Here is a 57,671-nt window from a genome sequence, read left to right as displayed (position 1 = left end):
GGGGAATAAGAGTAAATTGTATAGCTCCAGGTGTAATAAATACAGAGATGAATTCATGGCTTAGTAAGGAAGAAAAAGAGGGGCTAGAGGAAGAAATTCCTATGAATAGATTTGGAGAGGTTGAAGAGATTGGAAGAGTGGCAAAATTTTTAGCTTCAGAGGATTCTTCATACCTAACAGGACAAATATTAACTGTAGATGGTGGAATGCTTTAAAAAAACTAAAAGATTCTGTATAAAAATATAATAAAGCTTACAAACAATATGAAGAGAATATCTAGATGAGCTTTAGAATTTAAATTATTATGTAGAAGATATCACGTTAAAAAGCTTAGACTGTTTGAAGCGAAGCAAGTTTCTAAGCTTTAGTGATATCTTCGGAGTAATAATTATAAATTCTTAGCGAAATCTAGTAATTCTCGGAATATGTTTGTAAGCTTTATTAAAAGTTACTTTGATACATGACCTTTAGATTTCTTCTACTTCATCTATTTCTTTAGATTTTTTTAGGGTAAAGTAGAATTTAACTCCGTTTTCTGTATTCATAACTCCGAATTCACTTTCGTGAGCTTGAAGTAGATTTTTAACTATGGATAGTCCCAGTCCCGTACTTCTAGAGCCTCTATTTCTTGAGGTATCTCCTCTATAAAATTGAGTCCAAATCTTATTTATATCTGAATCAGGAATATGGGCACCGGTATTTTCAATTGAGAAGTATATTTTATCTTCCTCAACTGGTTTTATATCTATTATTATTTGGTTGTTAGGTTCAGAATATTTTATAGCATTGGTAACAAAATTAGTTAGTACCTGTTCTATTTTAAAGTCATCTCCTTGAACATATAAATCTTCAGTAGGAGAATAATTTTTTACTACAGTTAAATTATTTTTATTTATGTCAACAGAATTCTTTACTAAAACTTCCTCAGTAAGTTCAGTAAGGGAAAAATCTATTATATGTAAATCAATTTTTCCAGCTTCAAGCTTTGAAAGTTCAAGCATATCCATAACTAATTTGTTCATTTTTTCTGCTTCATCAATTATTATATCTAAGTAAACTCCTTGATCCTTATGATCCACTATACCGTCTTTTATTCCTTCAGCATATCCAGATATTATACCAATAGGAGTTTTAAGTTCATGGGATGCTCCAGCAATAAAATCTTTTCTAAGTTTTTCTAGTTCTCTTTCTTTTTCTATATCTTCTTCTAACTTTTTATTTTTTATTTTTAAATCATCTAAGGCATTAGATAGATTTTTAGACAAAAAGTTTAAAGTTTTAGCTAGATTTCCTATTTCATCTTCACGTTCTATATCACACTTTTCAGAGAAGTCCATAGCACTCATTTTCTTTGCAGATTTATTTAATTTCACTAGAGGTTTAGAAATTAAGTTTGAAAATACATAGGATAAAATTAATCCAATCACTATGACTATAAGAATTATGTATTTATAAAAATCCTTTATTAAGGCGCTTGCTTCTTCAATTGCTTGGAATGATGTTATGGCTATAATAATAGAATCGTTCTTAGAATTAAGAGAAAATGGCACCATATAAACAATATATTTTGTTGAGTATTTTCTGCTTTTAAATTCTGTAGTTACTCCAGAATTTGAATTTAATAAGGTTTTTGCAAAATCCTGGTCACTATATAACTCATTAAAAATATCGTTTAATAAATCTACAGCCTCTGAGTTTTTATTAGCTGGATCAGGAACATATTTTGGTGTACTATCTATGGAATAAATTCCTATTTTAGCGTTGTTTTCAAGTTCAAAAAGGCTTAAAGCCCTATATAAAGAGTCTGTATTTTTTATGTCATAAGAATATAGAGCTCTAAACTTTAAAACTGCATTGCTTAAATCATTACTTTTTCTTTTATAATAAAATTCTTGGAAAAATGTAATTTGGAATATCATTGTAAACAAGGTTAAGAATATTATTATACCAAAAGTTATTATAAATAATCTTTTTGAAATACTTTTTTTCACTATTTCACCTCAAACTTATAGCCACTTCCCCTAACAGTAGCTATATAATTAGCTTTATCTAGTAATTTCTCTCTAAGTCTTTTTATGTTCGTATCAACTGTTCTTATATCTCCAAAATAATCATAGCCCCAAACATTATCTAGAATTCTATCCCTTGATAAAGCTATTCCTTCATTTGAAGAAAGGTAAATAAGTAAATCATATTCCTTAGGAGATAGTAATAGTTCTTCTCCATTTAGTTTTACTTCATGAGATAGTTTATTTATTGTTAATCCATTAAAATCTAAAATGTTTTTATCATTTAATGTACCTGTTCTTCTTAATAATGCTTTAGCTTTTGCTAATAAAACCTTAGGGCTAAAGGGTTTAGTCATATAATCATCAGCTCCAAGCTCATAACCTAAAAGTTTATCTTCCTCTTGGCTTTTAGCTGTTAATAATATTATAGGAGTATTTGAAACTTCCCTTATATTTCTACAAACAGCAAGTCCATCTAATTTTGGCATCATTATATCTAATATTGCTAAATCAACTATATTTTCAGAAAATATCCTAAGAGCTTCCTCACCATCAGAAGCTTCTAACACATTAAATCCCTCTTTCTTGAAGTAATCTCTTACAAGAAATCTTATACGTATTTCATCTTCTACAATAAGTACCGTTTTATTCATATAACCACCAACCTTTAAAAAATATTGTTTTAACTTACTTAATATTATACAATGAAAACTAAGGTTTATATAAATAATTTTAGGGGAGTTTTTAATGAAAAGATGGACATTTGATGAAAATACCATAATTTTACCCAATGGGCTAAAAGTTATAACAATAAAAAAAGATACAAGGTTAGCATCTATAAATATTGGTGTTAATATAGGATCTTTATATGAAGACGAAAAAGAATTAGGCATGAGCCATTTTGTAGAGCACATGCTTTTTAAAGGAACAAAGAATAGAAGTAATGAACAATTAAATAGAGAATTAGAATTTTTAGGTGGAGATTATAATGCATATACAGATTATATTTCAACAGTATATAGCATTACTTGTCTAGATGAAGAATTTGAAAAGGGAATAGAACTTTTAAGTGATATGGTTTTAAATTCTTCCTTTGATGAAAAAGAGATGAAAAAGGAAAAGGGCGTTGTTTTATCAGAGATAAAAAGTGATAAGGATGATATTGAAGATTTAAGTATTAGCAGAACTCATGAATATGCCTTTGATAAATCAGCACTTAGAAATTCTATTGCAGGAACTGAAGAACATGTTAAGGGCTTTAAAAGAAAGCAGGTTTATGATTTTTATAAAAAATATTATACTCCTGATAATTGTGTTATTGTAACTGTAAGTGCCTTTAGTCATGAACAAATGCAAAAAATAATAACAGACTTATTTGGAAAGTGGGAAGGAAAATCTCATAAAAAGGCTAAAATAATAAAAGAAGAAAATAAAGACATAGTAAAAACAACTTACAAATCTCAAATAGAGCAAGGAACTGTTACTTATCTTTATGCATTTAAAGAGGTTTGTGAAAAAGATAAACTTCCATTAAAGATATTAAGTTATAAACTAGCTGAAAGTTCAAACTCAATATTATTTAGAGAGCTTAGAGAAGAACGTGGATTAGCTTATGATGTATATAGTCAAATGGATTTAGACGAAAATGTAAATACAATGAATATTTTTACCTCAGTTAGAGAAGAATCCATAGATGAGGTAATAGAAGTAATAGACAAAGCTATATTAGACATAAAAAATAAAGATATAAACTTTGATGAAGATATGCTTTGTATGATGAAAAAGACTCATAAGACAGGAGTAGTTTCTACTTTAGAAGATTGTAGCAGTTTATGCAGTTATGTATTAGTTCAAAGCTTAGCTGGAAAAGATATAACTGAGTTTATAAATAGCATGGAAGAACTAGAAACTTTAACTGGAGAAGATATCTATAGGGTTTGTAATAAATATTTGAATAAGCCTACTATACACATATTAAAACCAATGGAGTAGATAAAATGGGAAAAATAACAAGTATAGAAGTTCAAAAGAGAAATGTAAATAGAGTAAATGTTTATGTGGATGAAGCCTTTACCTTTGCTTGTGACGCTGAACTTATATATAAACAAGGAATACAAAAGGATTCTGTAATAGATGTTGAGGCAATCAAGGAAATTGTAAAAGAAGATGAATTTATAAAATGTAAAAATTCTGCACTAAGAACAGTTGAGAAAACCTATAAAACAGAAAAGGAATTAAGAGATAAACTTACTGAAAAAGGTTTTGAAGAGGATACAATTAAAAGAGCCATAGAATTTTTAAAGGAGTATAATCTTTTAAATGATGAAAAATATGCAGAGATGTATATAAAGGATAGGCTTAGAAGTCAGGGAAGAAATAAAATAAAATATGCTCTTATAAGAAAGGGAGTTAGTGAAGATATACTTTTAGATAAATTATCTAATATTGATACTGAGGATGAAAATGATACTGCTTTTAAGTTAGCAGAAAAGAAATATAATATACTAAAGAAAAAAGAAAGTGATAAATATAAATTATCTCAAAAATTATTTAGATTTCTTTTATCTAAAGGATATGATTATGACTGCTGTAATAGCATAGTTAGAAGATTAACAAATAATGAATATATGGAGTAGATAAAATGAATTTTAACTTAGTAGATATAATTATAGTTTGTTCTTTTATACTACCATTAGTAGTTGCTTACAAAAGAAAGTTTAATATTATTAGAATAAAGAATAGTATAGAGGAATTAGGAGGATATATATCCTTTTTTCTTGCTTTATACTTAAGTTTTATAGCTATAAAAAAGATAGATATAATAGAGAGGATGTTTTCAATTGTAGTTGTTGAATTCAATAACATTATATCTAACTTTAATATTTCACCACAGGTTATAATAATATTCATAGTATTAGCTCTTACCCTTGTAATTTATTTTATAGTAAAAGTTATACTTAAAATATTTAGTTTTATTATTATAAATCCAATACTTAGATGGTTAAAGAAAGCAGAGTCTAGAAGGGGAAAGGGATTTGGTAAAGTTGCGGCTTTAATAATAAATATACCAAAGTCTCTTTTTTATATGGCAGTAATTGCTTTAGTCATAGTTATTCTAGGAAGCAATGGTTTCTTAGGAGAGAAAATGGAAGGAATGACTTTAGCTTCAAAGGCTTATGAGGTTATAAATAGTAATAAGTACTATGCTGCTTTAAATAAAGAATATGAAGCTTTTCATGATGAATATAAAGATGTTATTAGTAAAAACATAGATTCTGCAGTTGAAAGCAATAAAGAGACAAATAGTGAAAAAGTGGTTGAAAGTAATAGAAATGTTATAAATCTTTATAATGGTGTAACTTTAGAACAAGGTATAAAATCAAATGAAGCTATTAATAAAAAAGCTAAGGAACTTACTAAAAATGCAAAAAGTAGTAGAGAAAAAGCTAAAAGAATATATACTTGGATAAGTGAAAATATTAATTATGATGATAATAAAGCTGAAAATATAAGTGAGAAAACTTCTGAGTATAAGTCTGGAGCTATTGAAGCCTTTGAAACTAGAAAAGGAATATGCTTTGATTATTCCTGTCTTTATGTTGCTATGGCAAGAGAAGCGGGGCTTAAAGTTAGAATTGTAACTGGAGAAGGATTCAATGGAAAGGAATGGGGACCACATTCTTGGAATGAGGTTTATTTACCAGAAAAAAATCAATGGATAACTGTTGATCCTACCTTTGGTAAAGCTGGAAACTATTTTGATAGTAAGAAAAATAGTGAATCACACAGAGATGGAAAAATAGTTGGAGAATGGTAATATAATAATTCATATGAAATACAATAAAACTTACAAATATATTTTGGAGAAAATAAAATTTCTTCTAATACTATTTGTAAGTTTTATTTTGGTTTTAGGGAGAATTAGATTTTTCTATATTTCTTTTAATGAAATTTTGCTTATGTAATTTTAATTATAAATTAGAATAGGTATTGAGAGTTAAGTAGGCTATATTTATTATGATTTATTTTGAGATTTTTGATAAAATTAAACTTATAGCTTTTTCACAATCAATATCTGCATTATCTAATGCCCAAGCTAAGTTAAAATATCTCAAAGCCTTAGAATTATTATTTATCATTGAATAACAATAGGCTAAGTTGAAAAAATATTTTGAGTCTTGGTATAGCTCTAAAGCTTTAGTTATCATTTCAATAGCTTTTTCATATTGCTTTAGTTTTATGTAGCAAACGCCAGCATTATAGTAACTGTGGCATTTACACTCATCGTTATCTAAAGCCTTTTTATAGTAATTTATAGCATCAGAATAATTTCTAGTATTGTATAATTCATTACCTTTAGAAAAGTTACTCATTTTTGACCTCCTAAATAATATCTATTTTAATTATTAACTTATTTTGGGATTATATTCATAGGTTGAGAATATTCTATAATTTGATTAATTCATAAATTATAGAATCATATTTAAAGACTAAAAAATATTATAAATTTATATCATATTTGATTAGAGTTACTTGACATAGGTTAAAATAATGGTATAAGATATATCTATAATTTAAATGATGATACAAACAGTGATAAAGAGGAGTAAAGATAGGAAGAACTTTAAGAGAGGAAATCCTTGGGTGTAAGATTTCTAAGTTTGATATCTTGAAGGTAGCTTTTGAGTTTCTTTGGTGAAATTATTAAAGTAATCAAAGACGGCAATTTCAGTCGTTAATTTTAGAGAGCCCTTTTGTGAGGGAAAAAAGGTGGTACCGCGAGTTTTCGTCCTTTTATGGATGAGGGCTTTTTTTATTGCCTAAAATTACTTTTAAATAAAGAATGTTTTAAATCAGTCTTTGTTTTTAGAGAGAACCCTAATACAAATATAAAGGGCTAGCTAAATAAATATTCATTTAAAATACACCATAAATAAAAAATAATTGTTAAAAGGCATTTCAAGATAGTTTTTGGAATGTTTTATATAAATACATAAAATTGTGTTTAAGTTTTAAGGAGGTTAGTCTAATGGATAATAAGAATATTTCTACAACGTATAATCCTAAAGAGTTTGAAGAAAGACTTTATAGCAATTGGCAAGAAAAGAAGTATTTTACTCCTGTAATAGATAAGAGTAAAAAACCTTACACTATAATAATGCCACCACCAAATATAACTGGTAAATTACACTTAGGTCATGCACTTGATAACACACTTCAAGATATGCTTATAAGATTTAAGAGAATGCAAGGATATTGCACTTTATGGTTACCAGGACAAGACCATGCTAGTATAGCAACTGAGGTTAAAGTTGAAAATGAACTTTTAAAAGAAGGTCTTTATAAGAAAGAAATGGGAAGAGAAGCTTTCTTAGAAAAAGTTTGGGAATGGACAGATGAATATAGAGAAAGAATAAGAGAGCAACTTAAGAAAATGGGATGCTCAGCTGACTTTACAAGAGAAGCTTTCACAATGGATGAAAACTTAAGTAAGGCAGTAAGACATGTATTCGTTAAATTATATAAAGAAGGCTTAATATACCAAGGAAACAGAATAACTAACTGGTGTCCTAAATGTCAAACTGCTTTATCAGATGCTGAGATAGAGTATGAAGAAAAAGAAGGAAACTTCTGGCATATTAAATACCAAGTAGTTGGTTCAGAGGAATTCTTAGAAATAGCTACAACTAGACCTGAAACTTTACTTGGAGATAGTGCCGTAGCAGTTAACCCAAGTGATGAAAGATATGCTCACTTAGTAGGTAAAATGTTAAAGTTACCTTTAACTGATAGAGAAATACCTGTAATCGCTGATGACTATGTTGACGTAGAATTTGGAACAGGAGCAGTTAAAATAACTCCAGCTCATGATCCTAATGACTTTGAAGTTGGTAAGAGACATAACTTACCACAAATAAGAGTTATGGATGATAGCGGTGTAATAAACCACTTAGGTGGAAAATATAAAGGCTTAGATAGATATGAGGCTAGAAAACAAATGGTTGCTGACTTAGAAGAGTTAGGATTATTAGTTAAAATAAAACCTCATACTCACAATGTTGGTACTCACGATAGATGTGGTACAGTTGTAGAGCCAATCATATCAAAACAATGGTATGTAAAAATGCAATCATTAGCAGATCCTGCTATAGAGGTTGTTAGAAACAAAGGAACTAAATTCGTTCCTGAAAGATTTGAAAAGACTTACTTCAACTGGATGGAAAACATTCAAGATTGGTGTATTTCAAGACAATTATGGTGGGGACACAGAATACCAGTATTCTACTGTAAAGATTGTGGAGAAATCATGGTTGAATTAGAGGATCCAACTAAGTGCTGTAAGTGTGGATCAGAGAACATAGAACAAGATAAAGACGTTCTAGATACTTGGTTTAGTTCAGCTTTATGGCCTTTCTCAACTTTAGGATGGCCTGATAGAACTGACGATTTAGAGTTCTTCTATCCAACATCAACATTAGTTACAGGATACGATATAATATTCTTCTGGGTTGCTAGAATGATATTCTCAGGTATCCACAACATGGGAGAAACTCCATTTGATACAGTATTAATTCACGGTATCATAAGAGATGCTCAAGGAAGAAAAATGAGTAAATCTTTAGGAAATGGTGTTGATCCATTAGAAGTTATAGATGAATATGGTGCTGATGCATTAAGATTCATGTTAGTAACAGGAAATGCTCCAGGAAATGATATAAGATACATTCCTGAAAGAGTTGAAGCTGCAAGAAACTTTGCTAATAAGATTTGGAATGCTTCAAGATTCGTTATGATGAACTTAGATAGAGAGCTTATGGATAAATATAAAGACTGCAAAGAGTATAGCTTAGCAGATAAGTGGATATTATCAAGAATGAACTCATTAATCAAAGAAGTTACAGAAAACATGGAAAAATATGAGTTAGGAATAGCTCTTCAAAAAGTACATGATTTCTTATGGACAGAGTTCTGTGATTACTATATAGAATTAGTTAAACCAGTATTATATGGTGATGATGAAAAAGCTAAGGGAGTAGTATTTAACGTACTTTACACTGTATTAAATACAGGATTAAAATTATTACACCCAGTAATGCCTTTCATAACTGAGGAAATATATACTCACTTAAGCACAGAAACTGAGTCAATTACAATAGCTACTTGGCCAACATATGATGAAGCTTTAAATAACGAAAAAGCTGAGAAGGACATGACATTCATAATGGAAGCTATAAGATCATTAAGAAACTTAAGAGCTGAAATGAATGTACCACCTTCAAGAAAAGCTAAGGTTATGGCTTACGCTTCAGAAGAGGCTAAAGATGCATTTATAAATGGTGGAGCTTACTTAGAAAAGCTTGCATCTGCATCAGAAGTTACTTTCTTAGATAATAAGGATAACTTAGATAATAACTTAGTATCAGTAGTTGTTAAGGGTGGAGAATTATTCTTACCATTACTTGACTTAGTTGATAGAGAAAAAGAGTTAGAAAGATTAAATAAAGAGAAAACTAAACTTGAAGGAGAAATCTTAAGAGTTGAGAAGAAACTTTCTAATGAAAGATTCGTAAGCAAAGCACCAGAGGCTGTTGTTAATGAAGAAAGAGCAAAAGGTGTTAAATACAAAGAAATGTTAGAGGCTGTTCTAGAAAGAATAGAAGCTTTACAATAATATAACAAGAAAACTTTAGTGTATCTAAAGTGCTAAATAAACTTATAAATATATTCCGAGAATTACTGTGTTTCGCTAAGAATTTATAGCAGTCATTCCGAGAACTTTCCTAAAGATTGAAAACTAGCTCCGCGTCGGACATTCAATCTTCTTAACGCAAAGTTCTCTCCATGATTGCTTAAATTCTAAAGCTTACACAGATATTCTCTTCATACTATTTATAAGTTTTATTATTTAAGCACTTTGTGATACACTTTCTTTATATATTTTAAGGAGGGCTATAGGAATGATGAATTATGATGAAGCTATGGAGTATATTGTTACTGCATCAAGGTTTGGAATGAATTTAGGATTAGATAGAATAGAAAAGGTTTTGGAGTTTTTAGGGAATCCTCATAAGGATACTAAGTTTATACATATTGGGGGAACAAATGGAAAGGGATCAACTACTGCTATGATAAGTTCAGTTTTAAAGGAAGCTGGCTTTAAGGTTGGAATGTATACCTCTCCTTATTTAGAAGAATTTGAAGAGAGAATACAGATTAATGGGGAGAATATAGATAAAGATGATTTAGCAGTTCTTATGGGAGATGTTAAAAAGGCTATAGATAAAGTTATGGAGCTTGGCTATGAAAGTCCAACTCAGTTTGAAATAATAACTGCTTTAATGTTTTATTATTTTTCTAAAAAGAAAGTTGATTATGCTGTTTTAGAAGTTGGTTTAGGGGGAAGATTAGATGCAACTAATGTGGTCCTTCCTGAGGTAGTTGTACTTACCTCAATAAGCCTAGATCATATGAATATTTTAGGAAATACCATAGAGGAAATTGCAAAGGAAAAGTGTGGAATAATAAAGAGTGGTGTACCTGTAATATCTTATCCACAAGAAGAAAAGGCTTTAGAAGTAATAAAAGAGAGATGTAATGAATTAGGTTGTAATTTAGAGGTTGTTAATACTGAAGACATAAGAAATATAATTATAGATAAAGAAAAACATATTCAGAAAATAGAAGTTTCACTAGAAGATGAAATTTTAAAAATAGATTTAGGTTTACTTGGAGATCATCAAGTAAAGAATTTCTTAGTGGCATTAAAAACCTTAATTAAATTAAGAAATAATGGAGTAAACATAAGTAATGAAGCTATTAAGGAAGGGTTTAAAAAAGTAAGATGGATTGGAAGAATGGAAGTATTAAATGAAAATCCCTTAGTTGTTATAGATGGAGCTCACAATATTGATGGAATAAGAAATTTGAGAAATAGTATAGATAAATATTTTAATTTTAAAAATATAACATTAATATTAGGGGTTCTAGGTGATAAACAAGTAGATGAAATGGTAGAAGAAATAACTAGAGGAGTAGATAAGGTAGTTATAGTTGAACCTCATAGTGATAGGGCAGAGGATATTGAAGATTTATATATTAAAGTTAAAAAATATGTAAAAGAAGTTTTTAAATTTAAGGATTATAAAGAGGCCTATAATAAGGCATATTCTCTTACTAATGAGGATGATTTATTATTAATTTGTGGTTCTTTATACATGGTTGGAGATATGAGAAAGGCCATAAGAAATAATGAGAATACATCCTTAAGAAGTATAAAGTATTAGACTTAAGTAGATAAATTGTATTTAACTGGATAAATGAGGAATTTAAAATTTGAACTATTGTTAACAAAAGGTATATAATTTATTCATAAAATATTATGGATGTGATTAATATGGATAAGGATAAAGAGATAAGTGGATTAAATAATTTAGAGTTTAAAATAATAGTACAAGGAATATTAGTGGGCATAATTGTTGGAATTGTAATAATGATTTATAAGATCATAATAGGATTTGGAATGGAAGGCTTTAACAAGGTATATTCATATACAAGAGAAAATCCAAAGCTTATAATTCCTTTATTTTTAGTTCTTATATTTTTAGGGTTTATAGTTGGAATTATAGTTAAAAAGAATCCTATGATAGGTGGAAGTGGTATTCCACAGGTAGAAGGGGAGTTAAGTGGAAAAATAAGTGTAAACTGGCTAAGAGTATTTAAAGATAAGTTTATTGGCGGAATAATATGTATGGCATCTGGTCTTTCATTAGGTAAAGAGGGGCCCTCAGTTCAAATTGGAGCTTCAATAGGAGAAGGCTTTGCTAAAATATTTAAAAGAAGTGACTTTGAAAAGAGATTATTAATAACAGGGGGAGCAAGTTCAGGTCTTGCTGTAATATTTAATGCCCCTTTATCAGGAGCTATATTTGCTCTTGAAGAAGTACATAGAAGTTTTTCACTGCCAGTTATGTTGGCTGCACTTTCAGCTTCTCTTACAGGAGTTTTTGTGGATAATCTTATTTTAGGAAATGATTTTTGCATAAAAATACCACCTATAAATTCATTGCCAATACAATATTATTGGACATTATTAATATTAGGAGCCATATTAGGAGTAACAGGATGGATTTTTAATAAAGGACTTTTAAAAACACAGGATTTTTATGTAAAGACTTTGAAAAAAATTCCTATTCAATTTAAAACAATAATACCTTTTGTTATGGTTGGAATTTTAGCCTTAACAATTCCAGAAGCAATTGATGGGGGAGACTCTTTAATTGAAAGTGTAATAGGAAATAATATTGCAATAAAACTTTTAATAGTAATTTTAGTAATAAAATTTATATTTACATTCTTTAGTTATTCCTCAGGAGTGCCAGGAGGAATATTCTTTCCTTTGTTAGCCATAGGTGCTTTAGTAGGAGCAATATTTGGATTACTTTTAAATAAATATTTAGGAATAAGTGATTCCTTAATAGTCAACTTTATAGTGCTAGCTATGGCAGCACAATTTGCATCAATAGTTAAGGCTCCTATTACTGGATTAATGCTTATAACTGAGATGACAGGAACTTTTAAACACTTATTACCAGTGGCTATAACAGTTACTGTGGCATATTTAGTTTCTGATATGCTTAATAATAAGCCTATTTATGAAAGTTTATTAGAGAAATTATTAGAAAGAATGAATATTAAGTTTAATACTGGCGTAAAGAAAAAAGAAATTTTTGATTTTGAAGTAAAGATTGGTTCTGAATTAGATGGAAAACTTATAAAAGATGTTAAATGGCCTGAGGGTAGTTTAATAATAACTATTTTTAGAGGAGCAGAGGAAATTATACCAAATGGAGAGGTTAAAATTCAGGCTGGAGATGTGTTAGAAGTAATATTTAGCAAAGAAAAACAAGCTCAGTACTATGATGAAATATCAAAAAAAACATATTGTGAAATTTAATTAATAAAATACATCAAATTAAAAGCTAATAAAAAACTTACAAATAATTCTTAAAGAAATAGGGTAACTCTTTAAGTAAATTTGTAAGTTTTTTATTTTTATAAAAGTTTTTTATCTAGTTAATTTTTCTATTACTTCTCTATAGTTTGGATATTTTTCAAGCAAATCTTCTCTTTCAAATAGTTCAAAGTCTTTAAAATCAAAGCCAGGTGCTACCATACAACCAACTAGGGAGAAGCCTTCATTATTCATAGCAGAACCAAATATATAATCCTTAGGAACTAAAACTTGAGGAGTTTCTCCTTTTTCTATGTTTAATCCTAGTTGTTTTTCTATAAGTTCACCATCAGGGCTTATCATATAAATTGTTAAGGATTCTCCAGCGTGGAAATACCACATTTCATCAGATTTTAATCTATGAAAATTTGAAACTTCTCCAGTTCTTAATAAGAAATATATGCTAGTCCAAAGTAAACGCTCTTCATTTATATGTAAAGTATTTGGAGCAAGTTTGCTAGGTGAAATAAAGGATTCTTTAAAATATCCACCTTCAGGATGTGCTGTCATATTTAATGATTTTATAAAATATTCAGCTGAATGATTCATATTAAAAACCACCTTTCAAATAATTTTTCTAAACATGTTTAATCATAAATCATAAATAGTATAATTACAAATATAAATTTAAAATATGCATATAATAACATGAGAAAGGAAGGGGGACGGTAATTGTGAGTGAAGAATTAAATTTTTATACTAGAGAAGAGGAATTTGCTAATGCCATAACCCACGGAATTGGAGTGGTATTAGCCATAGTGGGAGCTGTTTTACTTATAGTTTTCTCATCTTTAAGTAGAGATTTTTATAAGATAATAAGTTTCACTATATTTGGAATAACTTTATTTTTACTTTATTTAGGATCAACATTATATCATAGTATTCCTAATAAAAAAGTAAAGAGGTTTTTAAGGATAATTGACCATTCATCTATTTATCTTTTAATAGCAGGAACTTATACACCCTATGTATTAGTATGTTTAAGAGATAATAAAAAAGCTATGGCAATATTTATTATGATTTGGGTAATGACCATATTAGGAATAGTATTTAAATTTATCTGTATAAATAAGTTTGAGAATCTATCAACCCTATTATATATTTTTATGGGGTGGTCAGTTATCTTTGTAGTTAAGGATGTATGGCAAAGAGTACCTCATATGGCCGTCTTTTGGCTTCTTATAGGTGGATTGTTTTATACCTTAGGATGTATATTTTTTGTTTTAGATAGAATGCCATACAATCATGCTATCTGGCATTTATTTGTAATGGGAGGAAGCATAAGTCACTTTTTCTCTGTAATATTATATTTATAATAACAAAGAAGAAGCTATATAGAATCTAAGTTATTAGTTCTATATAGCTCTTTATTAATTTCCTTCAGTATTATTTTGATTATTACTATTTTTAGAAGAAGTATTTCCATTATTAGATTGCGTGTTAGAGGATTCTCCATTTCCACTAGAACCATTATTTTCAGACGGTTTTTCTGTTGGAGTTTCTTGAGGAATACTTGGTTTTTCTGAAGTATTAGGTTTTTCTGTAGAATTATTACCAGTAGAAGTGCTTCCATTACTTGGTTTATTAGAAGAATTTACACTATTTCCTTGGTTAGAAGGTTTTTCTACTTTATTATTAGAATTATTATTACTACTATTGCCAGAATTATTTTTAGGTTTTTCAAAATTTCCATTAGTATTTATACTAGGTACATATTCATAATCTGGGTGAGTAGTATCATCTTTAATATCATAGTCATTAAAGTATTGTTCTATTATAGAGTCAAAATTACTAGTATCAGGCTCATAATTTTTATTGTCATTAAATATGAACTCTTGAAGAGCCTTTGATGTTTCTACCTTATCAATAACAAAGACCCAACCCTTATTATTAATGATTCCACCTTTTGAAATACTATCTAGAGGAACTCTAAATTGTTCTATTTCAAAGTTACACTTTTTACCTACATTTAAAGCTGTAAATCCATAATCCATAGCATTTCCTAAGGAAATATTAGTTTTTACATATGGGAATAATTCATTAAGCAGGGAAACAAGTTTAACTGTTGACATATCTTTAACTTTTTCTAAAGCGATTTGAAGAACAGCTCTCTGTCTTTCAGTTCTTTCATATTCACCATTACCAACTTTTCTAATTCTAGCATAAGATAAGGCTTGATAACCATTAAGATTATAAGTTCCAGGTGAAGGAAGTAAATCTTCTTCAGAACCGCCACCATCTAAAATATATTTATTAAGTTCATCAAGTTCATAATCTTTAACTGTTACTTCAATTCCGTTTATAGCATCTATAACCTTAACAAAAGCATTAAAATCTACGATTACATAATTATTTAATTTTATTCCGAAATTATTTTGAATAGTTTCAATTGTTTTAGTAGGACCACCATAAGCAAAGGCATGATTTAACTTTTCTTCTCCGTGACCATCTATTTTTACTAACATATCTCTCATTAAAGAAGTTACTTTTAACTTTTTATTGATATTATCTATTGTTAAGATCATTATAGAATCCGATCTAGATACATCTTCTCCAGGTCTAGCATCGCTACTAAGCAAAAGAATATTTGTTATTCCTGGAACCTCTTTAAACTTAATATCTTCATCTACAGTATTAACTTTAGCAGGATCCGTATTTCCTTCGTAGGAGTGGTTGTAAAATCTAAAAACAAAAAAGCCTACTACAGATGCGATTAATATAAGGATAGCTAATAAAGAAAATATAGTTATTTTTTGTTTTTTACTAAAATTAAAGTGTTTCTTTTTATCCATAAGTACTCCTTTTTATGATTTGTTTAAACGTTTTAATGAGTAGCTAAAACTTAATTATTTAATAATAACATAATATTTATTTTAGAACATCATATTTAAATAATTATTAACAATTAGTTAAATAATAAATATAAAAAAATAAAGAGGATATTATAAAATATCCCCTTTATATTATTCACTAAAGTTTTGTTTTTTATTTTCTAATCTGTATTCAATGAATTTTTCTGTATATATTTTTATTAAGGCTATTATAGGAACACTTAAGAACATTCCTAAAACACCAAATATTCCACCACCAACTGTAACAGCGAATATTATAAATAGTGGAGAAACACCTACTTGATCTCCTAATATTTTTGGACCTAAGTACCAACCATCAAATTGTTGAAGGATGAATATGAATAAAAGAACCCATATTGCCATAGATGGTTGAACAATAAGTGTTAATAAAAATGCAGGAATCATTCCTATAAATGGACCGAAATATGGAATCATATTTGTTAATCCAACTATGAAAGAAATAAGCACCGCATACTGAGTACCCATTAATAATAAACCTATGTAACAAAGCACTCCTATTATAAGTGAGTCTATAATTTTACCTATTATAAATCTACTAAAGATATTGTGAGCTTCTGCCATGAAACTAATAAAAAGTTCTGAAGATTTTTCAGATGGCATAACTGCAATTATAATTTTTTTACACCCTTCAATTAAAGTTTCCTTATCCATTAACATGTATATGGAAATAATAAATCCAAATACAAATTTAACAACAGATGAAGTTATTTTTATAGTTTGAGTTAACAAGCTACCTACTATATTAGATAGTAAGGTTGATGTCTTAGAAATAAATTCCGTAGCAGAAGTATTTAAATGATTTAAATCTAAAGGAACATTCATACTTGCTAAGGTGTTATTAATCCAACTTTCAGCAGAGGATGCATATTCACTAAGATTACTAAATAATTCTGACAAACTATCAAATATTGTAGGAACAATAATTGCAATTAATATGTAAACACATATTATAACTAAAATATAGCTTATCATTAAGGAAAAAGCTCTCTTAAGTTTAAACTTCTTTTCTATAAGCATCATGAGAGGATTTATTAAATAAGCTATACCAAAAGCCCAAAAAAATGGTGTTAAAACTGATAAAAATGGTCTAATACCTTCACTTAAAATGCTCCTAATATTAAAAATTAACATGATTGAAACTGTTGATATCAATATTAGTGGGAGCCAATTAAAGTGAAAATTATGTTTTTTAAACAATTATGTTTTCCCCCTAAATTATATAAATTTTATAACGATTTTTGCTAATAATAATAGCAGGATTATTAATCTTCTATAAGAGCATGAATTATTTTGTTATATATATCGGAAGAATTGTTTTCCCATTTGTTGCAAATAGCTTTTGCTTCAGTTTTGGAAGGAACGCTTACATTTAAATCAATTAGAATAGTATTATTTTCTATTGCTTTAAGATTTACTATGAAAGAACTGTCTTCTCCAACAGTATAATCAGCAGATATACTTAATTCTTTTTTTATTTTTTCAACATGCTTGCGTACATATTCATCTATAAGTTTTAATTTGTTTGGAGATATTCTATCTTTAAAGAAGAATAGTACCTTATCTCCCTTTTCCGTAAGTACTATGATTTCTTTATCATCATCTTGAGTTTTATATTCTAAGAACTCAGAAGAAATTAATTCAGATACATATTGTTGTAACATAAAATAATTTATAAAACTATTTTCTAAAACTATATCTGTTAATTGTGTGTTAGATATAGGATATTTTATTGACTTTATTATATATAAAAGAAGTAATTTATTCTCAGCTAATTCTAATGTGCTATCATACATTTATGTTTTCCTCCATAACTGTTTTGAAATAATAATCCTATTATACCATATATGTTTTAAGATAATAAAGTTATTTGATTAATATTAAATATTAAGGAGTGAATACTTTGAAAAAAAATAATAATTTTTTTATTTGTAAAAACTTTATTACTACCATTACTTTAGTTGTTATTATTGCCATATTTACATTGCCTATTAATGTTTTTGCAAAAGATAATAAGCCAATTCATTGTGTGGATAGAGAGGATAAAAAAATTTCTCTGACCTTTGATGTGAATTGGGCAGAAAATGATTATTTATATGAAATTTTAGATTTACTAGATGAAAATAATGTAAAAGCTACATTTTTTATAATGGGTAAGTGGGTAATATATCCTGAAGGTAATAGAGAAAAGTTAGTAGAAATTCATAAGAGAGGACACGAAATAGGAAATCATAGTTATGTACATCCTGATTTTAAGAATATAGGAAAAGAGAGAATAATTGAAGAGGTTAAAAAAACAGAAGAAATAATAGAAAAGGAAGTTGGAGTAAAGACTAATTTATTTAGATTTCCTAGTGGTTCATATAGCCAAGAAAGTTTAAGTGTTATTCATGGATTACAATATAAAAGTATACAATGGGATGTTGATAGTGTGGATTGGAAAGGAGAGAGTAAAGAGAGGGAATATAAAAAGGTAATTGACAATGTAAAAGGTGGGTCAATACTTTTATATCATAATAATGGTAAATATACTGTAGAGAATCTTAAGGAAATAATTCCAAAATTAAAATCAGAAGGATATGAATTTGTTAAAATAAGCGACATAATATATGAAAATAGTTACGAAATAGATGACAATGGAAAACAATTGTTAATTAAAACGAAACAAAATAATAGTTGAAATCGTTGAACAAAATGTATTATAATGGAAATAGTTATTGGATATACAGATAAATATAAAAAACATATTAAACTTATATGATTAAATACTAATGGGGAGAGGGGTTTAGGTTAAAATGGATAATTTAATGTTAAACAACAAAATTTATTTAGAAGGAACTGTAGTTTCAGAATTAGAGTTCAGTCACGAGATGTATGGAGAGGGTTTCTATACATTTAACTTAGAGGTTATGAGATTAAGTGATTCAAAGGACTTATTAAATATTACTGTATCAGAAAGATTAATAACCACTATGGATTTAAAAATTGGAACTGAAATAGTAGTTGAAGGACAATTAAGAAGTTACAACAAATTTATAGATGGAAATAATAAGCTTATCTTAACAGTTTTTGCAAGAAATATAGAATACTGTGAAGAAAGAAGTAAAAATCCTAATGAGATTTTCTTAGATGGATTTATTTGTAAGGAGCCAGTTTATAGAACAACTCCATTTGGAAGAGAAATTGCTGACTTATTATTAGCTGTAAATAGATCTTATAATAAATCAGATTATATCCCAACTATAGCATGGGGAAGAAACTCAAGATTCTGTAAAACATTAGAAGTAGGGGATAATATAAGAATTTGGGGAAGACTTCAAAGTAGAGAATATCAAAAGAAAATATCTGAAACTGAAGTTGTTAAGAAAATAGCATATGAGGTTTCAATTTCTAAAATGGAAAAAGTATCTGTTGAATCAGAACAAAATGAATCAGGTGAAGAAATTTCTTAAAAGTTTTAATAAAAAGGCCATGGGAATAAATCCTCATGGCTATTTTTTATTATTTTCTTAAATCATCTAATATTTCTGTTTTATCTTTAGTCTTTTCATCAACAGATTTAATAATTTTAGCAGGAGTTCCAGCTACAACTACGCCAGCTGGTACATCTTCAACTACAACTGAGCCAGCAGCTACAACTGAGCCTTTTCCAATTTTAACACCTTCAAGGATAACAGCATTAGCTCCTATTAAAACATCGTCTTCTATTATACATGGAGTTTTGCTAGGTGGTTCTAAAACTCCAGCAACAACAGCTCCAGCACCTAAGTGAACTCTTTTTCCAAGTTTTCCTCTAGCACCTATTACAGCGTTCATATCTACCATTGTACTTTCGCCTATTTCAGCTCCTATGTTTATGACAGCACCCATCATTATAACAGCATTATCTCCGATTGATACTCTGTCTCTTATTATTGCGCCAGGTTCGATTCTAGCGTTTATGTTTAAAAGGTCTAACATTGGAATAGCTGAGTTTCTTCTATCATTTTCAAGTCTAAAGCTTACTATTTTATCTTTATTTTCTGTTAAGAAAGTAGCAACTTCATCACTTTCTCCAAATAATACATAGAAATCATTATTTCCATAACATTCTATTGAACCTAATTCTACACCTTCTAAGTTACCTTTAAGATAAACTTTAACAGGAGTTGATTTTTTTACTTCCTTTATGAATCTAGCAATTTCATATGGATCTGTAAAGTTATAACTCATATTAAATTACATCCTTTCTATTTATAATGCATTTTGTCTATATATTTATTAAAATATAACATACAATATAAATTATTATAAACAAAAATGATTATCAATAAAAGAGAAAAACGTAAAATTTATATTATTTAATAAATAGATTGTTTAAAAAATCAAATATATTATAAAATATAATTTAAAGGAGTGATAAAATATGGCAAGACTTAAAGAAGGATATGTTCAAGTATATACTGGAAATGGAAAAGGAAAAACTACAGCAGCAATGGGATTAGCTTTTAGAGCTGCAGGTGATGGAATGGAAGTAAAGGTGGTTCAATTCCTTAAATCATGGAAAACAGGTGAGTTAGAATCTGCTAAAAGATTTGATAACTTAGAGATATTAAGATTTGAAAAGGTTAAAGGATTTACCTGGGAATTAAATGAGGAAGAGTTAGCTCAGTTAAAATCAGAAGTTAGAGTAGGCTTTGATTTTGTAAAAGGACTAGTTGAAAATAGAGGATGTGATATATTAATTTTAGATGAGGTAATGGCTTCAATTTCTGGAGGATTCATAGGAGAAGATGAAATTGTAGAATTAATTGAAAAGAAACCTAAAGATATGGAATTAATTCTTACAGGTAGAAATGTACCAGAAAAAATAATGGAAAAAGCTGATTTAATAACAGAGATGAGAGAAATTAAACATTATTATAAAAAAGGAGTTCCAGCTAGAGAGGGGATAGAATTTTAATGAATAAAAATGTTATTGGGGTAGAAATATCAGGAATAAGAAAATTCTATAATGAAGTAGTAAAATTCCCAGAGGCTATATCATTAACTCTAGGACAGCCAGATTTTCCTGTTCCAGAAAAGGTTAAAGAAGCTATGATAAGGGCTATTGAAGAAGGAAAGACAACATATACAGCTAATGCTGGTATAGTTGAATTAAGAGAAGAAATATCAAGCTTATTAAAAAATAATTTTGACATTGATTTTAGTAAGGATGAAATAATTATAACTGTAGGTGGAAGTGAAGGTTTATATGCAGCTATGACAGCCCTTTTAAATTCTGGAGAGAAGGTTTTAGTTCCATCAATTGCATATCCAGCTTATGAAAGCATAAGCAAAATAATAGGATGTGAAGTTATAAATTACGATTTAAATGAAGATTTTTCAGTTAACATAGAAAGTTTAAAAGAAGGAATAAAACAAGGGGGAAAACTTTTAGTTCTTTCTTATCCATGTAATCCTACAGGGGCATTACTTAGTAAAAAAAGTAGAGATGAGTTAATAGAGATTATAAAAGAAAATGATATATTGGTATTAACTGATGAAATTTATTCATCTCTTTGTTTTGAAGAGGAGTATTATTCTGTAGCTCAATGCAAAGATATAAAAGAAAAAATAATATATGTAAGTGGATTCTCTAAGATGTTTTCAATGACAGGTCTTAGAATTGGATATGTAGCATGTTCTAAGGAAATATATGATCAAATTATAAAGGTTCATCAATATAATTCTTCATGTGCAACATCTATTTCTCAATGGGGAGCCTTAGAAGGATTAAAATCTTGTATGAATGATGTTGAAAATATGAAGGAATCTTTTAAAGAAAGAATGAATTTTACTTATAAAAGATTAAAAAGTATGGGCTTAGAAGTGGAAAAACCTAAAGGAGCTTTTTATATTTATCCTAATATAAGTAAGTTTGGATTAACATCAGAAGAATTTTGTCATAGATTACTTGAAGAAGGCAAAGTTGCCTGTGTACCAGGAGATGCCTTTGGAAAAGGTGGAGAAGGATATATTAGAATATCTTACTGTTATAGCAAAGATGAACTTGAAAGAGCTTTAGATAAATTAGAGGCTTTTGTAAAAACTTTAAAAAAGTAAACTATGTCTTAAATAAAAGATAATTTAAAAAGGTAAAAATAAAATAAGTTATATAAAATTAAAAATAAAACTTATAAATAGTATTAAGAGAAGAAAATAATTCTCAAAATATATTTATAAGTTTTATTGTTTTACTTTGTTTTAAATATTTTTATTTCTTATGAATAATTTAAATTGAAAGGTTCTAAAAGAGTATATAATCTTTTAAAATCTTCTTTCAGATCTTTAAATTCGTACATAGAAATTAATGATACTTTAAACAAAAAGTGTTTCAGCATTTTATAAAGGTTTTATTAGAAGTTTAGTTGTAAAACATCATCCATTGAGTATTTTCCAGCTTTAGTTTTATCAGCCATGTATTCACATGCTTTTAAAGCACCTATAGCGAAAACATCTCTTGAAATAGCTTTGTGATTTATTTCTATAACTTCACCATCACCAGCAAAAATAACTTCGTGGTCTCCTATTATTCCGCCACCTCTTACTGTATTTACACAGATTTCATTTTTTTCTCTTTTAGCAATTCCTTCTCTTCCGTAAAGTAATTTTGTTTCTTCCTTAAGAGAATCTTGAATAGTATGAGCTAATAAAAGGGCAGTTCCACTTGGAGCATCAACTTTTTGATTGTGATGTCTCTCTACAAGTTCTATATCAAAGTTCTCATAAAGAACTGGAGCTACTTTCTTTAATAAATTATTTACTAAATTAATACCTATGCTCATGTTAGCAGATCTAAATAGAGGGATTTCTTTTGAAGATTCTTCTATAAATTTTAAGTCTTCAGCAGTGTATCCTGTTGAACATAGTATAAGTGGTTTTTTAGTTTTCTTTGAAAATTCTACTAAGCTTTTTAAAGCATCAGCTCTTGAAAAATCTAATAATACATCATAGGAAACATTGCAATCTTCTGGTTTTGCAAAGATTGGGTAAGGTCTTTGAGCCTTAGTGTTATTATCTATACCAGCAACTATTTCAACATTAGGAAATTTTGTTTCAGCTAAGTTTGAAATTACGCTACCCATTTTTCCTGAACAACCATTTAATATAACTTTAACCATAATTGGTACCTCCGATATTAGTTTTAAATAAGCATAACCACCTAAAGGCGATTATGCTTATTATATAATAGATTATTTTATTAAACCATTAGCTTTTAAGTTTTCTTCTAATATTACTAAATTAGAATCTTCCATTTCACATAATGGTAATCTTAATGGTCCACAGTTAAAATTCATTAAATTCATAGCTGTTTTAACTGGGATTGGATTTGTTTCTATAAATAAAGAATTTGCTAATGAAAGATATTTAAGTTGAAGGTTACGTGATTCAATAACTTCTCCTAAGAAATATTTTTCACATATATTGTGAGTTTCTTCAGGAAGAATATTTGCTAAAACTGAAACCACACCAGCTCCACCTAGGGATAAAATTGGAACTATTTGATCATCATTACCTGAATAGATAGCAATTCTATCACCACATAATTCAGCCATTTTAGCTACCTGTGAAAGATCTCCGCTAGCTTCTTTTATAGCAACTACATTATTTAAATCTGCAAGTTTATCAAGCATTAATGGAGTTATATTCATTCCAGTTCTTGATGGAACATTATAAAGCATAATAGGAATATTTATTGCATCATTTATAGCATTGAAATGAGCATATAATCCTTTTTGAGAAGTTTTATTATAATATGGAGTTATTATTAATACCATATCAGCGCCAACTTCTTCAGCATATTTACTTAATTCTATTGAAGCCTTAGTATTATTTGTTCCAGTTCCAGCTATTACAGGAACTCTTTTATTTACAACTTCCACAGAGAATTTTATAACTTCTTTCTTTTCTTCTAAAGTCATAGTAGAACCTTCTCCTGTAGTTCCACAAACTAAAATAGCGTCAGTATGATTTTTAATGTGCCATTCTAATAATTTTCTTAGCTCTTCATAATTAACGCCATCTTCAGTAAATGGTGTTATTAAAGCTACACAAGACCCTTTAAACATACGTATTACCTCCAAAAAAATAAATTATTTTTCGTTTATAAGTATTTCAGCAATTTGAATTGCATTAAGAGCTGCCCCTTTTCTTATATTATCAGCCACAACCCAAAGGTTAAGACCATTATCTAAGCTGAAATCACGTCTTATTCTTCCAACAAAGACCTCATCTTTTCCACTAAGTTCAAGTGGAGTAGGGTATTTTAAGTTTTCTACATCATCATGAACTATTATTCCTTTAGAACTATTAAATAAATCTATAACATTTTCAAGTTCAAATTCAGAATTAAGCTCTACATTTATACTTTCACTATGAGCATTTAAAACTGGTACCCTAACTGTAGTAGCAGTTATTCTTAAATTATCATCATGAAGTATTTTCTTTGTTTCTTCAATCATTTTAATTTCTTCTTTTGTGTATCCATTATCTAAGAATACATCTATATGAGGAATTACATTACCTAATATAGGATATGGGAATTTCTTTGTAGTTCCTTCTTGTAAATCTAATATACCTTGAATTCCAGCTCCTGAAACTGCTTGGTAAGTTGAGTAAACTATTCTTTTTATACCATATTTATCATATAGTGGCTTTAAAGCTACCATAGCTTGAATTGTAGAACAGTTTGGATTAGCAATAATACCTTTATGCCATTTTACATCCTCTGGATTTACTTCTGGCACTACTAAAGGAACTTCTTTATCCATTCTCCAAGCACTACTGTTATCTATAACCACTGCTCCATGTTTTGCGAAAATAGGAGCAAATTCTAAGCTTACACTTCCGCCTGCTGAGAATAATGCAAAATCTATTTTCTTGTTTTCAATATTAGCTTCGCATAATTCTTCAACTAATACATCTTCACCTTTAAATTTTAAAGTTTTTCCTGCTGATCTTTTTGATGCGAATAAATATAATTCTTTAACGGGGAAATTTCTTTCTTCTAGGATTTCAAGGAATTTTCTTCCAACATTTCCTGTTGCCCCAACTATTGCTACATTGTACACAATATCCCTCCTAAATATAATCTTAATATATTCTATTTCTATATATTAAATATAGTTCAATGATAAACACTTTATCAAGTATATTTTATGATTAATTTGAAGGATTTGAGTAAGTTAACTTTCATATTTGACTAAATATGAATATTTAAGCTTATAGGGGGAATAATAGTTTTAAAAATAAATTTAAGGTAGGGGAAGAATATGAGCAAGACACCATTAAAAAAAATTATAAAAGGAAAAATAAAATCTAATAAGGAATTAACACCAGCAGAAAAATTAAGAGAAAAGATGAAATATGAAATAGCTGGTGAATTAGGATTAAGTGATAAGGTTGATAAATTTGGATGGGGAGGATTAACTGCTGAGGAAACAGGAAGAATTGGTGGGTTAATGACTAAGAGAAAAAAAGAACTTAAATTACCTAGTAATGATGAAATATTAGGTAGGAAAAAAACTCACGTTGACGAAAAGTAAAAAAAGTATATAATTTTTAGGTAGAATAATATATGGGGGATTTAAATTATTATGAAGAGTTATAAGATGATGGCAAAAGTGTATGATGAACTTATATATGAAGATGTAAACTATGAGAACATAGCAGAATACGCCTTATCAAAATGTGATAAGTATAATATTAATAAAGAAATGTATTTAGATTTAGCTTGTGGAACAGGAAATGTTGGTGTTCATGTAGGAAAATCCTTCAAAGAAAATTATTTTGTTGATCTTTCACAGGATATGCTTATAGAAGCAGATAAAAAGCTTAGAGAACATAGAGTTAGAGGTAAGATAGTTTGCCAAGATATGTGTGAGTTAGGGTTAAATAGAAAGTTTGATTTAATAACATGTGTTTTAGATTCAACAAATTATATTTTAGATGATGAAAGTGTAGAAAATTATTTAAGAGGGGTATATAATCATTTAAAAGAGGATGGTTTATTTATATTTGATATAAATTCATACTATAAAATATCAGAAGTATTAGGCAACAATGTCTACACATATGATAGTGAAGAATTATTTTATGCTTGGGAAAATATTTTTGAGGATGAAATAGTAGAGATGAATTTAAATTTCTTTGTGAAAGATGGAGAAAAGTATGAAAGATTCACAGAAGTTCATGAAGAAAGAGCTTATAAGGAAAGTGAAATAGAATATATTCTTGATGTAATAGGTTTTAAAATAGTAGAAAAGCATAATGGTTATACAGATGATGAAGTAACACCAGATACTGAGAGAATAGTTTATATAGTAAAAAAATAACGGAGGGATTAAATTATGAGTGATAAATTAATAAGAGCCATAGCTAAAGATGGCATGATAAGAATATTTGCAACAGAAACTACAGAGTTAGTTGATGAGGCTTCAAAAATACATGATTGTACACCTACAGCTGCTGCTGCCTTAGGAAGAATGTTAACAGCAGGTACTATGATGGGAGCAATGTTAAAATCAGATAAAGAAGTTGTAACTTTACAAATAAATGGTGGAGGAATGGCTAAAGGGGTTACTGTAACTGCTTACTCAGATTGTAGTGTTAAAGGATACATAGGAAATCCACATGTTGATTTACCTTTAAACACAGAAAATGGTAAATTAAATGTTGGTGAAGCTATTGGTAAAAATGGTGGATTAACAGTAATTAAAGATTTAGGATTAAAAGATCCATATGTAGGACAAGTTCCTATATATAGTGGAGAAATAGCTGAGGATTTAGCATATTATTTTACAGCTTCAGAGCAAATACCTTCAGCAGTTGCCCTAGGAGTATTAGTAGATAGAGATCATTCAATAAAAAAAGCTGGTGGATTTATAATTCAATTATTACCAGGAGCGGATGAACTTTTAGGTGACTTACTAACATATAGACTAGATGAGATTCCTTCATTAACTACAATGCTATCAGAAGGAAAAACAATAGAAGAAGTTATAGAATTCATTTTTGATGGAATGGATTTAAAGATATTAGAAGAAGAAACTCCAAAATATAAATGTGATTGCTCAAGAGAAAAAGTAGAGAGAGCATTATTAAGCATAGGATACAAAGATTTAAAAGAATTATATGATGAAGGTAAAGAAGAGGAATTAAAATGCCACTTCTGTAATAAAGCATATAAGTTTACAAAAGAAGATATAGGAAAATTATTAGAAGAAAAAGAAAAATCTATTGCTGATGAAGTTTCAGAAGAAATGAAAAAAGCAGAAGAGAAAGAAAAAGAAGAAAAAAATAAAAAATAAGTTGACAAATTAATTTTAAGTTAATATAATAATAAATGTCTTGAAGAGCTCAAGACATTTGGCTCGATAGCTCAGTCGGTAGAGCAGAGGACTGAAAATCCTCGTGTCGCTGGTTCGATTCCTGCTCGAGCCACCATTATTGCGGGAGTGACTCAATGGTAGAGTGTCACCTTGCCAAGGTGAAAGTTGCGAGTTCGAGTCTCGTCTTCCGCTCCAAATGCGGGTGTAGTTCAATGGTAGAACACCAGCCTTCCAAGCTGGATACCCGGGTTCGATTCCCGGTACCCGCTCCATATATGGCGCTATAGCCAAGTGGTAAGGCAGAGGTCTGCAAAACCTTTATTCCCCGGTTCAAATCCGGGTGGCGCCTCCATAAAAAACATCTATAAGATTTCTTATAGATGTTTTTTTATGCTCTTTTAAAATAGTGTTGATTTATTAATATATAGATATAAATATTATTTTAAAAATAGAGTCTTTTTAAATTAAAGATTTTATTAGCTTTTCACCAAAGTTAGAGAATTTAATTTCCTTAAATACTTTTCTTAATGTAATATGGTAGAGTTCTTCATTAGCTATAGAAGAATCCTTTATGAAAAGTTTGATTATTTGAGTGTCTTTATATTTAAACCAAGTTAAAACGGCAATTACATCTTTATTTATAGGTTTTTCAGAAATCTTAAGAGTATTATTCTCTTTATATACAATTAAATCCTTATGAGATACTGAAAAAAATTCATTAGAAGGACAAGTATATTGAATTAACCTTACATTATCAATAGCTATTAGCAGATCTAACTTTTCTTTATCTCCCAAGTCATTAGTAATTTCTTTTTGTAGTTTCACAACTTTTTTCATAATAAAAATACCCCCTACAGATAAAATTATAAACTAATAGTAAAGGTTTACAAATCATGGAATAAAGTATCAATAAAGTGCCTTAAAAAGCATATAATATATTAAATTACAACTTACAATATAATATGTTTTATATCATAAGAAAAGTACATTAATATTTTGAGAATTTATTAGTACAAATAATTAATTTAACATTAAAAATGCTTTTTTGTAAATATATTGAAAATTAGGATACATAATGTATTAATTATATTTTAAATAGATATAATATATAAATAAACTTAGTAGGGGGAGTAAAGATGTTTTTAGCTATTATAATTGTTTTATCTTTATGTTTAACTTATTTAATTCTAAGGGATAATAAAGAAAATAATAAAAATAAATCAAAGATAAATAGGGGATGGAAGGTAACTCCATATTTAAGTTTAAGAATAAGTTCCTTTGAAAGTAGGATTGATCTAGAGAAGATGAGGTTAAGGGAATTGATAAAAAATACTATAAGGTTAATGGATGATAAAGTTACTTTTATAGATTGTAATAGTGACGGTTTTTATATAAAAAGTAAAAATGAATTGATTTATATAGAATTTTTAGTAGGGGACCAAAATGTAGAAAAAAATAAAGAAAGTGTTTCTTTAAAAAATAATGAGATGGCAAAGTTAGAATTATATAATACAATAAGAAGTACTATTAGGAAGTATATATGGTTTTGGGAAGAGAATTTTATTAATCCACTAAAAAGTGAATTTAATATAAGATTTTCAAGTGGAAATATAATTATGAAAATTAGTAAAGAAGATAAAATAATTTTTAATAAAGATGAGGAAAATAATACTTTAAAAAATGAATCTTAAGTTTAAAGAGAAATTAATTAGATTTTTAGGATAGATATAAAGGAAACTTTATATTTATCCTTTTTATGTGTAAAATTAAAATATACTATTTAAAATAAAGTTGTAATTAAATTTTAATTAATTTAAAACTTAATTAAAAGTGAAAATATGAGGGGAGTATTAATATGAAAATAAAGGATATAAAAAAATTAACTGATTGCAAGTTTTTAAACTTATATAAATTAGATATTGAGAATAAGGTTGGAAATTCTAAGGAATACTTTATAGCAAGTAGAAGAACAGAAAAAGATTTAAGCTGTGTTGTAAATAAACATGATAAGGCAGATGGTGTTATGATAATTCCAATAACAGAAAATGATGAGTTTGTTCTGTTAAAGCAATTTAGACCTGCTATAAATGATTATATATATGAATTCCCAGCTGGACTTATAGACAATGGAGAAGATGCAATAAAGGCTGCTACAAGAGAGCTTTTTGAAGAAACTGGACTTTTAGCTAGTGAAAGTGAATATTTAATAAAGCCTAGCTATACGTCAGTAGGTATGTCTGATGAATCTGTAGCTGTGGTTAAAATGAAGGTTTATGGAACTATTTCAATAGAAAATTTAGAAGAAAATGAAGAAATAGAAGTTATTAAAGTGCCTATAAAAGAGGCTAAAAACTTTGTTAAAGAAAATAATGTATCAATAAAAACTGCATTGGTTTTAAGCTTTATGTAGATTATAAATAAATTAAAGGAGCTTTATGAAATTTCAAGATAAAATTTATAAATGTGTTAAGAGTTTTTCTTCATACTATTTATAAACTTTATTAGTGAGTTATTTTCATAATGCTCCTTTTAAAATATATTATTATACTAAAATTTCTTTTGGTTCTTTAGCTAAGTTATGAACTACACCTTCTGGAATTTCTCCTTTGTGAAGTTTTAAGGCATTTAATGCAGCGCCTTTAATTGGTGGAAGTATAGGTGCTGTTAGATTAAAAGCAGTATAATTATCCTGAAGATAATTTCTTAGTGGGTCTAAGATAAATTCTTTTGAGTTAAATACACTACCAGAGTAAGAGATATTTAATACTCCTGTAAATTCAAGTTGATTAGTTAATCCATTTACCATTAGAAGACATTCTTTAGCAGCTTGTCTATATATATCTAAAGCATATTTATCTCCTTTAAGAGCAGCTTTGTAAACTAACATTGCAAGATTTGCAACTTTAGTTCTATCTTGTTTATATTCATCCTTTATGAGGAATATTAAATCAAAATCATTTTCTAGTTTTAATTCATTTTTAAATATATCATAAAGGGCAGTTCTTTCTAATCTATGATCAGATTGTTTTCCAAAGATTTCAACCCCTTTTTTAGCAATCCAATATCCAGAACCTTCATCACCACATATATATCCCCATCCACTAGTTCTTGCTGTTTTTAAATCATTAGTTATACCAGAGGCAATTGCTCCTGTTCCTAGAATTATACATATTCCTGGTTGACCAGCTAAGGAGCCAGCTAAGGCAACTTCTACATCGTTTCCACAAGAAAATTTATTTTCTCCTAAGATTTCAGCTATTATAGAGTTCATTTTTAATTTTTCACTTTCATTCTCACCATAAGCAGGTAAACCTAAAAATGAGTAACTAAGATCATCTCTGCATATATTAATTTCATTACAAATCTTATCAATACCTTCTTGAATACCTTTTCTAAAACCATCAAAACCTACTTGATGTATATGACATGTACCACTAGTATAAGTTGATAAAACCTCTCCTAAATGGTTTATAAGCATAAATGATGTTTTTGTTCCACCTGCATCAATACCTAAATAAAACATACTTTTCCCCCTCTTAATACATAGTTGTAATTACCACTTGGTCTTATTTTACTATATTATTAAATGTATAATCAATGGGAATGGAAAAGTATGAATTAAATTAAATAATAATTCAGTAAATATTAAATTTATCCACTTATTATCTGAAAAATATATATTTAAGTTGTAACAATAAAGGTGATAAATATAAAAAATAATATTTATATGCTATTTTATCAACATTTATTACTATATTGAGTAAAATATAGTGATTGTTAAATAGTTAATATACTACCTCTATCTATTAATTTACCATTAGAAAGATAAATTGGTTCAACATCATATTTTAATAAAAAGTTTTTAATATCATTTCCATAGGAATGATTTTCTAAGTTGCCAAAGAAAGCCATTTGATTTTTTGAAATTAATCCGCAGGTTCCACCTATAAATCCATAATCTAAACCAGGAAGAGAAATATCACCACTAGGAATTAATAATATATCAAAGCCATGAGGTTTTAGGGCTTTATAAATTCCTTTATCAGAAGTTATTAAGGCTTTTTCAGAAACTACAGCAATAGAACACTTAGAATATCCTTGCTTTATGTTTATTAAGTTTTTTTCCTTTACTGATTCAATTAGCTTAGGATCAGTAAATTTTAGATTATGTATAAAATCATTTTTTAAGTTTACAGCATTTAAAATTACATTTCCAGGATATTTATCTTCTAAGTTATAAGAGCTTTTTATAATATTTAAATCCTTTGGAACAGAGTTAAATAATTCTTCAGAGGAATCTTTAGCTAATAAAAGAGTATTTTCATTAAGTATATTTATTTGTATATCTGGATGACCGTCTATAGCATCATATAGTTTAGGATGTTTTGGTACCTTAATTATATTAAGATTTAAATCCTTTAGTTTTTTTTCTTCTAATTGTGAAATTCTATAATCAACAAAACAAGTTCTCATAATAATCTCCTCATTCAAAATTTTATAATTTCATTTTACTAAAAAATTAAAGAAATTGTCGATTAATGAATTTATATTTTTGAATATTACATGTGAATTAATACATACTAAAAGTAAAGAAAGGAGTGAGAAAAATGCTTCTAATGACATTATGTTGTGAGGAGGAAAAAAAATTAATAGAGGACATACAGAGTATAAAAAGTGTTTTAAAGAGCAAAGGAATTATAATTGGTGTGTCAGAAAGTATCTCATGTGGAACTCACTTCGTTAAAATATACTATGGAAATAGTGACTTTGATGAAAAGATAAGAGAGACCATAATGTTATATATAAGTAATGTTATCTATAATGTTATAATAGAACACTATAGAGAAAAAGAAATGCTTCATTATATAAATGAAAATTATTTCTTTTTAAAACATGATGAAATATTAGAAATTGATTTAGCTATAAATAAAATATTAAAAGGAGAGCAAAAGATTTGTTCTGATAAAGATTTTTATTGTTTAAATAAGGTAAATGACATTATAGAGAATATAAAAGAATTTATATTAGAAAATGATTATATAAACATAGAAGGTTTTATAACTTTTAGAATGAAACCTTTGTTAAAGTATATAGAATGTATTATAGATAAAGTAGTAGAAGATTATATGATTGAAAAAGAATATAATGAATTCATAAAACTATTAAAGTATTTTGTAGATATACAAGATTGTAAATTAGAAGAAGTAAATATAATAGTTCAAAGAAATGGATCCTATGAAGTTAAAGATTCTAAAGGACTTGATATCTTTAAGGATTTTTTAAATGAAATTACAGATATTGCTGAAGAGGGAATAATAAATATAGAAGATATTATTATTAGTGGTTTAATAACCAATGCACCAAAAAAAATAAAAATATATAATGAAGAATATTGCATTAATAAAGAATTTATTCAGACTATAAAAAGTGTCTTTGGTGAAAGAGTAGAAACTCATAGAAGTTACAATGATATTTTAAAAAAATAAGTTTTTAAACTTAAAAATATTTATTGTAATAAATCTTAAAATTATAAGTTTTAAAGATAAAAACTATTATTTTATTTAAAAGAAATTGATGAATTGTGTTGACAATAAAAAAGAATAATGATAAGATAACTGATGTCAAGAAGAAACAGCCGTTTCTCACCTTACAGCTATTAATGCTAGTTTGGTCATGAATTTTATTACATTTGATTTTGGTAATAGAGGACGGCTTAAAACCGTCCTTTTTTATTTATATATTTGTGTTGGCTAAATTCTATCGGAGGTGAACAAGATTAGTAAAAATTTTGCAATCAATCAAGAAATAAGAGAAAAAGAGGTTAGATTAATTTCTAGCACAGGAGAGCAACTTGGTGTTGTATCAGGAAGAGATGCACAAAAAATGGCAGATGAGGCTGAGTTAGACTTAGTTATGATTTCGCCAAATGCTAAACCACCAGTTTGCAAAATAATGGATTACGGTAAATTTATTTACGAGCAATCTAAAAAAGAAAAAGAAGCAAAAAAGAAGCAAAAGGTTATCAGTGTTAAGGAGATAAGAGTTAGCCCAACTATAGAAAAGCATGACTTAGAAATAAAAGCTAAGAATGCTAAAAAATTCTTAGAAGCTGGAGATAAAGTCAAGATAACTGTAAGATTTAGAGGAAGAGAAGCTGAGCATTCACATGTTGGTGTTAAGATATTAGATAGTTTCTTAGCTCAATTAGAGGAAGTATGTTCAGTAGAAAAACCTGCTAAATTAGAAGGTAGAAACATGATAATGATTTTAGCTCCTAAAAAAGCGTAACTTGAGAGGAGGATACTTACAATGCCAAAAATGAAAACTCATAGAGGTGCAGCAAAAAGATTCAAAAAAACAGGAACTGGAAAGTTAAAGAGAGCTCACGCTTTCACTAGCCATATCTTAACAAAGAAAAGTGCTAAGAGAAAAAGAAATTTAAGAAAAACTGGTTATGTTTCAACTGCACAAGAAAAAGCAATGAAGAAATTATTACCATATCTATAAGATAAAACACGGAGTAGGAGGTCTAGAAAATGGCAAGAGTTAAGAGAGCGGTAAATGCTCGTAAAAATCATAAAAAAGTTTTAAAACTTGCAAAAGGATACTATGGTGGAAAAAGCAAGTTATTCAAAACTGCTAACGAATCAGTAATAAGAGCATTAAGAAATGCTTACGTTGGAAGAAGATTAAAGAAGAGAGACTACAGAAGATTATGGATAGCTAGAATAAACGCAGCTACAAGAATGAACGGTCTTTCATATTCAAGATTCATGAACGGAATGAAATTAGCTGGTGTTGATATAAACAGAAAAATGCTTTCAGAGATAGCTATAAATGATCCAAAAGCATTTGCTGATTTAGTTGAATTAGCTAAAAAGCACTTAAACGCTTAATATCAGATGCGAGTTTATCTCGCATTTTTTTTATATTTTATTTATATTTTATAAGTTTAATTTTATTCAGACTTTTATCTGAATAAAATTAAACTTATTTGCAATTACAATTAAATAAAATTACTTTTAAATTCTAAAAATAAGACAACTTTACATATATAAATTAAAAATAAGATATAATAAAATTAAAGGAAAAATATAATATTAGTTTAAGTTGGGGGTTTAATTATGTACATTAAACTGACAAAAAAGATAAAATTTAGTGCCGTTCAGATTTTAGCTTTAGGTTTTTCTATGGTTATTTTATTAGGTGCTATAATATTAAGTCTTCCAATATCATCTAAAAGTGGTGAGTTTACTCCTTTTTTAGATAGTTTATTTACTTCAACTTCAGCTGTATGTGTTACGGGACTTATAACATTAAATACAGCGGCACATTGGAACTATTTTGGGAAAACTGTCATAATAATCTTAATACAAATAGGTGGATTGGGATTCATGTCCTTTACAACTTTATTTGCCTTAATGGTTAAGAAAAAAATAACCTTAAGGGAAAGACTTCTTATACAAGAAGCTATGAATACCTTTGGAATACAGGGGTTAGTTAGAATGATTAGATATATCTTAGCATTTACATTTTCAGTAGAAATGTTAGGTGCACTATTATTATCTACTCAATTTATACCCAAGTTTGGATTCTTAAAAGGAATATACTATAGTATTTGGCATTCTATATCAGCTTTTTGTAATGCAGGGTTTGATTTATTTGGAGATAATCTAGTTGGATATGCTAACAATAAAACTGTAATATTAACAATTGCAGCCTTAATAGTAATTGGTGGTTTAGGATTTACTGTTTGGTCAGAATTATATAATTATAAGGGATATAAGAAATTATCTTTACACTCTAAAGTTGTAATAATGATAACAGCTATCCTTTTAATTGGGGGAGCTATTCTTATGTTCATATTTGAATATAATAATCCTAATACTCTAAAGTATATGAGTTTTGGAGATAAATTAACTAATGCATTCTTTGCTTCAGCAACCACAAGGACTGCTGGATTTAACTCTGTTTCTACTGCGGATATGACTTTAGCTGGAAAATTCTTAACTATATTATTAATGTTTGTAGGTGGATCACCAGGGTCAACAGCAGGGGGAATTAAAACTGCTACCTTTGGTATAGTAGTACTTACTCTAATCTCTATAATAAGAGGAAGAGAAGATACTGAAGTATTTAAAAAGAGAATTTCAAAAGAATTAGTGTATAAGGCTTTTGCTGTTTTATTTATAGGTTTTGGTATAGTGGTACTTGGAACATTAATTTTAGCAGTAACAGAACCAGGATTTTCATTAGAATATATTCTATATGAAGTTACATCAGCTTTTGCTACAGTTGGATTAACTCTTGGATTAACTCCATATCTTTCAGTAATAGGAAAAATAATAATAATAATAACTATGTATTTAGGAAGAGTGGGCCCTATGACTGTTGTTCTAGCTTTAGCTAATAGAAAGAAACCAAGTGCATACAAATACCCAGAAGATAAAATATTAATAGGATAAATAAGTTAGGAGTGTAAGGCTTATGTCAAGTAAACAATTCGTTATTATAGGATTAGGAAGATTTGGATCATCAGTAGCTAAAACTTTATATGCTTTAGGTCATGATGTTTTAGCAATTGATTCTAATGAGGATTTAGTTCAAGAAATATCAGATAGTGTAACTCATGCAGTTCAAATGGATGCAACAGATGAAAATGCTTTAAGAACTTTAGGATTAAGAAATTTTGATGTGGCTGTAGTTACAATAGGAGCTAACATACAAGCAAGTGTTATGGCAACATTACTTGTAAAAGATATGGGAATAAAATATATAATTGCTAAGGGAAATAGTGATTTACATGCTAAAGTTTTATATAAAATAGGAGCAGACAGAGTAATCTTACCTGAGAAGGATATGGGAGTTAGAGTAGCTCACAACTTAGTTTCTTCAAGCATCTTAGATTATATAGAATTATCTCCAGATTATTCTATAATTGAAATAGAAAGTCCAAAAGAGTGGTATGGAAAGTCTATGAAAGAATTAAGCTTAAGAAGTAAATACGGAATAAACGTAATGGCTATTAAGAGAAACAATGAAGTTAATATATCTCCAGATGCAGATGATGTTATTAATAAGGATGACATAGTAGTTGCTATAGGTTCTGCAGAGGATTTAACAAAATTAGAAGGAAAGATATTTAGACATTAATATCTTCTAGAAAGGATTATTTGCTTTGTTAGAAATCGAAAGTAAAAACAATAACTTATTTAAAGAGATAAAAAAGTTAAAAGAAAAAAAGCATAGAATAAAGAGTAATAAGTATCTTATTGAAGGTTTAAGATTTGTAGAGGAAGCTATAAAAAGTAAAGTATCAATAGATTCAATAATTTTTACAGAAAGTTTTAAGGAGAAAAATCCTGACTTATTCTTAAAAATTAATGAAAATATAAAGCTTATACAAATGAATGAAACTCTTTTAAAACAACTTTGTTCAACGGAAAATCCACAAGGAATTGTTGGTGTTATAAATATGCAAAACAAGGAATTAAAAAGTGGAGAGCTAGTTGTTTTAGTAGATAAGGTTCAAGATCCAGGAAATATGGGAACAATAATAAGAACAGCTCATGCAGCAGGTGCAGCAGGAATAGTAATGACTAAAGGTACTGTTGACATATATAACGATAAGACTCTAAGATCAACAATGGGTTCAATATTTTATATTCCAATTGTTGAGGATAATTCTTTAGATTTTGTAAAATCATTAAAGAAGGAAGGGTATAAACTTGTAGTAAGTTCTCTTCAAGGAAAAAATAATTTCTTTGAAGAAAATCTTCAAGGAAAAGTTATGATAGCTGTTGGTAATGAGGGAAATGGTGTCAGTGATGAAGTATATGATATTGCAGACATAAAAGTTAAAATTCCTATGCCTGGTGAAGCTGAATCTTTAAATGTAGCTGTAGCTACTTCTATAATGATATATGAAAAGATAAGACAATCATTTAAATAAATCAAGAGGTTTTATAAAAAAGACTTTTAATAAAACTTACAAATATATTCTAAGAATTACTAGAGATTCTTTTAATACTATTTGTAAGTTTTATTATTAACTTTTCATATAATCTCTTGATTTTTTTTATAAGTAAAATTCTATTAAATAGGAAAAAATAATAAATGCCTTGATTATAAATACTATTATATGTATAATATACTTTGATTGAATAGATAAAAACATTGATAGAGAGAGTAGATATAGTAATTTCTTATCAGGGAAAAAATGCCATGGACTGAAAGCATTTTTAGAAACCTATATTGAAGTTCACTCTGGAGTTCTAACTGTGAAATATAAAGTAGTAGTTAGCGGCATAGTCGTTATTTGAAATTAAGTGAGTACTAATTTTTTTAGTACTAATTAGGGTGGTACCACGGATATGAATACCCCGTCCCTTGTTTTTGAGGGATGGGGTTTATTTTATTTTAATTGAAATGTGTCAATAATGAAAATATACTATTAAAATTAAATCTAAGATTAAATAATGACTAAAAAATAGATATTAGGGTTCTAAGAGCTTTAAGATAAAATCTAATATATTAATTATATATCAGGAAAGGAGAATGAAAATGCAAGATAAGTTAAATCAAATTAAAGAATTAGCTTTAGTAGAAATTAAAGAAGCTAAAGATAGTACTACTATTGATACAATAAGAGTTAAATATCTTGGTAAAAAGGGAGAACTTACAACTATATTAAGAGGAATGGGATCTCTATCTAAAGAGGAGAGACCAATAGTTGGTAAGTTAGCTAATGAGGTAAGAGAGGTTTTAGAAGCTGAATTAGAGGCTGTAACAAAGGCTGTTAAAGAAGCTGAAAAACAAGAAAAGCTTAAAAATGAAGTAATAGATATTTCAATGCCTGGTAAAAAACAAACAATAGGAAAGAAACATCCATTAGAGCAAACTTTAGATGAAATGAAAAAAATATTTGTTTCAATGGGATTTGCTATAGAAGATGGTCCAGAGGTTGAGAAAGATTACTATAACTTTGAAGCCTTAAACATTCCTAAGAATCATCCAGCTAGAAGTGAGCAAGATACATTTTACATAAATGATAATGTAGTTTTAAGAACTCAAACTTCTCCAGTTCAAGCTAGAGTAATGGAAAAACAACAACCACCAATAAAAATGATCTCACCTGGTAAGGTATTTAGATCAGATGCTGTTGATGCTACGCATTCACCAATATTCTACCAAATGGAAGGTCTAGTTATAGATAAGGATATAACTTTTGCAGATCTTAAGGGAACTTTAGAGTTATTTGCTAAAAAAATGTTTGGTGATAAAGTAAAAACTAAGTTTAGACCACATCATTTCCCATTCACTGAGCCATCAGCTGAAATGGATGCTACATGCTTTGTATGTAACGGAAAAGGATGTAAAGTATGTAAGGGAGAAGGTTGGATAGAAATACTAGGTTGTGGTATGGTTCACCCTCAAGTTTTAAGAAACTGTGGAATAGACCCAGAAGTTTATAGTGGATTTGCTTTCGGCTTTGGTGTAGACAGAATGGTTATGCTTAAGTATGGAATAGATGACATAAGATTATTATACGAAAGTGATATGAGATTCTTAAATCAATTCTAGTTTTAAAATAGGAGGTAAAAAAGATGAAAGTACCATTTAATTGGCTTAAAGATTACGTTGATATAGATATGACAGCAGAAGAGTTAGGCGATGCTTTAACTTTATCAGGATCAAAAGTAGAAGAGGTCGTAACTGCTGGTGCAGAAATAGAAAATATAGTTACTTGTCAAATAGATAAAATAGAACAACATCCTGATGCTGAAAAGCTTAAAATTTGTCAAGTAAACATAGGATCAGAAATGATTCAAATAGTAACAGCTGCAGATAATATGAAAGAACATGATAAAGTTCCAGTAGCTTTACATGGTGCAATATTAGCAGATGGAAGCAAAATCAAAAAAGGTAAATTAAGAGGAGAAGTTTCAAACGGAATGTTCTGTTCAGAAGAAGAATTAGGAATTGCTGACGGAAAAGAAGTTATTGGACTTATGATTTTACCAGAGGATGCTCCAATTGGTGTTTGTATAAAAGAATATTTAGGTCTTAATAAACAAGTTTTAGATTTTGAAATAACTTCAAATAGACCTGATTGTTTAAGTGTTTTAGGTATGGCTAGAGAAACAGCAGCTACAACAAGAAAAACTTACAGAATGCCAAGTACTAAGTTTGAAGTTAAATGTGATAAAAACATAAATGATGAAATAAAAGTTTCAGTTAATGATAAGCTTTGTAATAGATATATGGCTAGAGGAGTTAAAAATGTAAAGGTAGCTCCATCACCAACTTGGATGCAAGAAAGATTATTAGATGCTGGGGTTAGACCTATAAATAACATAGTTGATATTACTAACTTTGTTATGTTAGAGCTTGGTCAACCAATGCATGCCTTTGATAGAAGAGAATTAAAATCTTCTAATATAGTAGTTGAGAGAGCTAAAGATGGAGATAAATTCGTAACTTTAGATGAAATAGAAAGAGAATTAAATTCAGATGTTCTTTGCATAAAAGATGGAGAAGAGATAGTTGCTTTAGCTGGTATAATGGGTGGATTAAACTCAGGTGTTAAAGATGATACAACAGAGATTGTATTTGAATCAGCTAACTTTGATGGAACTAACATAAGAGTTAATTCTAAAAATTTAGGATTAAGAACTGAAAGTTCATCAAGATTTGAAAAAGACATAGATCCAAACTTAGCAGCTTTAGCTTTAGACAGAGCATGTGCTTTAGTTGAAGAACTAGGCTGTGGAGAGATTATGGAAGGCACTATAGATGTCTACAATAATGTTAAAGAAGAAAAGACTTTAGAAGTAAGTGTTAGCTGGATAAACAAATTCTTAGGAACTTCATTAGAAGCAGAAGAAATGAAGAGATGTTTAGATAGCTTAGATTTAAAAACTACTATAAATGGAGATACATTAGAAATATTAGTACCTACATTTAGAATAGATGTTGATATAAGAGAAGATGTAGCAGAAGAAGTTGCAAGAATCTATGGATATAATAATATTCCAGCTACTTTAATATCAACTAGTACAGAAAAAGAAGCTAAGGACAAGAAACAATTATTAGATGAAAAAGTTATAGATACAATGTTAGCATCAGGCTTAAATCAATCTATAAGTTACTCATTTGTAAGTCCAAAAGTATTTGATAAAATATGTGTACCAGAAGATAGTAGCCTTAGAAATGTTGTTAAAATAAAGAATCCACTAGGAGAAGATTATAGTGTTATGAGAACTTCAACACTTCCTTCAATGATGGAATCTTTAGCTAGAAACTATTCAAGAAGCAATGAGATAGTTAGATTATTTGAAATAGGTAAAACTTATATTCCAAATTCAGATGAAAATGAATTACCAACTGAAAGAAATATATTAACAATTGGTATTTATGGACAATGCGATTACTTTGATTTAAAAGGAATAGTTGAAAACTTATTAGATTCATTAGGTCTTAAGAGCGCATCATTCAAGAGAATGAGTGAAAATCCAAGTTATCACCCAGGAAAAACTGCTGAGTTAATATTAGGTAGAACTTCACTAGGTGTTTTAGGAGAAATTCACCCAGATGTTAATGAAAACTACGGAGTAGATGTTCCTTGCTATGTTGCTGAATTAGATTTAGATGCTATGTATAACTTCTCAAAAACAGAGAAAGCTTACAAACCATTACCTAAGTATCCAGCAATAACAAGAGATATAGCTTTACTTGTTGATGATGCAGTTCTAGTTCAAGAAATAGAAGATGCAATAAGAAAAGCTGGTGGTCAAGTAGTTGAAAAAGTTGAATTATTTGACGTTTATAAAGGTGCTCAAATACCAGAAGGTAAGAAGAGTATTGCATATGCTATAGCTTACAGAGATCCAAGCAAAACTTTAAAAGATAAAGATATAAATAAAGTTCATGATAAGATACTAAGAGCTTTAGAATATAAGCTAGGAGCTCAATTAAGAGAGCAATAATAGTTTTAAATATGTTATGTATATGTTAAAATGTACATAACATATTTTTTATTATGGAAGTAAGAGGTGTTTAAGGAAGTATGGCGACTGTTACGGTAACAATAAATGGAGTTGAATATAATTTAAAAGGCCATGAAGACGGAGAATATTTAAAAAAAGTAGCTGAATACGTAGAAGAAAAAACACAAGAGATGGCAACAAAAAATAATAAATTAAGTGCACTTGGAGTTTTATCTTTATCTGCATTAAACATAGCTGATGAATTATTTAAAGGAAACGATGAATATAATCAACTTATAGATTATTATGAAAAAGTAAAATCTGAATTAGAAAAGTCCAAAAAAGAAATAGAAGATCTTAAAGAACTAGAAGGAGAAAGTGTTTCTTTAAAGGAAAAACTAGATAAGATTACTTCAGAGAAAGAAGCCTTAGAAAAGAGTTTTAATGAATTAAAAGATAAAAAAGAAGAGATTGAGAAAAGCAGAGAAGAACTTAATAATAAATTTAATAAGCTAAATAGTGAAAATTCTAATTTAAAAGAAGAGCTTAAGAATACAAATAATAGAATGAATAATTCTAATGAGGAAATAGCTAATTTAAAGAAAGAAATTGAAAGATTAAAAAGTGAAAATAATAGTTTAAAATCAGCTAAGGATAAAAACTCACATGAAGTTGAAAAATTAAGTAAAGAACTTAAAGAGGTTAAATCAAATAATGCTGAGTTAAACAAAACTATAGAAATCTCAAGAAATAAAGAGAAAAACTTAAGTAATGAGATTAATAATTTAAAAAGTAAAAATAATAATGTGGAAAAAGAGCTTAGAGATCTTAAGGAAAAAAATAATAGCTTAAGCAGTATAGTTACTGAAGCTAAGAAAAACTTAGAACTATTAAATAAAGAGATTAATAGCTTAAAGGAAAGAAATAAGACTCAAAGAGAAGAAAATGAAAAGTTAACTTTAGAAGGAGAAAATCTAAAGATTAATTGCAAAGAAATAGAAGAAAAACTTGAAGGTTTAAATAAAGAAAATGGACAACTTAAAGAAACTTCAGAGCTTTTAAATAAAGAAAAAATTTGGATTAAAGATCAAAATAGTGGTTTAAAGAAGCAAATTTTAGAGTTAGAAGAAAATCTTCAATTAGCTTTAGAAGAAAAAGATGCTTTAGGTAAGAAGATTTCAGAGGATATGGAAGTTGAAATGAAAGCCTTAAAGGAAGAAGCTGAAGAAGTTAAGGCTGAAATGGAGATTTTAGAAGAGGAAGCTAAAAAGTTAAAAAGAGAAAAAGAACTTTTAATGGAGAATAATAAAGAGTTAAGACGTAACTGGCAAACAGCTAAGTATAAACTTTTAGATTTAGAGCAAAAATATTTAGATTCTCAAGTTAAGCTTGCCACTTCAAAAAAATCAAATAATGTTCTTTTAAAGAAAAAATAAAAGTGTATTTAGAGACTGTAAGAGATTTATGTGAAAATAAATTTTCTTACAGTCTTTTATAGTTTTAAATAAATTTATTATTTATATTAAGTAGTATATAAGACTTAATCTATCTTAAAATTCTTATAAGCTTAATTTAAAAGTAAGCTTTAATTACTAAATTGGGAAATAAAAAACTCCTTAAAAATTGTGTATCTTTATATAACTTACTTATTTATATAAAGATATAGTGAAAAATTAACTTTGATTTTAAATTTTACTTTTATATCAATTAAAAAATAAAATTATTTTTATAGGGGATATGAACATGGAATTAATTTTCTGTCCTTGAAGTAACAAGGAGTTAATTTTGTCTCTTCTAAGAATTTATAAAGTTTTTCGAAATTTCTACCTACATGCTCTATTTTGTGAGAATCTGAACCAAGGGTTATATATTTACCTCCAAGTTCTCTATAGTATGAATAGATTTCTACCATGTTTTTAAAGGAAGTTTCATCATCTAAACGAGTAGTATTAAGTTCAAGAACTTTATTTTTAGCTATTAGTGTTTTAAAAATAGCTTGGAATTTAGATTTAAAATCCTTAAGAGTCATTTCCTTATCATTATAAGTACTGTATCTACAAGGATAATCTATATGTCCTAAAGTATCAAAAATATCATAAAATTCTATGCATTTAAGCATATTATCAAGATATTCACCATAAACAACTTCTTTAGGTCTAGTATCTTGTTTTAGAAATCTAGAAAGAGTAACACCATTTATAGAATGAATAGAACCTATTATCATATCAAATTTATCTTTGTATTTTTCATAAAAGGCAAAGTTTTCATCTACATTGTTCATTGCAAGTCCAAGTTCTACACCTTGTTGCATATTTTCTCCTCTATATTTACTGTATTCCTTTAAATAACCTTCAATATCAAGTTCAGCAAATTGAGGGTGAGTTTTTAAATTATAATCTAAATGCTCTGTAGTTATTATTCCGAGATTATTTTTTTTAGCCTTCTCTAATATATCCTTAATTTTTAATTCAGAGTCAGCTGAAAATTCTGTATGTATGTGACAATCATAAAGCATTTTGTAACCTCCGCATAAATATTAGTATAATTTAATTTTATCATAACTTAGAAAAATATTAAGGGAAGCAAATTGCTTTAAGGTTTATTTAGTTATTATATTTAAGACTATCATAGGGATATTTTTGAATTTAACTTAGAAGTAAAAATAAATACTATAGTAGAATGAAGATTCTTCATTAAATTTACCTATGAATAAAATAACAAATATCTAACATAAATTTAGTGAGGAAATTTTATTAAATAAATTATTAATATATAAATTTTTGTTTTATAAGTTTTTAAATGAAAAGAGAAATAATGAAATGTAGAATTGTACTGTGTAATTGTGTATAATACAAAGTATTGAGTAAATTAACTAAGGAAAGACCTAGTTGAATTTTAGGAGAGATGAATTTTATGGAAAGAATAGAGTTACTAGCACCGGCAGGAAGTATGGAAAGTTTAATTGCTGCCATAAACAGAGGTGCTGATGCTATATATTTAGGAGGAAGCAAGTTTTCAGCAAGAGCTTATGCTTCTAACTTTGATAATGAAACAATGGAAAAGGCTGTGGATTATGCCCATACTTATGGCGTTAAGGTTTATGTTACAGTAAATACTTTAATTAAGGAAAATGAGTTTCAAGAAGCAGTAGATTACATAGGCGTTTTATATAAAATAGGAGTTGATGCTTTAATAATACAAGATGTAGGATTAGCTAAAAGAATAAGAGAGGTATATCCAGATTTTGAATTACACGCTTCAACTCAAATGAGCATACATAATGGAGAAGGAGCACTTTTCTTTAGAGAAAATGGATTTTTTAGAATTGTTTTATCAAGAGAACTTACTTTAGATGAAATTAAATATATTTCAAAGGACTTAGGAATAGAAACTGAGATATTTGTTCATGGAGCCTTATGTGTTTGCTATTCAGGACAATGTTTAATGAGTAGCTTAATAGGAGGAAGAAGTGGTAATAGAGGAAGATGTGCTCAAAGTTGTAGACTTCCATATACACTAATTAGAGAAAAAGATAAGAAAGAGACTAAAGGATTCCTTTTAAGTCCTAAGGATATTTGTACTATTGAAAATGTAGAGGACTTGATAAAAACAGGAACTAGCTCTTTAAAGGTTGAAGGAAGAATGAAGAGACCTGAGTATGTTGCTGGAGTTATAGAATCTTATAGAGAAGCTATAGATAATTCTTATAGAAATATTAAAAAGTCTCAAGAGGGAAATAAGCTTAAACTTAAAAAGTTATTTAATAGAGAAGGTTTTTCTACAGCATACATGTATAAAAATGTTGGGAAAGATATGATGGCTTTTAAAACTCCAAGAAATACAGGAGTTTTACTTGGAGAAGTTCTAAAAAATGGAGAAGTCCTTTTATTAGATGATCTTTCATTAAAAGATGGAATAAGAACTAATGATGATGGATTTACTGTAAGTAAAATACTTATGGGAAATAGAGAGGTTACTGAAGCTAAAAAGGGGGATAAGGTAAAAATATTCCCTAAAAAATATAAAGCTAATGATAAGCTTTATAAAACTTCAGATACTAAGCTTTTAAATGAATTAAAGACCTCTTATGAAAATCCATATGAGAGAAAGATAAACTTAAAGGCTTATATGAAATTTAAGGTTAATGAACCTATGGAACTTACTGTGGAGTACAATGGAAATTACTTTACAAAGACTGGTGATATGGTTCAAGTTGCAGTAAATAGACCTATGGATAAGGAAAAAGTTGAAAAGAACTTAAAGAAATCTGGAGATATTCCTTATGAAATAAGTGAAATAGAATACGTAACTTTTGAAGATGGTTTTGCAGCAGTTTCTTCTATAAATAATTTAAGAAGAGAAGTTTTAGAAGAGATAAGAAATTCTGAGATTAAAAAATACAAAAGAGTTATAGAAAAACAAAATAATATAGAACTTAATGAAAAGAATGGTGAAATGCCAGAGGTTTTAGTTGTTGTAAATACTAAGGAACAATTAAGAGCTTCAATAGATTGTGGAATCAAAAATATTGCTTTAGATATCTTTGGAAAAAATCAAGGGCAACTTAATAAGAATGCTATAAAAGAATTCAAAGTTGAAGGAATTAATCTTTATATAAAAGCACCTACAATAATAAAAGAAGAGTTTGAAACAATAAGTAATATAATAGAAGAGAATCTTAACTTAATAAAAGGTTTAGTTACAGCTAATACTGGAATAATAAATAGATTTAAGGATAAAACAAATATTATAGGTGATTATAAACTTAATATATTTAATTCTTATGGTATGAAGTTTTATAATGAACATATGATGGGAAGCTGTTTAAGTTTAGAATTAAATAAAAAAGAGTTAAATAAAATGCTTAAGAAGTATTCTAAGGGAGCTCAAATCTTTGTTTATGGAAGACCAGAGGTTATGGTTAGTGAATACTGTCCAATAGGAAGTACCTTTGGTGGAAAATGTACTTCAAAAAATTGTGATAATCAATGTGTAAGTAGTACATTTACTTTAAGAGATAGAATGAATCAAGATTTTGTTATAAGAACTGATATATTCTGTAGATCACACATATACAATACAGTACCTGTTAACTTAATTCAGGAAATTGATGAAATAAAATCTTTAGGAGTAAATTCTTTTAGATTAGACTTTGTAGATGAAAATTATGAAGAGGTTAGACAGGTTATTGAAGCTCTAAATAAGGAAGAAGCTTTAAGATTAAAGGATTATACTAAAGGTCACTTTAAAAGAGGCGTTGAGTAAAGGGGATTAAAGTATGAACGATAGAGTTTTAAGAGTTTTAGAATTTAATAAAATTAAGGAATTGGTTAAGGGATATGCCATTACAAAATCAGCTAAAGAGATGGTTTTAGACCTTAAACCATATGATTCTGTTTATGATGTAAAAGAACATTTAGAAGAAACAAAAGAAGCTTTAGATATTTTAATGAGAAAAGGAAATCCTCCTTTTGAAGGGCTTTATGATGTTAAAGAAGCTATAACAAGAGCTGAAAAAGGTGGAGTTTTAAGTATAGAAGGCTTACTTAGAATAGGAAACATGTTATCTGTAACAAGAAAACTTTCTGACTTTTTAGCTAGAAAAGAAGAGGAAGAAGAGCATAGAATACTAGAAGGAATGAGAGAAGGGCTTATAGTACTTAGAGGTGTAGAAAGTGCTATATCAAAGGCCATAGTAAGTGAAGATGAAATTGCAGATTCTGCAAGTGATAAACTTTATAGCATAAGAAGAAGCTTAAAAGAAAAGAATTCATCTATAAGAGATAAAGTTAATTCCATAGTAAGAAGTAATGCTCAATATCTTCAAGATTCCTTATACACAGTTAGAGGAGATAGATATGTTATTCCTGTAAAAGCTGAATATAAATCTCAAGTTCCAGGGCTTGTTCATGATCAAAGTTCAACAGGGGCTACACTTTTTATAGAACCAACGGCTTTAGTAAACTTAAATAACGAAATAAAAGAGCTTATGCTAAAGGAAAGAGCTGAGATTGAGAGAATATTAGCAGAATTATCAGCCTTAGTATATAAAAATATTGATGTTATAAAAGTTAATTTTAATATAATAGTTGAATTAGACTTTATATTTGCAAAGGCTAAATATGGTAGTGATTTAGGTGGAACAATGCCTATAGTAAATGAAGAAGGAGTAATAGATTTAATGGATGCGAGACATCCACTAATTCCTAAAGATAAAGTTGTTTCTTCTGATATTTATTTAGGAAGAGAATTTTCAACATTACTTATAACAGGGCCAAATACTGGTGGTAAAACTGTAACCTTAAAGACTACAGGGCTTATTGAACTTATGGGATTAAGTGGACTTTTAATACCAGCAAGTGAAAATTCAAGCATAAGCTTCTTTGAAGAGATATTTGCAGATATAGGAGATGAGCAAAGTATAGAGCAAAGCTTATCAACTTTCTCTTCTCATATGACTAATATAGTTAAAATAATGGAGAAGGCAAATAATAAAAGTTTTGTACTTTTTGACGAACTTGGAGCTGGAACAGACCCTACAGAGGGAGCTGCACTTGCTATTTCAATATTAGAAAATTTAAGAGCAAGAGGATGTAGAATAATGTCTACAACTCACTATAGTGAATTAAAGGGATATGCATTAAAGACTGAAAATGTTGAGAATGCTTCTGTTGAGTTTAATGTTGAAACCTTAAGACCAACCTATAGACTTTTAATAGGAGTTCCAGGGAAATCAAATGCTTTTGAAATTTCAAGAAGATTAGGTCTTAAAGACAATGTTATAGAAGAGGCTAAAAAGGTTATTTCTACTGAATCACTTCAATTTGAAGATTTAATACAATCACTTCAAGAAAAGAGTATAAAAGCAGAAAATGATGCTAGAGAAGCTGCTATATTAAGAAATGATGCAGAAAAATATAAGAATAGATATAAAGAGAAATTTGAAAGAATTGAAAGCGTAAGAGATAATGTTTATGCAGATGCTAGAAGAGAAGCAAAGCAAATTTTAGATTCAGCTAAGGAAGAAGCTGATGCTATTCTTAAAAATATGAGAGACCTAGAAAGAATGGGTATTTCTAGTGATGCAAGAAGAAAGCTTGAGGCTGAAAGAGGAAAGCTTAGAGATAAAATAAGTGATGCAGAGGCTAGACTTCAAAAGAAAAAAGAAGAGCAAAAAGGAGAAGAACTTAAAAAGATTGAGGTTGGAATGGAAGCCTTATTACCTTCAATAAACCAAAAAGTCATAGTTCTTTCTAAGCCAGACAATAAAGGGGAAGTTCAAGTTCAAGCTGGAATTATGAAAATAAATGTTAAGGCTAAGGATTTAAGAGTAGCCAAAGAAACTAAAGAAGAAAAGAAAATTAAAAAGAGAGAAGCAAGATTAAATTTAAGACAGGTGGATCCATCAATAGACTTAAGAGGTATGGATTCAGAAGAAGCTTGTTACACTGCAGATAAGTATTTAGATGATGCTTATGTTGCAGGAAGAGGAGAAGTAACTTTAGTTCATGGAAAAGGTACTGGTGTTTTAAGAAAAGCTATAAACGATATGCTAAAAAAACATCCTCATGTAAAATCTCACAGACTAGGTGAGTATGGAGAGGGTGGAACAGGAGTTACTGTTGTAATATTAAAATAAATTTTTAATATTAAATTATGACTTAACTTAGGTTTTGATTTATATAAATTTAAGTTAAGTACAAAATCAATAATAGTTTAAAAAATAATATTAAGAGTTCGTCTAAATTTTTTATTAGTAGATTTAAATAAACTACGCTTATAGAGAATTTTAGATGGGCTCTTTTTTAGATACAATTTATTAAAAAAAGCATGGGTATATTTATGATATAATCAATTTAAACTTTGAGAATTATGTAAAATTGGTATAGAGGGGGCTGTTAGGTGAAAGCAAAAAAGAAAAATAAAAAAATTAAACTTAATGAAGGTAGAGTATTAGCTTTTTTATTAGCCATAGTAATATTATTTTTAGCTTTATCAGGTAGATTGCTTTACATAAGTATATTTAGATCAAAAGATTATAAGGCTATGGCAGAAGAACAATGGACCAATGAAATACAAATAGATGCTAGAAGAGGGCGTATCTTAGATAGAAACAATAGGGAGTTAGCAGTTACTGCAAACGTATTTAGAGTAGATTTAGATTTAATAACCTTAAGAAAATATATTGATAAGAAAGATACTGATAATATTGAAATTGCAAAATTATTAGCTGAAGCTTTAGAGATGGATGAAGAAAAGGTTTTATCAAGAATAGAACTTACATATCCATCAGGAAATCCAGCAAACTCTGCTACCTTAATAAGAAGAATAGAAAAGGAAAAGGCTGATAAGGTTAAAGAGCTAGATATAAATGGAGTAATAGTATCAGAGGATACAAAAAGATATTATCCTAATGGAGATTTTCTTTCTCATACTTTAGGAACAACTAATGCAGATGGAGAAGGATTAAGTGGATTAGAACTTTATTATAATGAAGAACTTATGGGAATCCCAGGAGTAAGAGTTAGTGAAGTCTCTGGAAATAGTACTTCAAATCCTTATTCTGAAACAAGTTTTACTCCACCTGTAGATGGAAAAGATATGACTTTGACAATAGATGAGAATATACAATACTTTGTTGAAAAGGTAGCTGAAGATGCCTTAAAGAAACATAATGCAGACTCAGTAAGCATTGCAGTTATGAACCCTAATAATGGAGAAATTTTAGGAATGGTAAATAAACCTGGATTTAATCCTAATAATCCTTATGAGGGTAGTGAGGCATTTAAGGGGAAAGATGAATCAGCAAAACTACAAAACATGTGGAGAAATACAATTGTTTCAGATGCCTTTGAGCCAGGTTCAATATTTAAAATAATAACTTCTATAGCAGCCATAGAGGAAAATATAGCAGGAAAAGATGAGGTTTATTATTGTGATGGTAGTTTAAATGTAGCAGGGAAAAATATAAAATGTTGGAAACCTGGTGGACATGGAGTACAAAATTTTAACCAAACATTAGAAAATTCATGTAATGTTGCTTTTATGGAAATGGGTGCAAAATTAGGAGCAGAAAAGTTAAATGAATATATTAAACTTTTTGGATTTGGAACTCAATCAGGAATAGATTTACCGGGAGAAGCTACAGGAATAGTTAAAAATGTAGAAGATATAAGTGCTGTGGATTTAGCAACTATATCCTTTGGACAAACTAATACAATGAATGGTATTCAGTTTATGACAGCCTTAAATGCTGTTGCAAATGGAGGAGATTTAATTCAGCCTCATATTATGAAAGAATTAAGTCATAAGGATGATAATGGGACAAAAATTATAGATGAAGTTTTTGTGCCTAAAATACAAGAAAATATAGTAGATGAAAAAAGTACTATGAGAGTTAAAGAGGCCTTAGAATCTACTGTTTCTAATGGATCTTCAAAGGATGCTGGTATTGAAGGAATAAAAGTAGCAGGAAAAACTGGTACAGCAGAAAAGGTAGATCCTGAAACAGGTACTTATGGAGCAGGGTATATAGCGTCCTTTGCTGGATTTGCACCATATGATAATCCACAAGTATCTTTAATAGTAATAATAGATAATCCTAAAAATGGAGAACATTTTGGAGGAATTGTTGCAGCTCCTTTTGCAGGAGAATTATTTAATAATATATTTAACTATATTTCATTAAATGAAGGGCAATTAGATGCGAAAGATGAAAGTGTAATAATCCCTGATTTAAGAGGAGATAAGGTAACTAGTGCTGAAAAAACTTTAAATGAATTAGGAGTTAATTGTGTAATTGAAGGGGATGGAACCTTTGTTACTTCAGTTACACCTATACCAGGCTATAAGGTTAAAAAGGGTGATAGTATAACCTTGTATGCTGGAAGTAGATTTGATAGAAATGAAAAGGAAATAGTAGTTCCTGATTTTAGAAAATTAAATAAGGAAGAGGCAGAAGAAATTTTAAAATCCTTAGGATTAAAGGGAGAATTTGAAGGAGAAGGTGAAATTAAGGAACAGAGCATAAGTGCAGGAGAAATAATAAAAAGTGGAGATAAGATTAAGTTTAAATTAGAAGGATAAAACTTTAAAAATAAAGAGTTATATCAAATAACATATAATAAATATTATAAACCTCTTAATGTTTATAAGATTTATTATTAACTTTTTGATATAACTCTTTTTTACTTTAAAAGATAAATACTTTTTTTATGAAGTTTTAAGGATTATAATAAAATAGAATTTTGTTAATAAATAATGGATAAATTTTTATAAAACTAGGAGTAAATTTATTTTAATAAGTTTTAGGGAGGAGAAATTTGTGATTTTAATTAGTGGGTGTTTGTGTGGAGTTAATTGTAAATACAATGGTGAAAATAATTTAAATGAAAATATATTAAAGCTTCTTAAGGAAGGAAAAGCAGTGATTGCCTGTCCAGAACAATTAGGAGGACTAAAAACTCCAAGAATACCAAGTGAAATAGTGGGTGGAACAGGAAAAGATGTACTAGAAGGAAAGGCAAAAGTACTTGGTAAGGATGGAGCTGATGTTACAAAAGAATTTCTTAAAGGGGCTTATGAAACTTTAAATATAGCAAAGAGCATAAATGCAGAATATGTAATTTTAAAAGCAAAAAGTCCATCTTGTGGTCTTGGAGTTATATATTCAGGAAATTTTAATGGAGAGAAAAAAGAAGGAAATGGGGTAACTTGTGAACTTCTACTTCAAAATGGATTTAAAGTTAAAACAGAAAATGATTTTTAGGAGGAATGTATAGATGAATAAGGATATGAGAGATAAAGCTAGAGAACTTTATAATGGAAGTTGTAGAGTATGTAAAGTTTGTAATGGAGTAGCATGTGCAGGAGAAGTTCCTGGCATGGGAGGAAAAGGAACAGGAGATTCTTTTATAAGAAATGTAGCGGCCTTAGAGGAAATAAAACTTAATATGAGAACAATTCATGATGCTAAAAACCCTACTACAAATATTGAAATTTTCGGTAAGAATATGGAGTTACCACTTTTTGCAGCTCCTATAACAGGAACTATGTTAAATATGGGTGGAAAAGTTAGTGAAAGAGAATATATTGAGGGAGTAGTTAAGGGATGCTTAGATTCAGGTATATATCCTATGGTAGGAGATACAGCAGTAGACTTATGTTTAGCTACTAATTTAGAAGTAATAGAAGAATATAATGGACAAGGAATTATATTTATAAAACCTTGGAAAAATGAAGTTGTAATAGAAAAAATAAAAATGGCAGAAAAAGCAGGAGCCTTTGCTGTAGGCGTGGATATAGATGCAGCTGGACTTATAACTTTAGCTATGAATGGAAAACCAGTTGAACCTAAAAACTTAGAGGAAATAAAAGAATTAGTAAATTCAACAAAATTACCTTTTATATTAAAGGGAATAATGACGCCAGATGAGGCTGAATTAGCAGTAGAAGCAGGAGTAGATGCCATAGTAGTATCTAATCATGGAGGAAGAGTTTTAGATCAAACTCCAGCCTCATGTGAAGTGCTACCAGAGATAGCAGCTAGAGTTAAAGGAAAAGTTAAAATTTTAGTTGATGGTGGAGTAAGAACTGGAGTTGATATATTAAAAATGATAGCCTTAGGTGCTGATTGCGTTTTAATAGGAAGACCTTTTATAACAGCTACCTTTGCTCATGGAGCTAAAGGGGTAGAAGAATATGTGAATTCTTTAAAAGGTGAATTAAAATCAGCTATGGTATTAACAGGATGTAACTCAATAGAAAATATAGATAATAGAGTTATTTACAAAGGAGAGAATTAACTTATGAAAGTTTTTGCACATAGAGGATTTAGTTATAGATATCCAGAAAATACTTTGTTAGCATTTAAAGAGGCTTTAAAATTAGATATATATGGAATAGAGCTTGACGTGCACAAAAGTAAAGATGGAAAATTGGTAATAATACATGATGAGGATATAAAAAGAACTTTTAATGGAAATGGAAAAGTTAAGGATTATACTTTTGAAGAACTTAGAAGCTTTAAGTGTAATAAAGAAGGCTTTGAAAATAATGATGATTGTAAAATCTCCTTATTAGAAGATGTTTTTAATCTTATAAAAGATAAGGATATAGTTTTAAATATAGAAATTAAAAATGATGTAATAGATTATGAAAATATTGAGAAGGATGTATTAGATTTAATAAAGGAATATAATCTAGAAAGAAAAATACTTATTTCAAGTTTTAATCATAAGGCCTTAGAAAAAGTTAAAAAGTTAAATGTAGATATTAAATTAGGGGTACTTTATGAAAAAGAAATGCCTAATATTCTTGATATTGCTAAAAGTTTAAATGCATATGCAATACACCCTGCTAAATCCCTTGTTTCAGAAGAACTGGTAGAAAAAGCACATAATGAAGGTGTAAAAGTCAATGTTTATACAGTAAATGAAAAAGAGGATATAGATAAACTTAAAAATTATGGAGTAGATGCTATATTTACAGATCAGGCTAAAATGGCTTTAGAGTACTTAAAATAACAAGTAAATTTTAAAAGCCATTTATATTAATACTAAATAATAAACCTTATAAATTATTAAATTTCACCAATAATTTATAAGGTTTATTTTATAATATTACTCTTTAATATAATATATTTTTTTAAATAAAATCAAAAAAATAAATAATTTTTAATATTTATTGTAATAAATATTATGTTATTTGAATAAACATATATAGGATAAATATAGTTAAGGAGGAAGTATGAAAGTTAGGGCTATAAAAAGTTTTTTAGCAACTACAATGGCAATGACTTTTTTAGTTAGTATGGGACAAGGATCTATATTAACTAAGGCAAATACTATAAATAATATGAAATATGTAACAGAAGCATTTGGAGCAATTCCAACAGAAGAACAGGTTAGCTATCAAAAAGAGGAACTTACAGCATTTATACACTTTGGTGTGAATACCTTTACAGGAAGAGAGTGGGGAGATGGAACAGAAAATCCAGAAATTTTTAACCCTACTAATTTAGATGCTGATCAATGGGTAAAAACTTTGGCAGATGCAGGCTTTGGAAGGGTTATATTAACTGCAAAACATCATGATGGATTTTGTTTGTGGGATAGTGCATATACAAAGCATGATGTAGCTAGTAGTCCTTGGAAAAATGGAAAGGGAGATGTGGTTAAAGAGGTTTCAGAAGCTTGCGCTAAATATAATATAAAATTTGGAGTTTATTTATCACCATGGGACCAAAATTCAGAACATTATGGAGAAGGTAATGGTGGTGATTATAATGAGTTTTACATGAATCAGCTAAGGGAGTTATTAACTAACTATGGACCTATAGCTGAAGTTTGGATGGATGGAGCAAAGGGATCAAATGTTAAGCAAGAATATAACTTTGAAGAATGGTTTGCTCTTATAAAAGAATTACAACCAGAATGTTTAATATTTAGTCCACAGGGTCCAGATATTAGATGGATTGGAAATGAAAAAGGATATGCAGGAGAGCCTTGCTGGTCAACTATAGATATTGAAAAAATGAAAGAAAGGGAAAATCCAACATATTTGAATAATGGAGAAGAAGGTGGATCAGATTGGGTAGTTGGAGAATCAGATGTATCAATAAGACCAGGTTGGTTTTACCATGAATCTCAAGATAATGAAGTTAAATCCTTAGAAAAAATGATGGATATTTATTTTAAATCCATAGGGAGAAATTCAGTTTTATTATTAAATGTTCCCCCTAATAAGGAAGGAAAGTTACATGAAAATGATGTTAATAGATTAAAGGAATTTGGTGAAACAATTAAAGAGTTATTTAATGATGATTTAGCTTTAAATAAAGAGGTAATAGTAGATAGTTTTGCTAATAGGGATGAGACATATGGTGCAAATAAAATTGTAGATGGAGATTATGATACCTATTGGGCACCAGATAATAGTAGTAAAACAGGTACTATTGAAATAGATCTAGGTGGAAGTAAAGAATTTGATGTTATTTCTTTGCAAGAGTATATACCATTAGGTCAAAGAGTATCTAGTTTTAATATAGAAGTGTTACAAGGAGAAAATTGGAATAAGGTTTATGAAGGAAAAACAATAGGATATAAAAGACTTATTAGAATATCCCCAACTAAAGGAGAAAAAATAAGAATTAATATAACTGGTTCATTAGAAGTGCCACTTATAAATAATGTTGGAGTTTATAAACAACCTATTAGTATAGAACTTCCATCAGGGCCACCAGCTGGATTGAAAGTATTAAATGATGATAATAAGGGGAATGAATTAGAACAATTTAACTTTAGTGATGGATGGGTATATGAGACTATCCATGGAGAAAATGATTTAGGTGGAGATGCTCACTATACAAGTAAAACTAATGCTACAGTTAATATTAAATTTAATGGAACTAAGTTTTTCTTATCAGGAACAAAGGATTCAGGACATGGAATAATGGAAATTTCCATAGACGGTGAAAATCCAGTAGAGGTTGACTTATATTCTCCTAATAGAAAATGTAAAGAGATAGTCTTTGAAAGTGAAGATTTAAGTGATGGAGAGCATGAAGTTACGGTTAAATGTACTGGAAGAAAGAATTCAAGTTCTAGAGGGACAGCGGCTCATATAGATGGAGCTTATGTATTAGACAATGGTGGAAAAGGTATGGTTGAATTTGAAAAGGTAGGATACGAAGTAAGTGAAAATATAGGAACTGCTACTTTTAAGGTTATAAGAAAAGGCGGAAGTAATGGTAAGCTTGAAGTTAACTATGATACTTTAGCTGGCACTGCTTTAAATGGAGTTGATTATCAAACATGGTCTGGTACTTTAGCATTTAATGAAGGTGAAACAGAAAAAACTTTTGATATAACAATCATTGATGATAAGGAAAAAGAAGAGCCTAAGGAATTCTATTTAAAATTAAGTGATCCAATAGGTGGAATATTAGGATTTAATTCAAGAGCTACAGTTACTATTAATGATGATGAGCAAATTAAAATAGAAACAAAGGATACTGGTGATGGATTACATCAATTTAATTTTTCAGGAGGATGGAATAAAGAGACTGATGGAGCATGGACAAACAATATGAATTCAACTTTCTCTATCAAGTTTAGAGGAAAGCAAATTTCTTTAATAGGAGCAAAGGATCCTAATCATGGAATTTATGAAATTTCAATAGATGGAGGAGAATTTGTAGAAGTTGATGCTTATGCAGAAAGTAGGGTTACAAATCAAGTAATATATGAAAGTGAAGTATTAACTTCTGGAGAGCATATTTTAAACTTTAGATTAAAGGGTGAAAATCCACATGGAGGTAGAGCTGATGGTCAATTGAATTATGCTCTAGTGGATACCAGTGAAGACAATTTAGTTGAGCCAGAAATGCCTACAACAGATTTAAACAAAGATGGCAAAGTTGATATTGGTGACTTATCATTAGCATCTAAACATTATGGGGAAAATATTAAAGAGTATGATATAAATGGTGATGGAGTTATTGATGAATTTGAACTTAATTCTATAACGAATGATATATTAAAATAATTTTTATGTGCTGTATCTAATTATGTCTAAAAATTTTAAGTGTTTAATCATTTTTAAAATTTTTACATAAAGATACAGCCTATTTATTACATATATTTATAATAAATGCGAAAATGCATTAATAAATATAATGATTACTTTAGTAGGGGGAGAATTTATGAAAAGGAAATTCTTAAAGAAAATAGCTCTAATAGTTTCTTTAATGGTAGTTGGGCAATCAGTTTATACTTTTGCTAAGTCTAGTAGATTTAATGAAGTAGAAAAAAGCACTTTAAATGAAAATATTGATCTAGATAAATTAGCTTTATGGTATGATGAGCCTGCTACAAACTGGGAAAATGAGGCCCTTCCAATTGGAAATGGTTATATGGGTGGAATGATTTTTGGAAGTGTAGCAAGTGAAAGAATACAATATAATGAAAAAACTCTATGGTCTGGTGGACCAGGAGCATGGGAAGGTTATAATGGGGGAAATAAAGAAGGTGCTTGGGAAGCTGTACAAGAAATAAGAAAAATATTAGCTGAGGGTGGAACTCCTTCAAATGATTTATATCAAAGAGTATGTGGGGATCAAAGAGCTTATGGAGCTTATCAAAATTTTGGAGACATATTCTTAGATTTTAAGTCTCATGAGGAGAGTAAGGTAACTAATTATAGAAGAGAGCTTAATATAGAGGAATCTTTATCTACAGTTAAATATAACTATAAGGGTGTTAATTATGAGAGAGAATATTTTTGTAGTTATCCTGATAATGTAATGGTTATTAAATTAAAGGCTGATAAAGCTTCTTCGCTAAATGTAGATGTTAGAAATGAAGGCGCCCATAATGGGAAGAATCTTTCTGTAGAAAATAATACTTTGATATTAAGTGGTGCAATAGAAGATAATGGAATGA

50 protein-coding genes, 4 tRNA genes and 3 other annotated features (2 of these 57 only partly in view) are annotated in these 57,671 nt (G+C 28.5%); of the genes, 39 read left to right on the top strand and 15 right to left on the bottom strand.

The genetic code is table 11. The annotated features are described in order from the left end of the window. Positions 1 to 215: the 3' end of an elongation factor P 5-aminopentanone reductase gene (gene ymfI, locus CPF_RS10620; RefSeq protein WP_003468803.1), read on the top strand. It extends 532 nt beyond the left edge of the window; only the last 215 of its 747 coding nucleotides appear in the window; its start codon lies off the left edge, out of view; its stop codon occupies positions 213 to 215. Between the two features lie 252 nt (positions 216 to 467). Here the strand turns inward: ymfI and CPF_RS10615 are convergent, their stop codons facing one another. After that, positions 468 to 1,991: a HAMP domain-containing sensor histidine kinase gene (locus CPF_RS10615; RefSeq protein ID WP_003468780.1), complete on the bottom strand. Its 1,524-nt coding sequence runs from the start codon at positions 1,989 to 1,991 to the stop codon at positions 468 to 470. Further along, positions 1,991 to 2,662, bottom strand: a complete 672-nt coding sequence (locus CPF_RS10610; RefSeq protein WP_003454882.1) for a response regulator transcription factor — start codon at positions 2,660 to 2,662, stop codon at positions 1,991 to 1,993. The genes CPF_RS10615 and CPF_RS10610 overlap by 1 nt, the downstream gene beginning before the upstream one ends. Before the next feature lie 94 nt (positions 2,663 to 2,756). On the opposite strand from CPF_RS10610, the gene CPF_RS10605 reads away from it, so the two are divergent. The 3 genes from CPF_RS10605 to CPF_RS10595 are packed head-to-tail and all read left to right on the top strand — an operon-like array spanning position 2,757 to position 5,826. Next, positions 2,757 to 4,001: a M16 family metallopeptidase gene (locus tag CPF_RS10605; protein ID WP_003451379.1), complete on the top strand. Its 1,245-nt coding sequence runs from the start codon at positions 2,757 to 2,759 to the stop codon at positions 3,999 to 4,001. Positions 4,002 to 4,006: 5 nt separating this feature from the next. Then, a complete protein-coding gene (recX, locus tag CPF_RS10600; RefSeq protein ID WP_011590999.1) occupies positions 4,007 to 4,645 on the top strand; it encodes a recombination regulator RecX in 639 nt (212 codons plus the stop codon). A gap of 5 nt (positions 4,646 to 4,650) precedes the next feature. Continuing rightward, positions 4,651 to 5,826 carry a transglutaminase-like domain-containing protein gene (locus CPF_RS10595; RefSeq protein ID WP_011590998.1) on the top strand — a complete coding sequence of 392 codons (1,176 nt, stop codon included), beginning with the start codon at positions 4,651 to 4,653 and terminating at the stop codon, positions 5,824 to 5,826. A 205-nt stretch (positions 5,827 to 6,031) separates the two neighbouring features. Here CPF_RS10595 and CPF_RS10590 read toward each other — a convergent pair whose 3' ends face one another. Continuing rightward, complete coding sequence (locus CPF_RS10590) at positions 6,032 to 6,382, bottom strand: tetratricopeptide repeat protein (protein WP_003455034.1); 351 nt, start codon at positions 6,380 to 6,382, stop codon at positions 6,032 to 6,034. 211 nt (positions 6,383 to 6,593) lie between these two features. Further along, positions 6,594 to 6,806, top strand: a binding site (T-box leader). A 232-nt stretch (positions 6,807 to 7,038) separates the two neighbouring features. Between CPF_RS10590 and CPF_RS10585 the strand changes: the two genes are divergently transcribed. The 3 genes from CPF_RS10585 to CPF_RS10575 all read left to right on the top strand — a co-directional run bounded on the left by CPF_RS10585 (position 7,039) and on the right by CPF_RS10575 (position 12,963). Beyond that, complete coding sequence (locus tag CPF_RS10585) at positions 7,039 to 9,681, top strand: valine--tRNA ligase (protein WP_011590997.1); 2,643 nt, start codon at positions 7,039 to 7,041, stop codon at positions 9,679 to 9,681. A gap of 289 nt (positions 9,682 to 9,970) precedes the next feature. Further along, positions 9,971 to 11,293 (top strand): bifunctional folylpolyglutamate synthase/dihydrofolate synthase, encoded by a 1,323-nt coding sequence (locus tag CPF_RS10580; RefSeq protein ID WP_041702759.1) that lies wholly within the window; start codon positions 9,971 to 9,973, stop codon positions 11,291 to 11,293. A 110-nt stretch (positions 11,294 to 11,403) separates the two neighbouring features. Beyond that, entirely contained in the window at positions 11,404 to 12,963 is a 1,560-nt protein-coding gene (locus CPF_RS10575) for a ClC family H(+)/Cl(-) exchange transporter (RefSeq protein WP_011590995.1), read from the top strand. A gap of 111 nt (positions 12,964 to 13,074) precedes the next feature. On the opposite strand, the gene CPF_RS10570 is transcribed toward CPF_RS10575, so the two are convergent. Next, positions 13,075 to 13,569: a cupin domain-containing protein gene (locus tag CPF_RS10570; RefSeq protein WP_011590994.1), complete on the bottom strand. Its 495-nt coding sequence runs from the start codon at positions 13,567 to 13,569 to the stop codon at positions 13,075 to 13,077. 125 nt (positions 13,570 to 13,694) lie between these two features. Between CPF_RS10570 and CPF_RS10565 the strand changes: the two genes are divergently transcribed. Beyond that, positions 13,695 to 14,336 carry a PAQR family membrane homeostasis protein TrhA gene (locus CPF_RS10565; protein ID WP_003454985.1) on the top strand — a complete coding sequence of 214 codons (642 nt, stop codon included), beginning with the start codon at positions 13,695 to 13,697 and terminating at the stop codon, positions 14,334 to 14,336. A 54-nt stretch (positions 14,337 to 14,390) separates the two neighbouring features. Here CPF_RS10565 and CPF_RS10560 read toward each other — a convergent pair whose 3' ends face one another. The 3 genes from CPF_RS10560 to CPF_RS10550 form a co-directional block, all read right to left on the bottom strand. Further along, complete coding sequence (locus CPF_RS10560) at positions 14,391 to 15,812, bottom strand: LCP family protein (protein WP_011590993.1); 1,422 nt, start codon at positions 15,810 to 15,812, stop codon at positions 14,391 to 14,393. Between the two features lie 171 nt (positions 15,813 to 15,983). Beyond that, positions 15,984 to 17,090 (bottom strand): AI-2E family transporter, encoded by a 1,107-nt coding sequence (locus tag CPF_RS10555; protein ID WP_003454728.1) that lies wholly within the window; start codon positions 17,088 to 17,090, stop codon positions 15,984 to 15,986. Between the two features lie 65 nt (positions 17,091 to 17,155). Further along, on the bottom strand, positions 17,156 to 17,686 hold the full coding sequence (locus CPF_RS10550) for a DUF4364 family protein (RefSeq protein WP_003451559.1): 531 nt from the start codon (positions 17,684 to 17,686) through the stop codon (positions 17,156 to 17,158). A 107-nt stretch (positions 17,687 to 17,793) separates the two neighbouring features. On the opposite strand from CPF_RS10550, the gene pdaB reads away from it, so the two are divergent. Both pdaB and CPF_RS10540 read left to right on the top strand, forming a co-directional pair. Continuing rightward, positions 17,794 to 18,570: a polysaccharide deacetylase family sporulation protein PdaB gene (gene pdaB / locus CPF_RS10545; RefSeq protein ID WP_003455022.1), complete on the top strand. Its 777-nt coding sequence runs from the start codon at positions 17,794 to 17,796 to the stop codon at positions 18,568 to 18,570. A 115-nt stretch (positions 18,571 to 18,685) separates the two neighbouring features. After that, the gene (locus CPF_RS10540) at positions 18,686 to 19,342 is read left to right on the top strand and encodes a single-stranded DNA-binding protein (RefSeq protein ID WP_003454917.1); all 657 of its coding nucleotides are present in this window, start codon (positions 18,686 to 18,688) and stop codon (positions 19,340 to 19,342) included. 49 nt (positions 19,343 to 19,391) lie between these two features. Here CPF_RS10540 and dapD read toward each other — a convergent pair whose 3' ends face one another. Then, positions 19,392 to 20,102 (bottom strand): 2,3,4,5-tetrahydropyridine-2,6-dicarboxylate N-acetyltransferase, encoded by a 711-nt coding sequence (gene dapD, locus CPF_RS10535; protein WP_003454957.1) that lies wholly within the window; start codon positions 20,100 to 20,102, stop codon positions 19,392 to 19,394. Positions 20,103 to 20,295: 193 nt separating this feature from the next. Here dapD and CPF_RS10530 point away from each other — a divergent pair, with 193 nt between their 5' ends. Together CPF_RS10530 and CPF_RS10525 are read left to right on the top strand one after the other, a co-directional pair. Further along, positions 20,296 to 20,832 carry a cob(I)yrinic acid a,c-diamide adenosyltransferase gene (locus CPF_RS10530; RefSeq protein ID WP_003451437.1) on the top strand — a complete coding sequence of 179 codons (537 nt, stop codon included), beginning with the start codon at positions 20,296 to 20,298 and terminating at the stop codon, positions 20,830 to 20,832. Further along, positions 20,832 to 21,974 carry a pyridoxal phosphate-dependent aminotransferase gene (locus tag CPF_RS10525; RefSeq protein WP_011590992.1) on the top strand — a complete coding sequence of 381 codons (1,143 nt, stop codon included), beginning with the start codon at positions 20,832 to 20,834 and terminating at the stop codon, positions 21,972 to 21,974. The genes CPF_RS10530 and CPF_RS10525 overlap by 1 nt, the downstream gene beginning before the upstream one ends. A 293-nt stretch (positions 21,975 to 22,267) precedes the next feature. On the opposite strand, the gene dapB is transcribed toward CPF_RS10525, so the two are convergent. From dapB to CPF_RS10510, 3 genes are all read right to left on the bottom strand, one after another. After that, on the bottom strand, positions 22,268 to 23,032 hold the full coding sequence (gene dapB, locus CPF_RS10520) for a 4-hydroxy-tetrahydrodipicolinate reductase (protein ID WP_003455184.1): 765 nt from the start codon (positions 23,030 to 23,032) through the stop codon (positions 22,268 to 22,270). A gap of 72 nt (positions 23,033 to 23,104) precedes the next feature. Then, positions 23,105 to 23,980 (bottom strand): 4-hydroxy-tetrahydrodipicolinate synthase, encoded by an 876-nt coding sequence (gene dapA, locus CPF_RS10515; RefSeq protein ID WP_011590991.1) that lies wholly within the window; start codon positions 23,978 to 23,980, stop codon positions 23,105 to 23,107. Between the two features lie 24 nt (positions 23,981 to 24,004). Then, positions 24,005 to 24,982, bottom strand: a complete 978-nt coding sequence (locus CPF_RS10510; protein ID WP_003468781.1) for an aspartate-semialdehyde dehydrogenase — start codon at positions 24,980 to 24,982, stop codon at positions 24,005 to 24,007. A gap of 201 nt (positions 24,983 to 25,183) precedes the next feature. Here CPF_RS10510 and CPF_RS10505 point away from each other — a divergent pair, with 201 nt between their 5' ends. The 7 genes from CPF_RS10505 to CPF_RS10475 all read left to right on the top strand — a co-directional run bounded on the left by CPF_RS10505 (position 25,184) and on the right by CPF_RS10475 (position 27,593). Then, positions 25,184 to 25,456, top strand: coding sequence for an alpha/beta-type small acid-soluble spore protein (locus CPF_RS10505; protein WP_011590990.1), 273 nt, complete (start codon positions 25,184 to 25,186; stop codon positions 25,454 to 25,456). A 51-nt stretch (positions 25,457 to 25,507) separates the two neighbouring features. Then, the gene (locus CPF_RS10500) at positions 25,508 to 26,245 is read left to right on the top strand and encodes a class I SAM-dependent DNA methyltransferase (protein WP_011590989.1); all 738 of its coding nucleotides are present in this window, start codon (positions 25,508 to 25,510) and stop codon (positions 26,243 to 26,245) included. Positions 26,246 to 26,260: 15 nt separating this feature from the next. Continuing rightward, positions 26,261 to 27,220, top strand: a complete 960-nt coding sequence (hslO, locus tag CPF_RS10495; RefSeq protein WP_003454848.1) for an Hsp33 family molecular chaperone HslO — start codon at positions 26,261 to 26,263, stop codon at positions 27,218 to 27,220. A gap of 60 nt (positions 27,221 to 27,280) precedes the next feature. Further along, positions 27,281 to 27,356, top strand: a tRNA-Phe gene (locus CPF_RS10490). A gap of 5 nt (positions 27,357 to 27,361) precedes the next feature. Next, positions 27,362 to 27,436, top strand: a tRNA-Gly gene (locus CPF_RS10485). A 3-nt stretch (positions 27,437 to 27,439) separates the two neighbouring features. Beyond that, positions 27,440 to 27,513 (top strand) — tRNA-Gly (locus tag CPF_RS10480). Positions 27,514 to 27,518: 5 nt separating this feature from the next. Then, positions 27,519 to 27,593, top strand: a tRNA-Cys gene (locus CPF_RS10475). A 107-nt stretch (positions 27,594 to 27,700) separates the two neighbouring features. Here CPF_RS10475 and CPF_RS10470 read toward each other — a convergent pair. Beyond that, positions 27,701 to 28,078, bottom strand: a complete 378-nt coding sequence (locus CPF_RS10470) for a hypothetical protein (RefSeq protein WP_003455018.1) — start codon at positions 28,076 to 28,078, stop codon at positions 27,701 to 27,703. A 299-nt stretch (positions 28,079 to 28,377) separates the two neighbouring features. On the opposite strand from CPF_RS10470, the gene CPF_RS10465 reads away from it, so the two are divergent. Beyond that, the gene (locus CPF_RS10465; RefSeq protein ID WP_003451404.1) at positions 28,378 to 28,932 is read left to right on the top strand and encodes a hypothetical protein; all 555 of its coding nucleotides are present in this window, start codon (positions 28,378 to 28,380) and stop codon (positions 28,930 to 28,932) included. 164 nt (positions 28,933 to 29,096) lie between these two features. Continuing rightward, entirely contained in the window at positions 29,097 to 29,651 is a 555-nt protein-coding gene (locus CPF_RS10460; RefSeq protein WP_011590988.1) for an NUDIX hydrolase, read from the top strand. Between the two features lie 132 nt (positions 29,652 to 29,783). On the opposite strand, the gene CPF_RS10455 is transcribed toward CPF_RS10460, so the two are convergent. Continuing rightward, entirely contained in the window at positions 29,784 to 30,764 is a 981-nt protein-coding gene (locus CPF_RS10455; RefSeq protein WP_011590987.1) for an N-acetylglucosamine kinase, read from the bottom strand. 254 nt (positions 30,765 to 31,018) lie between these two features. After that, a complete protein-coding gene (locus tag CPF_RS10450) occupies positions 31,019 to 31,714 on the bottom strand; it encodes a DUF6873 family GME fold protein (RefSeq protein WP_011590986.1) in 696 nt (231 codons plus the stop codon). Positions 31,715 to 31,848: 134 nt separating this feature from the next. Here CPF_RS10450 and ytxC point away from each other — a divergent pair, with 134 nt between their 5' ends. From ytxC to CPF_RS10400, 10 genes are all read left to right on the top strand, one after another. Beyond that, the gene (gene ytxC / locus CPF_RS10445; protein WP_011590985.1) at positions 31,849 to 32,727 is read left to right on the top strand and encodes a putative sporulation protein YtxC; all 879 of its coding nucleotides are present in this window, start codon (positions 31,849 to 31,851) and stop codon (positions 32,725 to 32,727) included. 131 nt (positions 32,728 to 32,858) lie between these two features. Then, positions 32,859 to 32,978: a sequence feature (ribosomal protein L20 leader region), on the top strand. Between the two features lie 29 nt (positions 32,979 to 33,007). After that, complete coding sequence (gene infC, locus CPF_RS10440) at positions 33,008 to 33,529, top strand: translation initiation factor IF-3 (RefSeq protein ID WP_011590984.1); 522 nt, start codon at positions 33,008 to 33,010, stop codon at positions 33,527 to 33,529. Between the two features lie 21 nt (positions 33,530 to 33,550). Continuing rightward, positions 33,551 to 33,748: a 50S ribosomal protein L35 gene (gene rpmI, locus CPF_RS10435; RefSeq protein WP_003451643.1), complete on the top strand. Its 198-nt coding sequence runs from the start codon at positions 33,551 to 33,553 to the stop codon at positions 33,746 to 33,748. 29 nt (positions 33,749 to 33,777) lie between these two features. Then, entirely contained in the window at positions 33,778 to 34,137 is a 360-nt protein-coding gene (rplT, locus tag CPF_RS10430; protein WP_003451332.1) for a 50S ribosomal protein L20, read from the top strand. A 228-nt stretch (positions 34,138 to 34,365) separates the two neighbouring features. After that, positions 34,366 to 35,706 (top strand): TrkH family potassium uptake protein, encoded by a 1,341-nt coding sequence (locus CPF_RS10425; protein WP_003451277.1) that lies wholly within the window; start codon positions 34,366 to 34,368, stop codon positions 35,704 to 35,706. A gap of 22 nt (positions 35,707 to 35,728) precedes the next feature. Further along, complete coding sequence (locus tag CPF_RS10420) at positions 35,729 to 36,394, top strand: potassium channel family protein (RefSeq protein WP_003451483.1); 666 nt, start codon at positions 35,729 to 35,731, stop codon at positions 36,392 to 36,394. 25 nt (positions 36,395 to 36,419) lie between these two features. After that, entirely contained in the window at positions 36,420 to 37,193 is a 774-nt protein-coding gene (locus tag CPF_RS10415; protein WP_011590983.1) for a TrmH family RNA methyltransferase, read from the top strand. A gap of 215 nt (positions 37,194 to 37,408) precedes the next feature. After that, positions 37,409 to 37,634 (top strand) — a binding site (T-box leader). Positions 37,635 to 37,804: 170 nt separating this feature from the next. Then, a complete protein-coding gene (pheS, locus tag CPF_RS10410) occupies positions 37,805 to 38,824 on the top strand; it encodes a phenylalanine--tRNA ligase subunit alpha (protein WP_003451091.1) in 1,020 nt (339 codons plus the stop codon). Positions 38,825 to 38,847: 23 nt separating this feature from the next. Continuing rightward, positions 38,848 to 41,229: a phenylalanine--tRNA ligase subunit beta gene (gene pheT, locus CPF_RS10405; RefSeq protein ID WP_011590982.1), complete on the top strand. Its 2,382-nt coding sequence runs from the start codon at positions 38,848 to 38,850 to the stop codon at positions 41,227 to 41,229. Between the two features lie 80 nt (positions 41,230 to 41,309). Continuing rightward, on the top strand, positions 41,310 to 42,665 hold the full coding sequence (locus tag CPF_RS10400) for a cell division protein ZapA (RefSeq protein WP_011590981.1): 1,356 nt from the start codon (positions 41,310 to 41,312) through the stop codon (positions 42,663 to 42,665). Between the two features lie 290 nt (positions 42,666 to 42,955). Here the strand turns inward: CPF_RS10400 and CPF_RS10395 are convergent, their stop codons facing one another. After that, positions 42,956 to 43,744, bottom strand: coding sequence for a histidinol phosphate phosphatase (locus CPF_RS10395; RefSeq protein ID WP_003469844.1), 789 nt, complete (start codon positions 43,742 to 43,744; stop codon positions 42,956 to 42,958). Positions 43,745 to 44,142: 398 nt separating this feature from the next. Between CPF_RS10395 and CPF_RS10390 the strand changes: the two genes are divergently transcribed. The 8 genes from CPF_RS10390 to CPF_RS10355 form a co-directional block, all read left to right on the top strand. Continuing rightward, positions 44,143 to 46,494: a U32 family peptidase gene (locus CPF_RS10390; RefSeq protein ID WP_003469841.1), complete on the top strand. Its 2,352-nt coding sequence runs from the start codon at positions 44,143 to 44,145 to the stop codon at positions 46,492 to 46,494. Positions 46,495 to 46,507: 13 nt separating this feature from the next. Beyond that, on the top strand, positions 46,508 to 48,868 hold the full coding sequence (locus CPF_RS10385; RefSeq protein ID WP_011590980.1) for an endonuclease MutS2: 2,361 nt from the start codon (positions 46,508 to 46,510) through the stop codon (positions 48,866 to 48,868). A gap of 263 nt (positions 48,869 to 49,131) precedes the next feature. Next, entirely contained in the window at positions 49,132 to 51,315 is a 2,184-nt protein-coding gene (locus tag CPF_RS10380) for a stage V sporulation protein D (protein WP_011590979.1), read from the top strand. A 238-nt stretch (positions 51,316 to 51,553) separates the two neighbouring features. Further along, positions 51,554 to 51,997, top strand: a complete 444-nt coding sequence (locus CPF_RS10375) for a DUF523 domain-containing protein (protein ID WP_011590978.1) — start codon at positions 51,554 to 51,556, stop codon at positions 51,995 to 51,997. Between the two features lie 13 nt (positions 51,998 to 52,010). Beyond that, positions 52,011 to 53,033 (top strand): alpha-hydroxy-acid oxidizing protein, encoded by a 1,023-nt coding sequence (locus tag CPF_RS10370; protein ID WP_003460161.1) that lies wholly within the window; start codon positions 52,011 to 52,013, stop codon positions 53,031 to 53,033. A 3-nt stretch (positions 53,034 to 53,036) separates the two neighbouring features. Continuing rightward, the gene (locus CPF_RS10365) at positions 53,037 to 53,753 is read left to right on the top strand and encodes a glycerophosphodiester phosphodiesterase (protein WP_003478392.1); all 717 of its coding nucleotides are present in this window, start codon (positions 53,037 to 53,039) and stop codon (positions 53,751 to 53,753) included. 223 nt (positions 53,754 to 53,976) lie between these two features. After that, complete coding sequence (locus CPF_RS10360; protein WP_011590977.1) at positions 53,977 to 56,775, top strand: alpha-L-fucosidase; 2,799 nt, start codon at positions 53,977 to 53,979, stop codon at positions 56,773 to 56,775. 157 nt (positions 56,776 to 56,932) lie between these two features. Continuing rightward, positions 56,933 to 57,671, top strand: partial view of a glycosyl hydrolase family 95 catalytic domain-containing protein gene (locus CPF_RS10355; RefSeq protein ID WP_011590976.1) — the 5' end (the start) only. Its footprint extends 3,701 nt past the window's final position; 739 of the gene's 4,440 nt are visible here — the first part of the coding sequence; it begins with the start codon at positions 56,933 to 56,935; its stop codon lies beyond the right edge, outside the window.

The organism is Clostridium perfringens ATCC 13124 (genome assembly GCF_000013285.1).
Classification (GTDB): Bacteria; Bacillota; Clostridia; order Clostridiales; family Clostridiaceae; genus Sarcina; species Sarcina perfringens.
Note: the sequence above shows the minus strand (reverse complement) of the source record. Positions and strands in the feature narration are given on the sequence as shown.

Excerpts from the sequence above, each read along its gene's own strand:
- CPF_RS10610 (WP_003454882.1), bottom strand. The coding sequence starts at position 2,662 with ATGAATAAAACGGTACTTATTGTAGAAGATGAAATACGTATAAGATTT.
- CPF_RS10605 (WP_003451379.1), top strand. The coding sequence starts at position 2,757 with ATGAAAAGATGGACATTTGATGAAAATACCATAATTTTACCCAATGGG.
- recX (WP_011590999.1), top strand. The coding sequence starts at position 4,007 with ATGGGAAAAATAACAAGTATAGAAGTTCAAAAGAGAAATGTAAATAGA.
- CPF_RS10595 (WP_011590998.1), top strand. The coding sequence starts at position 4,651 with ATGAATTTTAACTTAGTAGATATAATTATAGTTTGTTCTTTTATACTA.
- CPF_RS10590 (WP_003455034.1), bottom strand. The coding sequence starts at position 6,382 with ATGAGTAACTTTTCTAAAGGTAATGAATTATACAATACTAGAAATTAT.
- CPF_RS10585 (WP_011590997.1), top strand. The coding sequence starts at position 7,039 with ATGGATAATAAGAATATTTCTACAACGTATAATCCTAAAGAGTTTGAA.
- CPF_RS10580 (WP_041702759.1), top strand. The coding sequence starts at position 9,971 with ATGAATTATGATGAAGCTATGGAGTATATTGTTACTGCATCAAGGTTT.
- CPF_RS10575 (WP_011590995.1), top strand. The coding sequence starts at position 11,404 with ATGGATAAGGATAAAGAGATAAGTGGATTAAATAATTTAGAGTTTAAA.
- CPF_RS10570 (WP_011590994.1), bottom strand. The coding sequence starts at position 13,569 with ATGAATCATTCAGCTGAATATTTTATAAAATCATTAAATATGACAGCA.
- CPF_RS10560 (WP_011590993.1), bottom strand. The coding sequence starts at position 15,812 with ATGGATAAAAAGAAACACTTTAATTTTAGTAAAAAACAAAAAATAACT.
- CPF_RS10550 (WP_003451559.1), bottom strand. The coding sequence starts at position 17,686 with ATGTATGATAGCACATTAGAATTAGCTGAGAATAAATTACTTCTTTTA.
- CPF_RS10540 (WP_003454917.1), top strand. The coding sequence starts at position 18,686 with ATGGATAATTTAATGTTAAACAACAAAATTTATTTAGAAGGAACTGTA.
- dapD (WP_003454957.1), bottom strand. The coding sequence starts at position 20,102 with ATGAGTTATAACTTTACAGATCCATATGAAATTGCTAGATTCATAAAG.
- CPF_RS10530 (WP_003451437.1), top strand. The coding sequence starts at position 20,296 with ATGGCAAGACTTAAAGAAGGATATGTTCAAGTATATACTGGAAATGGA.
- CPF_RS10525 (WP_011590992.1), top strand. The coding sequence starts at position 20,832 with ATGAATAAAAATGTTATTGGGGTAGAAATATCAGGAATAAGAAAATTC.
- dapB (WP_003455184.1), bottom strand. The coding sequence starts at position 23,032 with ATGGTTAAAGTTATATTAAATGGTTGTTCAGGAAAAATGGGTAGCGTA.
- dapA (WP_011590991.1), bottom strand. The coding sequence starts at position 23,980 with ATGTTTAAAGGGTCTTGTGTAGCTTTAATAACACCATTTACTGAAGAT.
- CPF_RS10505 (WP_011590990.1), top strand. The coding sequence starts at position 25,184 with ATGAGCAAGACACCATTAAAAAAAATTATAAAAGGAAAAATAAAATCT.
- CPF_RS10500 (WP_011590989.1), top strand. The coding sequence starts at position 25,508 with ATGAAGAGTTATAAGATGATGGCAAAAGTGTATGATGAACTTATATAT.
- hslO (WP_003454848.1), top strand. The coding sequence starts at position 26,261 with ATGAGTGATAAATTAATAAGAGCCATAGCTAAAGATGGCATGATAAGA.
- CPF_RS10470 (WP_003455018.1), bottom strand. The coding sequence starts at position 28,078 with ATGAAAAAAGTTGTGAAACTACAAAAAGAAATTACTAATGACTTGGGA.
- CPF_RS10465 (WP_003451404.1), top strand. The coding sequence starts at position 28,378 with ATGTTTTTAGCTATTATAATTGTTTTATCTTTATGTTTAACTTATTTA.
- CPF_RS10460 (WP_011590988.1), top strand. The coding sequence starts at position 29,097 with ATGAAAATAAAGGATATAAAAAAATTAACTGATTGCAAGTTTTTAAAC.
- CPF_RS10455 (WP_011590987.1), bottom strand. The coding sequence starts at position 30,764 with ATGTTTTATTTAGGTATTGATGCAGGTGGAACAAAAACATCATTTATG.
- CPF_RS10450 (WP_011590986.1), bottom strand. The coding sequence starts at position 31,714 with ATGAGAACTTGTTTTGTTGATTATAGAATTTCACAATTAGAAGAAAAA.
- ytxC (WP_011590985.1), top strand. The coding sequence starts at position 31,849 with ATGCTTCTAATGACATTATGTTGTGAGGAGGAAAAAAAATTAATAGAG.
- rpmI (WP_003451643.1), top strand. The coding sequence starts at position 33,551 with ATGCCAAAAATGAAAACTCATAGAGGTGCAGCAAAAAGATTCAAAAAA.
- rplT (WP_003451332.1), top strand. The coding sequence starts at position 33,778 with ATGGCAAGAGTTAAGAGAGCGGTAAATGCTCGTAAAAATCATAAAAAA.
- CPF_RS10425 (WP_003451277.1), top strand. The coding sequence starts at position 34,366 with ATGTACATTAAACTGACAAAAAAGATAAAATTTAGTGCCGTTCAGATT.
- CPF_RS10420 (WP_003451483.1), top strand. The coding sequence starts at position 35,729 with ATGTCAAGTAAACAATTCGTTATTATAGGATTAGGAAGATTTGGATCA.
- pheS (WP_003451091.1), top strand. The coding sequence starts at position 37,805 with ATGCAAGATAAGTTAAATCAAATTAAAGAATTAGCTTTAGTAGAAATT.
- pheT (WP_011590982.1), top strand. The coding sequence starts at position 38,848 with ATGAAAGTACCATTTAATTGGCTTAAAGATTACGTTGATATAGATATG.
- CPF_RS10400 (WP_011590981.1), top strand. The coding sequence starts at position 41,310 with ATGGCGACTGTTACGGTAACAATAAATGGAGTTGAATATAATTTAAAA.
- CPF_RS10395 (WP_003469844.1), bottom strand. The coding sequence starts at position 43,744 with ATGCTTTATGATTGTCACATACATACAGAATTTTCAGCTGACTCTGAA.
- CPF_RS10390 (WP_003469841.1), top strand. The coding sequence starts at position 44,143 with ATGGAAAGAATAGAGTTACTAGCACCGGCAGGAAGTATGGAAAGTTTA.
- CPF_RS10385 (WP_011590980.1), top strand. The coding sequence starts at position 46,508 with ATGAACGATAGAGTTTTAAGAGTTTTAGAATTTAATAAAATTAAGGAA.
- CPF_RS10370 (WP_003460161.1), top strand. The coding sequence starts at position 52,011 with ATGAATAAGGATATGAGAGATAAAGCTAGAGAACTTTATAATGGAAGT.
- CPF_RS10365 (WP_003478392.1), top strand. The coding sequence starts at position 53,037 with ATGAAAGTTTTTGCACATAGAGGATTTAGTTATAGATATCCAGAAAAT.
- CPF_RS10360 (WP_011590977.1), top strand. The coding sequence starts at position 53,977 with ATGAAAGTTAGGGCTATAAAAAGTTTTTTAGCAACTACAATGGCAATG.